The organism is Lentimicrobium saccharophilum, assembly GCF_001192835.1.
Lineage (GTDB): Bacteria > Bacteroidota > Bacteroidia > Bacteroidales > Lentimicrobiaceae > Lentimicrobium > Lentimicrobium saccharophilum.
Map to the genome: position 1 here is coordinate 2,438,126 of NZ_DF968182.1, position 57,671 is coordinate 2,495,796.

Here is a 57,671-nt window from a genome sequence, read left to right on the forward strand (position 1 = left end):
GCTATATACGAGCAATGTTCTCAACTCTACGATGAAAACGATCTGGCTTTGAATTACAAATTATCCAGAGTTGATTCAACAATGGTTTGTCAGACAGCTGCTAAACTGGAAAATGGGATCCATGTTGGCTGTAAGAAAGATGGTAAAAAGCAGATTAAATATACTGTTTGTCTGACCGATATGTTTCCTAGTAGTGTTGAGGTTTTTAATCAGCAATGCCATATCAGCGAAAACCTCACCATTCCTAAGGCGATATTCAGGGTGATTGACAAGAACAAAGACAATGTCTTTGTTTTTGATCGGGGAGTATCTGACCGACAAACTTTCTGTAAGTTGGACCAGGAAGAATACACTTTTGTTACAAGACTGAAATCAGATGCAAGATTTATTGCTCTGGAAGATTTTGAGATAAGTCAAGACCAAAAAGTAAGAAATCTTACAATCCTTAAAGATCAACGTGTTTACTTATATAAGAGTGGAACATCAGTAGTTGAGCATTCTTTTAGACTTGTACAGGCAATAAATGATAAGGGATATCCTTACTTCTTTCTTACCAATATGTTCTCTATCCCAGCCAAAGACATAATAACAATTTATAAATCAAGGTGGGATATTGAGGTCTTTTTCAGATTCATTAAGCAGGAATTGAACTTTTCCCACTTCATCAGTGTGAATGAAAACGGAATTAAGATCCTCTTGTACATGACCCTTATTCTCTCCATGCTGATTCTGATCTATAAAAAGATTAATGGATTGGGGTATAAAACAGCTAAAAGAAGGTTCATGATCGAAATGTGGGATATCATCGCCATAATTATGATCAAACATAGTGGAGGTGATCCAAGTCTCGTCTTCAGGTGAAAAGCTATACCTTTGATTTTCAATACGTCAATGAACTCGTGATTCTTTTGTTCTTTTTATTTGTGGTTTTGAACACTCCTAATCCGCAATCGCAAATCCTAAATCCGAAATCTCTCGTTATCCGGCTATCGCCGTCTCCCGAGACAAGCGAAATCAGAAATCGAAAATCCGAAATCCGAAATTCCATGGAACCTGTAAGGGCAAAGAAACACCTGGGGCAGCATTTTCTGAAAGATGAAAACATCGCCCGAAAAATTACGGACAGCCTCAGTCTGCCCTGTGACGCATTGCTTGAAATCGGCCCCGGAACCGGTGTGCTCACCAAATACCTGCTTGAACTTCCCGTTAATAAATTCCTGGCCATTGATGTGGACCGGGATTCTGTTCCTTATCTGAAAAAAACATTTCCTGAAGCGGCTGACAACTTCATTGAGGGCGATTTCCTCAGGATACCGGTTGATCAGCTTTTCGAAGGCCCGTTCTCGGTCATCGGCAATTTTCCTTACAATATCTCCTCACAAATACTCTTCAGGGTATTGGATTACCGGAATCAGATTCCCGAAGTGGTGGGGATGTTTCAGAAAGAAGTGGCCGAGCGGATTGCAGCCCCTCCCGGAAGCAAAACCTACGGTATTATCAGTGTGCTGCTTCAGGCATGGTATGATATTGAATACCTGTTTACCGTAAGTGAGCATGTGTTTCACCCGCCTCCAAAGGTAAAATCGGCGGTCATCCGGTTGAGAAGAAACCAGGTAAACGCACTGGGGTGTGATGAAAAACTGTTTGTGAACGTAGTGAAAACCGCTTTTAACCAAAGGCGCAAAACCCTGAAGAACGGATTAAAGTCCTTTAAATTCGCACCTGATGAACGTCTGGATCAATTGTTTACCAAAAGAGCGGAGCAATTGGGTATAGAGGAGTTTATCTATATTACCGGCCGGGTAATTCAACAGAAGGCAAGCTGAGCCATTCTATTTCCCTACATTTGCATCAGACTAATCACATCAGAGAACCTCTTGCCAAAAAGATCATATTTTCAGGATATTGCCGGAGTACTGGGCAGCAATGTGTTTACCCTGCTGACCAACTTCGGGCTGGTGATTTTGCTTTCGCGCCTGCTGGGTACCGATGGCTACGGACTCTATACCGCCCTGATTGTTGTCCCGACGCTGGTGGTGAGTTTTTTCCAGATGGGCATACGTCCGACCACGGTATTTCTGATCGGCTCAGGCCGCGAAGATGAAAACAACCTTGTTTCGGCCATGCTTACCATACTTATTTTCACCTCGGTACTTGGCGTGATTTTCAGTGCTGCTGCATATGCACTGATCGGCACCAAAGGCTATACACCTGCCCTGCTGGCCATGGCCCTGACCACCATACCCATGCGGCTGACGACCATTTATGCCGGTGGTGTTTTTCTGGGCAAAGAGGAAATCCCCAAAGCCAATATGATGAACTGGCTGACCGGACTTTTCACGCTGCTGCTGGCTGTCGCCATGGTATATTTTCTGAAACTCGGGCTCTTCGGGGCTGTAGCCTCCCTGCTTATGGGTAACACCGTCGTTGCCCTGCTGGCCATATCCATGTTGCTGCGCCGGTTTAAAACCCGGCTCTCTGTTAAAAATCCCCTGATCCTTAAAATGCTCGGAACAGGCGTGGTTTATGCCCTCTCTTTTCTTACGATACAGTTTAATTACCGCATTGACGTGGTGCTGCTCAAGGTGCTTTCCGTGCCGCGTGAAGTGGGAATCTACTCACTCGGGGTTTCAGTAGCCGAAATGCTGTGGCAGATACCGCTGGCCATCGGGGTGGTAGTGATGAGCCGCAGCGCCAACGCCACCGATAAGAATTTGCTGAACCAAAGTACCGCAAGGCTGCTGAGGATCTCACTGATCGCCGGAATTATAATCTCGGCCGCAATTGTATTGTTTTCGCCCCTGCTGGTTCCTCTGATTTTTGGTACGGAATACCTGCCCAGTGTAAGGGTGATGCAGACCATTATGCCCGGCATCATCATGATTATCGCATTCCGTGTGCTTAGTGGTCAGCTGGCCGGTGCCGGACGACCCGATGCCGCCTTGAAAGCCTTTGCCCCCGCCCTGCTGGTAAATGTTGTGCTCAACTATCTTTGGATTCCCGGCTATGGCGCCAACGGAGCCGTGATGGCCACCAATGTGAGCTATACCCTGGCTTCCGTGATCTACCTTTTCGTATTCTCACGAATCAGCGGAATGCCGGTGAAAGAGATATTCAGGTTTGGGAAAGAGGACTGGAATTTTGTAAAACGATTCATCGACAGGAAAAAGAAACCTGAAAGCAGGATTGAGCATTGAAAAATCGGATTATTTTAGAAGAACAAAATAACAAGAAGGCCTGACAAGTCGGAAGAAGACTTGTTAGGTCAATCCAGTTTCAAGAAGCCCTTGTTAAGAAGACCTAACAAGTTGAAAGAAAACTTGTCAGGTCATTTCATACATTGTCTGACTAACCGGTAGCTAACCAAATAGGCCAGTCTTCTGTCTATTCCACAATGATTTCATCCACAAAGATGTAAGCCTGTCCCCCGGCGCCCAGATGCCACGGGGGTATGGTTCCGAAATTTTCAGCTTTTACCTTCACATAACGGGCTGAAGTACTGACCTTAGCGCCAAGATCAGCAGTCCTCATTTCATAGTCGGTGACAGGAATGGTATTTTTCACCCTGCTGATTTCTCTGAAGTTGCTGCCATCATCGGATACCGAAAAAACGACTTCAACCGGCATCCAGATCCAGGAGCGTACATCCTGCACAAAACCTGCAGCCACTTTGCGCACCGGCTTTTTGCTCCCCAGGTCGACAATGGCTTCGAAATCCGTACCCTGATATCCCTGCCAGCCGCCCAGCCTCCAGTTTCCGGCACCGCGCAGGCCGTCGATCAGCGCTTCGGGGCCACCGCCATGGTAATTGGGGTGGTACTCCGAAAGTAATTCTACCTTGCGGTTCAGGTCAATTTTATAAAAGTTGCCTTCAACGGGCAGACTGTATCCGAACCCTTCCCTGTATGTGATGGCTTTGAAAGTCGTGGTGGCGCTCAGGGTTACCGGACCTGTAAATCTTGCCGAATTGCGGTCGGGAGTGCTTCCGTCAATGGTGTAAAACACCTCGCACCCCGGAACGATTGTTCCTACACTCACCTGCATGACATCCCGGAAACGGGCATCAGGAGCAATCAGGAAAGGAACAGGCAAAATCAGTTCTTCCGTGATTGAGGTCACCGGCTCATTTCCTTCCCCGGTGCCCCACGATTGGCTGGGCTTGCTTCCCATGATAAACACAAGTTCGCCGCCTTTCATCAAATCGTCATGACTGATGAATGATCTGGTGTACTTTTCCCCGTTAAGGGTCGCCGACTGAATGTAAAAATTCTCTTCAGAGACATTCTTAGCAATGATTTTCAGCACATTGCCGTTCTCAAGCGTGATCTCCATTTCAGGGAACCAAGGGGTACCTATAATGTATTCAGGCAATCCGGGAGTAACCGGATAAAATCCCATGGCGCTCATGATCAGCCAGGCCGACATTTGTCCGCAATCTTCGTTACCGATGAGTCCGTCGGGCTGAGGCGTGTAAAAATCATCCATAATCCGGCGAACCCGCTGCTGGGTTTTCCAGGGCTGTCCGACGAAGTTGTAGAGGTAAGCCATATGGTGACTGGGTTCATTCCCCTGGGCATACTGGCCGATCAATCCGGAGATGTCCTTCATATCGCGACCGCCCACTTCAGTTTCGGTGGTAAACAGCTCATCAATTTTTGCAGCAAACTGCTCCTTACTTCCGTGAAGCGCCATCAAACCGCTGATATCCTGGGGAACATAGTAGCTGTAATGAAACGAATTGGCTTCGGTAAAATGCCAGTCGACCGTTGTGGGATCGAAAGGGGTAAGCCAGCTTCCGTTGAGTTTCGGACGCATAAAGCCGGTGGATGGATCGAAGATGTTCTTGTACGATTGTGCCCTGCGTAGGTATTCACGGTAAAGGTTATCGCGTCCCAGATCCTTTGCCATCGCAGCAATACACCAGTCGTTATAGGCATATTCCAGGGTTTTCGAAATGGATTCATGCTCCTTGTCGCCGGGTATGTAGCCGTATTTGCGGTAAAACTCCAGGCCGTGGTGGTCCTGTGAGGCGCTCTTTACCATGGCTTCAAAAGCTTTGTCGCCGTCGTAATTCCGGATTCCCTTCATCCAGGCATCGGCGATCACGGGAATGGCATGGTTTCCGATCATACACCATGTTTCGTTACCGGCAAGTTCCCAAACAGGCAGTAATCCGCCCTTTTCGTACATATTGAGCATGGTTTTGATGAAGTCGGTGGTTCGCTCCTGTTCTATGATGGTCATCAGCGGATGCCAGGTACGGTAGGTATCCCACAGGGAGAATACCGTATAGTTGGTAAACCCTTCGGCTGTATGAATGCCCCGGTCCATACCGCGGTAACGACCGTCCGTATCCATAAAGGTATTGGGCTGCATCATGGCGTGATAGAGGGCCGAATAAAACACCTTCATCTGCTCGTCGCTGCCGCCTTTGACGCGTATTTTGCCCAACTCCTTATTCCAGGTATCGAAACTCTGTTTCCGGATTTCATCAAAATTCCATTCCGGTATTTCTGCCGTCAGGTTTTTCAGGGCACCCTCGCTGTCGACGGCAGAGAGGCCTACCTTCACTTCAATCTGTTCGCCTTCTGTAGTGGCAAATCCTGCAAAAGCCTTAATGTTTGTTCCTTCGGCACGCAAAGCATCTGCCATCAGGGTGTCGTTCACGACAATGCCCTTGCGGGCGATGGGTTTAGAGAACTGCATATGGAAATACCAGACCATATCTTTTGCCCAGTTGGTGGAGCGGCGCATCCCCCTGATTTCGGTATCGCTGACAAACTCAATCCACGATTCCAGCACAATGTCGCGATGCTGAAGATCGATAATAAAGTTGGCCGCTTCGGAAGCCGGGAAAGTATAACGGTGGTAGCCAGCACGGGTGGTGGCTGTCAATTCGGCAAGAACCCCCGGCTTATCAAGCTTTACGCTGTAATAACCGGCTTCGGCTTTTTCGCTGCTTTTGCTGAAAGAAGAGCTGTACTCTGTGTTTTTAAAAACCGGTTCGCCCACGACAGGTATTACAAGTATGTCGCCGTAGTCGCTTACGCCGGTACCGTTGAGGGCTGTATGTGCAAAACCGTATATCACGCTGTCGGTAAAATGGTAGCCCGAGCATCCGTCCCAGCCGTCGAGGCGCGTTTGCGGACTCAGTTGAACCATCCCGAACGGAACCGTTGCCCCGGGATAGGTGTGCCCATGCCCTCCGGTTCCTATAAACGGGTCAACATAAGATGCAGGTTCACCGGTTTCCGCCTGACGATCGCAGGCGCTGAAAAAAACAGCAAACAGCAGGGTGATTAATGTTACGGACAGCTTTTTCATCGGGTAGGGGATTAAATTCAGGATCGGTTTTGTAACAAATTGTATTAAACTTTGATCAGGCCTAAGGTTTGGCAAGGCCTTCCATTTTGAATGTCCATGCGTAATGGCCGGGCATTTCATTGTACTGAATACCGCTCAGGTCGATGAGCAGTTCATCGCCTTCCATCTTCCAGGGCAGACTTCCATCACGGCCCAGCAGGCTCACTTCGCCCACCGGAGGCTTTGCTCCTGTATTTACTCGAAGGCTTTGTCCCGGCCATTCAAAGCAAATGGCATACAGGTTACCGCGGTTTGTCGTATAGGCAATGTGCTGTCGCATGGAGCGGTATACGGCGTTCAGGCCGTCGCCCTCCGGCAGGTCTTTCCGGCTAAACAGGTTTTTTTTCGGTACAATCTCTTTCGGCAGACCGGGACATTCCCACGACAGCGCAATATCCGCATCGTGGGTTTTTTCGGTGAAGTTTACCGTAACCGCATAGAATTTCCCCTTTTCGAGCGTAATGGTGCCGTTTACATCCGCCCCGGTTCTGCTGCGCATGGCTTCAGAGTCGGTACCTCCGGTTTCTGAATCCCATTGATCGAGCACGGGTTTACCGTCGATAAACAGGCGCATGCCGTCGTTGGCCATTGCCGAGAAGGTATAATTTGCAGTATGTCCGGGTTTGATCCAGCCGGTCCATTCGGCCGTAAAATTGTCTTCCACCACCGGGTATCCTGGGGAGTTGCGTACCCAGTTGAAATTGACCTGCGGGTCGGTGCGGGTGAGTTCCACCGGTTTTTCTTCCCCGCTGCGGATCCAGCGTTCGCTTCCGTAGATAGCCTCTCCGTTGATTTCAAGCCATTCACCGAGTGCTTCAATACGCTCCTGCTGAAGCAGCGGAATTTTTCCGTCGGCAGCCGGACCGACATTGATAATGAGTCCACCACCATAAGCAACGGTGCGGGCAAAAAGATGGATAAGGTCGCGGGGCGACATGTATGCCGAAAGTTTTTCGTTGCGGTTGAGTCCGAATGAGCGGCCCAGTCCCCTCACCTCGGCCCAGGGGCGGTCGGCATTCAAACCGCCCGAGCTGTATTCGGGAGTGCGGAATCCGATGTCGGCTCCGCTGCCCCATCGGTCATTCACGATGGCATCGGGTCCGACAAGGTTGTAATACCAGGAAATCAGCTCACGGGCATGCCATTGTTCCGCCGTATTGTACCACTCCCCGTCGGTAAAGATCAGGTCGGGACGGTAGGCCGACACCAGCTCTTTAAACTGCGGAATCATGTGCTGCTCCACATAATCGCCGATGGAATCGTTCGGATCCTCATACCAGCGGTGCAGGGGATGATCCCATTCCGGGAGGGAATAGTACAGACCAAAGCGGATTCCCCGCTTCCGCACGGCTTCCGCCACTTCGCCCACGATATCGCGGCCCGGACCTGTATCCACACTGTTCCAGCCCGGGGCATACGCACTGGGCCAAAGGCAGTAACCATCATGATGTTTACTTACCAATACGATGTAACCGGCTCCGGATTTCTTAAAAATCTCAGCCCACTCATCGGGGTCAAACAACTCAGCTTTGAACAGTGGCACAAAATCCCTGTATGTGAAATTCTCCCCGTAGTTCTTTTTCATAAAATCGACGCGGTTGTGCGTTCCGTGTTTCAGCCCGAGCAGATACCACTCGGCATACGACTCAGCCCCGCCATACGAAGGCACCGAATAAACGCCCCAGTGTATGAATATCCCCAGCTTATCGTTGCTGAACCACCTGGGGTATTCACGGTTGCGCAGTGCTTCCCATGAAGGAACTTCAGACACCTTACCGTCTTCCTGCGCGCTCAGCGGCAATGCCCCTGTGAGCAACAGTGCCGGTAAGATCATTAGTACTTGAACCACTTTTTTCATCCGGAATAGTTTTTAGCATCCGACTCTCCTGCAAATGTACAAAAGCAGGCTTGGAATACCAGGCCTTTTTAATTTTTTTTCAGAAGTTGTCTGTTAATTTTAATCATAGCGTATCTTTGCAAAGGCAATAAAAGCAATCATGGTTAAAGATTCTGAAAGTCATGTGTTGCAGATGTCGCACAGTTGTAAATTGACGTACGTAAAGATACATTTTTCCGGTCTGGCGCTGACTTCCTGTTCACAACCAGCCTGAGTGAGCGGTATCAAAATACCGGGGTATGGTCTTCCTGCGGCGGAGTTCATAAGTTGAACCGGTAAAAAAAGTGAGCAATATGAATCACACAGAGTTTTCTCCGGTCGAGCAGGCCTTTTCGGCCCTTTCAGGAGTTGAGAAGATGTCGGCACGCATCCCTTACATCATTACGGGAGACTTCCCCTCTCTGGGGCTGTTCACCTCGCTGCGTTTTCTGGAGTGGGTTTCCGGGAATCCGGAAGGGGTCATCAGCCTTCCTACCGGAAAAACGCCCGAGTATTTCATCAAGAATACCCACCATATCCTCGAAAACTGGAACAGGGAAGAAATTCGCCAGTTGCTGGGCAGATACGGACTGGGATCGCTCAGAAAACCGGATCTCAGGGGACTGCAGTTTGTACAGATCGATGAGTTCTACCCCATTTCTCCGGCACAGCACAACTCATTTCACAACTATGTGACAGAATATTACATCCGCGGCTTCGGACTTGATCCCGGCAGGGCGTTGCTGATCAATGCCGAAGAAATCCCGTTGCCCGGAGGCAGGCATTACAGCGAGGTCTTCCCCGGATCTGCCATCGATTTAAGCCTGCGTTACCGCGAATCCCGATCGGCAGATGAAGAGGTCCGCAAGGCTTCCATTTTTGCCATCGACAACTGGTGTTCTGAGTATGAAGCAAAAATCCGTGAAAAGGGAGGTATAGGATTCTTTCTTGGCGGTATAGGTCCTGATGGGCACATTGCCTTCAACACCCGGGGATCTGACCTCTGGTCAACCACAAGGTTAACACAAACCAATTTTGAAACCCAGGCCGTAGCCGCCGGCGACCTCGGGGGCATTGAAATCTCCCGTAACCGCCTGGTGATCACCATCGGATTGGGAACCATCACTTACAATCCGGATGCAGTAGCCATAATTTTTGCCGCCGGAGAGGCCAAAGCCGAAGTGGTAAAATCAGCGCTTGAAAGCGAAATCAATACTGTTTATCCGGCCACGGTACTTCAACGACTGCCCAATGCCCGCTTCTACCTTACCGAAGGCGCTGCCAGCCGGCTAAGCGATTCCGTGGAGCGCTACTACAAAACCGGTGAGTGGACCCGGCGTAAAACCGAAAGGGCGGTGATTGATCTTTGCACGAAACTCGATAAATACGGTCACAACCTGACAATTGACGAACTCAGGGCCGACCCCTGGTGTTCGCTGATTCCGGATCTGGGCGAACAAACAGTTCCCGGGGTGGTCAGTGCAATCATGGACAAGCTGCAGAAAGGCATGAAGCGTGACGAAAACCAGGTGATATATCACACAGGGCCGCACCACGACGATATTATGCTGGGCATTATGCCATACACCAACCGGCAGCTCCGTACAGCAACCAACGATATTCATTTTGCAGTGATGACCTCAGGCTTTACGGCCGTCACCAACCACTTCCTTATCAGTGCGCTGGAAGACACCCTGGAAATGCTCGAGAAAGGCGAAATCCAGATGATCCTCTATCCGGATTTCTTCAAAAAAGGCTATGCTTTTAAATGGGATAAAGATGTGTACCATTTCCTCGACAATGTGGCCCGGCAGAATGAATATGAAAAACGCAGGGGACTGTGTCACCGCATTGTCCGGTCGGCGGTGGTTATCTGGGAAACTGAAGATCGTTTTGAACTCCGGAAAGTGCTGAAGAACGTGGTGAATACGCTGAAGGAAAGCTATGACGGCAGCAAAAATCCACCCGACATCCAGAAGCTTAAGGGGATGCTGCGCGAATTTGAAGAGGAGCTGGTATGGGCCTATTACGGCGTGCCCGTGAAGAATGTGCATCACCTGCGTTTGGGCTTTTACAAGGGTGAGATTTTTACCGAGAACCCTGAGAAAAACCGGGATATGCTCCCCATCCTTCAGCAACTCAGGGAAATCAAGCCGACCATCATCAGCCTGGCCCTTGATCCGGAAGGCAGCGGCCCCGACACCCATTACAAAGTGCTGCAGGCCATTGCAGGGGCGGTACAGGAATGGAGCAGGGAAGCCGATCTTTCACAATTGCGGATCCTCGGCTACCGCAACGTATGGTACCGTTTTCATCCCGCCGATGCCGACCTGCTGGTTCCCGTTTCGCTCAACTCTCTGGCCGTACTGGAGAAATCATTTGCCGAAAGCTACCTCAGCCAGGTGCACGCCTCATTTCCCAGTTTTGAATACGACGGGCCTTTCAGCGAGCTGACACGCAAAACATGGGTGAAACAACTGAAACAGATACAGTTGCTGCTGGGCAAAAACTTCTTCTACGAAAACAACAATGCCCTGATCAGGGCTACCCACGGCTTGCTGTATATTAAAGAAATGAATGTGGATGAATTTACCGGCATCGCCAGATCGCTGAAAAAACTATCGGAAGGAACAGAAGCATAAGGCAGGCTTCAGACTTCGCGTATCCAGACACCGGCAGCATCTTCATCGCGCCGGAGAGGCAAAGGACAGGCCGCCAGCAGGGACTCGTAACGCAGGGCAAGCCCCGATTTATAATCTTCCGGCTCCAGCAGCAAGGTAGTTTTCAGGTCATCCCCGGCAAGCTGGCGCACCGCTTTCCTGATCCTGCCGGCCTTCAGCTCAAATCCCTCACGGGTCAGTTCATATTGCTGGTTTTCCGCTTCTTCCTGATCCGGGCAAAGTCTGTAGCCTAACTGTGCATTGTAACTGATAGCCCGGGCGTTGCCGCGGAGGATATGCGCGTACTGTTTGTTCCAGTTCAAAAAGTAAAACGTCGTCTCTATTCCGGCCACGGAAACCAGGTAAGGCACAAAGGTGGAATAAAACTCAGTGCGCCCCAGAAACAACCCCGACTCGGAGGTCCGCGCCTCCCAGTTCACATTTTTATCGTTGAGCAGCCCGATCTTTTCCCCTTTGTAATAAATCAACAGGTAGTTGTTCTCCAGGTTATCGACAGACCTGAACCATTCCAACTGCTGTTCGGGAGATATAATCTCACGGTATGCCATATTCAGCCGCACAGGGTCGGAATTCCTCCAATGCCTTACCAGTTCAATATCTGTTTCTTTGAGGCGTTCAAGGGTGATACCGTATTTTAAGAGTTTCATCTTCCGGGTCTTCTTCTTTCATTTTTTTGAGGCAAACTGACTAAAAGGCACTGCCGTGTACCTCACACCATCATTAAAGTATCTCCCTGATGGCAAAAGGCGGTTTACGGTTCTGCACCGCATAAATGCGGCTGAGGTATTCACCGATTACGCCCAGCGAAAGCAGGATGATGCTGGTGGAGAACAATATGGCAACGATCAGGGCGGTGAATCCCAGGGGAACGTCGGAAACAACCTTGCGGTAAATAAACGCCACACCCACGATAAAACTTATGATGGACGATATCAGTCCGCCGTAAACCATCAGTTTCAGCGGAACAGCGGTATAATAGATTACGAGGTTGCTCATCATTCTGAAAAGCGAGCGGGGCGAGTAATTCGACTTCCTGTAGGGCGGCTTGTGATGTTCAACCAATGCAAAAGAGATATGGGAGGTGTACCAGTTAAACAACTCATCGATGTATACAAAGTTGATCTGGTGGTTCAGCAGGCTTTTAGCCAGCGACGACTTCATCAGCCTGAAAGAAGAGCCCTGCCCCTTGGTACTGAACAGGCGCTTGGAGCTTCCGCGGATAATGGCGCTGCCCATATTGCGCATTATGGAGTGCTGTTTCCTGTTATAAATTCCGTACACCAGATCGGCGTCTTCTTCCTTCATGGTGGCGATCAGCCGGGGGATTTCCTCTGGCGGGTTCTGCAGATCATCATCAATGGTAATGATGTGGTCACCTTCGGCCTGTGCAATACCGCAGAGCGTGGCGTTGTGCTGCCCGTAGTTGCGGGCCAGCCGGATGGCGGTTACCTTGCCGGGATGCTGCTGGCGTATAGCGCTGATGACTTCCCAGCTTTGATCGGTACTGCCATCGTCCACAAAAATCACCCGGAATGAAAGGCCCGGGCGCTCCAAGGTCTGATCTATCCGTGAAAACAGTTCCCCGAGGCTGTCTTTGCTGTTATAAACCGGGACTATAATTGAATAATCGGGCATAGGGAATTTTGGATTTCGGATTAGGAGTGTTCAAAACCACAAATAAAAAGAACAAAAGAATCACGAGTTCATTGACGTATTGAAAATCAAAGGTATAGCTTTTCACCTGAAGACGAGACTTGGATCACCTCCACTATGTTTGATCATAATTATGGCGATGATATCCCACATTTCGATCATGAACCTTCTTTTAGCTGTTTTATACCCCAATCCATTAATCTTTTTATAGATCAGAATCAGCATGGAGAGAATAAGGGTCATGTACAAGAGGATCTTAATTCCGTTTTCATTCACACTGATGAAGTGGGAAAAGTTCAATTCCTGCTTAATGAATCTGAAAAAGACCTCAATATCCCACCTTGATTTATAAATTGTTATTATGTCTTTGGCTGGGATAGAGAACATATTGGTAAGAAAGAAGTAAGGATATCCCTTATCATTTATTGCCTGTACAAGTCTAAAAGAATGCTCAACTACTGATGTTCCACTCTTATATAAGTAAACACGTTGATCTTTAAGGATTGTAAGATTTCTTACTTTTTGGTCTTGACTTATCTCAAAATCTTCCAGAGCAATAAATCTTGCATCTGATTTCAGTCTTGTAACAAAAGTGTATTCTTCCTGGTCCAACTTACAGAAAGTTTGTCGGTCAGATACTCCCCGATCAAAAACAAAGACATTGTCTTTGTTCTTGTCAATCACCCTGAATATCGCCTTAGGAATGGTGAGGTTTTCGCTGATATGGCATTGCTGATTAAAAACCTCAACACTACTAGGAAACATATCGGTCAGACAAACAGTATATTTAATCTGCTTTTTACCATCTTTCTTACAGCCAACATGGATCCCATTTTCCAGTTTAGCAGCTGTCTGACAAACCATTGTTGAATCAACTCTGGATAATTTGTAATTCAAAGCCAGATCGTTTTCATCGTAGAGTTGAGAACATTGCTCGTATATAGCTTCATAGGCCTTTCGAAAAAAGTCAACATTCATAGTTGCAAGACGAGCAGATAGAGAGTTATATTTGGTTGTGTTTTTATTTGGAATATTAAACAGCACCTTGTAATGGGTGGAGTTATAAAAATCCTCTAGCGACCTGAGACCAAGACGATCGCTTTCTATCAGTCCAAACAGTAAAAGGCTAAAGACATTCCTGCCATAAAGCTTTTTTACCTGATAATCAACGTTGGTTTCTGAACTCAAATCAGCCAACAAGTCATCAGGTATAAGCTTGAGTAAGTCTTGGACTTTTATACCCTGCTTACAATCTGTTCCCATTGCAGGAACAAATATAAGTCCTTAACAAGTTGATTGTCTTGATTATAGAGAGTTTTTGCCAACAGTGGCAAACATATTTTGTTGATAACCAGCTATTTTCAGACAAACAAAGACATCACTGTTAATTACAATACCTTGTTTTGTTAAAAACCTTTGATTTTCATGATGCCAAAGAACTTTTTGAAATGTCGTTTGATGTTTTGAACACTCCTAATTTCGGATTTGCGATTTCGGATTACCTTCGGTGAACTCACTTCGTTCGGTTGCGGATTTTGGATTGCGGATTTACCGGGTTGAACGTCGCTTCGCTGTATTTCTGATGCTTCAATGCTTTCAGCACAGGCAGTGATTGTGAATTATCCGCCGCCCAGCACCAGGCTGGTGGCGCTCACCCACTTCGAAGCATCGGACAGATAATAAACAATTGAATTGGCCACATCTTCCGGATCGCCCAGGCCCAGAATCTGACGGGCTTCGATCATATTTACCGCTTCCTGCGAATAGTTGGCGGCGGTATCGTCGAGCATGGGGGTGCGCACAAATGCCGGAGCCACACAATTGACCCTGATGCCTTTGGGTGCCAGTTCCAGCGCCAGTACGCGGGCATAAGCCTCCAGGGCCGCTTTTGCACTGATGTACATGGCCCCGCCCACAAAAGGATATCTTGTCGAAATGGAAGAAATATACACCAGCGAGCACTGGTTTTTAGCCAGCTTCTTTTTGCCGAGCAACCCCGCCGTAAGCAATACGGCTGCATCAAAACTCACGCGAAAGGTTTTAGCAATGGTTTCGGCGGTGATGAAGCGCGCCGGAGCCAGGTCGGAAATGCCGGTGCTGTATACCACCCCGTTCAGCACGGGCAGGGCAGCCACCAACCGGTCAATATCCGGTTGCAGGGTGAGATCGGCCGTGATTTGCTGATGCCCATCCCCTTCGAGTAACTGAAAGGTTTCATTCAGCCGGGCTGTGTCCCGGCCGGTAATCACCACCCCGGCGCCATACCCGCTGGCCGTAATGGCGGTTTGCCGCCCGAGCCCTGACGAAGCGCCGGTAACCAGAATTGTTTTACCGCTTAGATCAAATGCATTCATATCTGGAAATTCATCGTTTAGTTTACAAATTGCTACAGCGATTCTTCCCGAAGCGAGGCTCAGTTTATACTCCGGGCTGTGATGCCGGTTCCAGTTCCGTGAGCGGAGGCACCACCAGCCCTGAAGTTTCCATCAGTACACTACCCCACGACAGCCCGATTCCGAAAGCTGAAAGCAGCAGTTTCCTGGGCTTTTGTTCCAGGGCCTCCCTGATTTGTGTAACCATCGTCAACGGGATGGAAGCGCAGCTGGTATTTCCGAAATCACGCAGGGAATATGGAACACGCTCTGGCTCCACCTTCAGCATTTTGCGGATGGTTTCGTTGATCAGGCGGTTGGCCTGATGAAAAAGCAGGTAGTCAAATTCGGGCAACTCGCGGCCAAAGTGCTTGAGGGTGGTTTTTATGTTTGGCACCACCTCACGCAACGAGAAGTTAAACACTTCAATGCCGTTCAGCGCAATCTGCAGCCGGTTGCGGTAAATGCCCTCGCCGTATTTTCTGGTTGCGAAAGATTTTTTACTTGCCAGGTTTCTCACGCCCCCGTCGTAAATAATGATGGCTTCATAGCCGCTGCCGTCGGTTTGCAGGTTGAACTGCATGGGTGCCGCGCCCGGATCAAATTCCAGGGCTGTAGCAGTGCCGGCGTCGCCAAACAGCGGATAGGTGCTTTTGTCACGATAGCTGGAGGTAACGTTCGACAAATCGCCTACCAGCAGCAATCCTTTATGCAGACCGGCCGCCTTCATCATGCTGCCGATCACCGAAAGGCCGTAAACGTATCCCGAGCACCCCAGATTGATGTCGATGGCCATACAGCTTTTCGGCAGTTTCAAACGGTCCTGCAGGATGGCAGAGGTTGACGGGATGATGTAATCGCGGCTTTGGGATACAAATACCAGGATGCTGATCTCATTCCTGTCCCACTTCAGTTCGCCCAGCAATTGTTCAGCCGCCTGAAAACAAAGGTCGGATGTGGTCTGACCAGGTTCTGCCACATGGCGGTTTTCCACGCCAATGGTTTTGATTACCTGTTCCCGTTCCTTCACTTTAATCCATTTATAATCATGGTTTGAAAGCGCTTTTGGGGGAACACAGGCCGACATGCCTGCCATCCGTATATCAGAAATACTGAAAATGGCCATAAAAAAGGATTATAGTTAACCAGAACTACCCGGTTCTCATCTGGACTCTATCATCGCAAATGTACTTTAATTTTCAGTTGATCCCCCAATTTTCTAACTTTGCATGACATCTTTCATTCTCCGAATGAACAACAAAATATTGATTAATTGATGATTACGACTGCTCCGGTTCCCGCCGACCTTGGACATCTGCCAGACAAAGCTACCATTGTAACTGTGTTGCAAACGAGGGCTGCCCTGCATCCGGAACGCAGGGTATTCACCTTTCTGGGCGACGGAGAAAATGAGACCGCGGTGATTACCTACGGCGGATTGCACAAAGCTGCGACGACCATCGCAGGTAAAATATCCGCTATGGATCTTTCCGGGAAGAATGTTCTGATGTTTTATCCTGCCGGTATCGATTTCATTGCTGCATTTTTTGGCTGTCTGTATGCCGGCGCAATTCCTGTTCCGGTATATCCACCCCGGAAAAACCGCTCCCTGAGCCGGATTCGCGTTATTTCAGCTGATTGTGATGCCAATGCAATCCTTGCTACAACAGAAATTAATAATTCGCTCGAGCGCAACTTTTCTGACGACCCTTACCTTTCTGCAATCCCATGGCTTGCAACAGAGGAACTTACTCCCAGACTATCAGATTTCAAGCCAGCAGACCCGGATCTTAATCAACTTGCGTTTCTTCAGTATACTTCAGGATCAACGGGTAACCCGAAGGGAGTGATGGTAAGTCACCGGAATATTATGGTAAACCTGAAGTCACTTCAGTTGTATATGCTCATTTGCCCTGAAGATACCAATGTCCATTGGGTTCCGCAATTTCACGATCTGGGATTAATTCTGGGCATCCTTTCAACAGTTTTCTCCGGTTCACACAGCGTACTGATCCCACCGTTTATATTTATTTCAAAGCCTATTACCCTGCTCAAAGCCATCAGCAGATATGGCGCCAGACTGAGCGGAGGTCCAGATTTTGCATTTAACCATTGTATCGATAGAATCGCTAATGATGAACTTAGTGGTATTGATCTGTCAACGCTACGGATTATGTTCAGCGGGGCAGAACCCGTGCGAAAACAAACCATGGACAGATTCAGTGAAAAATTTTCATCCTGTGGTTTTAAAACCGGCGCCTTCTTTCCGGCTTACGGAATGGCGGAATCAACGCTGATCCTGACCGGCGCCAGAAATGAAAAGGGACCATTCAGTCTGCCTGTTAAAACCAATTCCCTTAAAGAGAATCTTATCGAAATGGCCGGCCCGGAAGATGATATACATTACATTGTCAGCAATGGTATCCCGATTATGGATACTGAAATAATTATTGTGAATCCTGACAATTCCCTCAAGTTGGAGGAAGATCGGGTGGGTGAAATATGGGTGAGCGGCACTACCATTACAAAAGGATACTGGGATAATGAGAGGCTGACAGCTGAAACCTTCGGCGTTTCACCGGCCGGAATGAACGACCCCCGTTGGCTTCGAACAGGAGACCTAGGCTTTTTACATCAGGGGGAGTTGTATATTACCGGACGGCTTAAAAATTTGATCATTATTAACGGGAAGAACTTTTATCCCCAGGACATTGAGAAAACGGTTGAAAACTGCCATCCTTCCATCCGCAAAACCTGCGTAGCGGCTGTTCCGCTCGAAGTAAATTACAAAGAAAGCCTGTGCATCATTGCCGAACTGGAAAGGACATATCTGAGAAAGCCTGATACAGCAGGCATTCTTGAACACATCGTTGCATCGGTATCGGCCGAACATGAAATTCAGCCGGCGCGTATCAGCCTGATCCGCACCGGATCAATTCCCAAAACTTCGAGCGGAAAGATGATGCACAAAGCAGCCCGTGAAATGCTGCTCAAAGGTGAACTGGAGATTATTGCCGAAAAAATCTTTCCCGAAGCAGATTTTTCTGCAGAACTTCAACCTGATAACATCAGTCTGTCAGATTTTATCTGCAACTGGGTTTCTGCAAAACTGAATCAGGGGAAACCCGTGGGCAATTCAGACGCACTGATTGCTTACGGAATTGATTCGCTCAAAGCCTCGGAACTTTCGGATGAAATCAAAAACAGATATGGCATAGAACTGCCGCCGTACCGGATGTTCGAAGATATTTCCATCGATCTGCTTGTCAGGGAAGCCGGCAGCAGGCAGTAAAAATTTATACGACCAGTCCGCAACCGATGGTATAAAATCCGGTTTTGCCGGGGTGAATGAACATTTTTAAGGGGTGGTTTATTACCGGCCGGTTAGCTGACCCTTTCTTCAATAATCCTGTAAATATCTGCGACAGTCTTCGAATTCGCAATATCCTCCGCATTGATGGCCACGTCGTATTCCGTCTTAACCATGGCAATAAGAATCAGTGCATTGATGGAATTCCATTCAAACACTTCCCTGAAAATACTTTCCGGCTTCAGGGTTCCGGGCGTCAGGTCATCAAATTCTTCCTCAATGTGTGTAATAAAGTCGTCAATGTTCATAAAAGCGGCGTTAATTGATGCGGCAAAGTTAGGAAGTTTCAAATACCAATACAGCAAAGCCGGAAATGTAAAATGAAATTTCACACATCAGGATAAAAGTATTTAGTAATATTGCCACCGGAATTAGAGTCCGAAGATTGAAATGACCGAAAAAAGGAAGAGAAAACTGCTTCTGATAAATCCGATAAACCAGCACCGGCTGGGCTTTTCAAATGACCCCAGCACCAGTTACATGCCGTTGGGGCTCGGTATAATTGCCGCGCTTACACCTGACCACTGGGAGGTGGAACTGATTGATGAGAGTTTTGAACTGTGCACCTTCCGGCCTGTGGATATGGTAGGTTTCACCGCCTTTACGGCCAATGCTTTTCGCGCCTATGAACTAGCGGCCATGTTCAGAAGTCAGGGGGTGCATACCGTGATGGGCGGCATCCATGCCAGCATGATGCCCGAAGAGGTCGTCAACTATGTTGATACCACGGTTTCGGGCGAAGCCGAACTGGTCTGGCCCCAGGTGATCAGGGATTTTGAGGAGGGCAGCGTTCAGAAATTGTACCAGGGTGGAATTACCCCGGTTGATAAAATACCGCTTATACGCAGGGATATTTACAAAAAATACCCCTATGTGTATGATCTGATACAAATTTCACGTGGCTGTCCCATGGGCTGCGATTTCTGCTCGGTCACCAAAATGTGTGGTTCAAAATACCGTGAACGCCTGGTTGAAGAGGTACTTGATGAACTGGAACAGACAGACAGGCCACTGTTGTTTATTGTTGACGATCACCTGATCAATACCAACAAAGGGGCTGAAGAGCGGGCCATCCGGCTTTTCAGGGGAATGGTTGAGCGGAAAATCAACAAGCTGTGGTTCGGACAGGCGGCCATGAATTTTGCCGATAACGACGAAGTGCTGCATTGGGCGGCCAAAAGCGGCTGCACCCTGATTTTGCTTGGCATTGAGGCCGAAAAACCCGAAGCCCTTAAAGATGCCCGCAAACGACTGAACCTGAAGAAGGGAGTGGATTACTACCAGGAAGCCTTCAGAAAAATCCACAAACACGGTATAGCCGTCCTGGGAGCTATGATCTTCGGTATGGAAAGCGACAACACGCAGGATTTATACAATCGAATGGAATTCTGCCTGAACAGCGGCATTGATGCCATGCAAACCAGCATCATGACCCCGTTGCCGGGCACCGACCTGTTTTTCCGGCTGCGCGACCAGAAAAAGATCGATCTCTGTAATTATCCCGAAGACTGGAAGCATTACCACTTCAAGGAAGCCACGATGGGTACCAACCATATGACCCGCGAAGCGTTGCAGCAAACCATGCGCGACATCTGGATGAAGCTTTACAAAAAGGATAATATCCGCAAAATGATGTTTAAGACATTGTGGCGGACCGGAAACTTTAAAGCGGCCTACTGGGTTTACGGAACCAATCACAATTACGGGCGCATTGTGCTGGAGGACCTGCTCGGGGATCAGCCGGGCAACCTTAACCGAAACCTCGAATGGATAGGCAGAAAACGTTCATGGTATATCCGCCTGACCAATCCTGTGTTGACCATTATTTATGCCATCTGGTGGAAATATATGGTAAGGCGGTTTACCGGCAGGCATTAGTCGCCGGATTTTCGGGTGGCAGCTTTGCGGTATATCCTGTAAAACACCTGCAACTTCATAAAAACCCATGAAGCCGGTCCGTAAGGCAGGAGGCTGCCCAGCCGCATGGCCGTGTTCATCATACGGGCGTAGAGCAACACCGGCAACGATCTGATCATCAGCAAGGGATAACTACCCCTGAACTCCCTTTCATAACCGTGCTCGTCTGCATTGCGACCGGCAACCATATCCATTACCTTTACTTCTTCCGGAGTCAGCGCGTCCTTCCAGATGGCAATGCGGCCCGTGTTTACCGGTTTCATCAGGCTCTCATGGTTCCGGATCTGGTATTCGGCGGCACGCTCTTTGGCCCCTTCCAGTTTTTTCCGGTATTCAAGCTGCTCCGGATAGAACTCCAGATTCAGAAAATTACAGATTTCGCGGGTTTTCTCCTCAGGGGCAGCGGCCAGATCCTCATAACGCAGGCGGAGTACCTGATCGGGCGCTTTGCGGATAATTTTGTCCATCAGCTTGTTGGCCCTGACCCAGCGATAGGCGATCAGGGCCGGGATGGGCGCCTCGAAGGTTACTTTTCGCAACGAAACCAGGTTATCGCGGTAATCCCTGGTAATGTGGATAAACTTCGCGTCGGGAAACATCCTGAAAAGACGGTCGGCATAAAAGGAATAAACCGGATTCTTATCGCCGAACCACAGGGTTTCAGTCTTGTCGAACACCGACTGGTACCCCTGGTAAACCAGCCTTATCAGCAGATGAAAACTGATTTCTCCCTGATAACCGAGTATCCGCTCCTTCAACCCCTCTTTCTCCACCCTCCAGCGTTCGAAATAGGGCTGTTTGCTAAGGTCGGCATACAGTTCATCAACGGCGGCCTCGTCCCAGGTGCGTACTTTTTTGTACTTGCGGTAAAGATTCAGAATTACCGGGCTTTCGAATGGAATCACCACGTTGGGGTGCGCATCAAAAATGGAGCGAAGCAATGTGGTGCCCGAACGCGGGCGGCCGATGATAAAAAAGAAAGGGACGTCTATAATATTTGTTGTCATATGTTCAGAATAGCAGCCGGCAGGGTTGTTTCGGCAAACTCACCGGCAAGGTAGCGTTGCATCAGCTTATACCGTTGCAGTTTCCCGCTTGATGTTTTCGGGATTTCATTGGATTTAACCATCACCAGCTCATCAACGGTAATGCCCAGGTTGGCCCGCAGCAGGTTGCGCAGCTGCCTGAAGGTCTCCGTGGCCTTTTCACCGGGCGAACCGGCCAGAAAAGCGATCACTTTATCATGTCCCGTTTCGCGGCTGGTTGTACCACCGAAACAAACCTTGCCATAACTGATTTCGTCGACGGTGCAGGCCATGGTTTCCAGATCGTTGGCAAAATAGTTACGTCCGTTTTTAAAAATAATATCCTTGTGCCTGCCGCTCACATAAAGGTTGCCTTTGTAAAAGAAACCGATATCGCCGGTACGCAGCCATTCTCCGCAGAAGGCAGCCCGGGTGGCTTCGGGTTTCCGGTAATATCCACTGGTGATACCGGGTCCTTTCAACTGAATGTGGCCCGTCATTCCGTCCTCTACCGGACTGTCGTCATGACCGGTGATACGGATCCACGTGTCGTTCAGGGCAATGCCCACGCCCGACAGCAGCCTGGCACCCGGATCATCCACCGGCACTTCCACGGCTATGCCTTCCAGATCGAGTCTGGTCGCATCAAAGGCAGTGATCACCGAAGGCCGCATCAGGGGCGTAAATGAAATGGCCAGCGTGGCTTCGGCCATCCCGTAAACCGGCATCATGGCTTCGGTTCTGAATCCGAAGGGCTGCAGGCGCTCCACAAAATCGTTCATAATCTGCACCGAGATTGGCTCTGCCCCGTTGAGCATGGCCTTCATCGAAGAAAAATCCCAGTCCGGCAGGGTCTTTTTCCTGCTCAGATAGCGAAGTACCAACGCCAGCCCGAAGTTCGGACAGCCGGTAACGTTAATCCGGGACCCACTCATCAGATCAAGCCACAAACCGGGATTCTTTATAAAATCTATCGTTTCGGTGTGAAACTGATAAATGGAGCAATAAAGTGGTACCAGATGGTACCCGATCAGCCCCATATCGTGGAACAAAGGCATCCAGTTACCGGTGCGGTCAGGGAAATGCAGATCAAGGCCGATCCGGATGGCATCCATATTTACCATCAGGTTTTGATGGGTAAGCATAATGCCCTTGGGATCGCCCGTGCTGCCCGACGAAAACTGAACAAATGCCAGGTCGCCGGGTTGCAGATACGGTGCTTCAAAGTTTCCGCTACAATCAAGATCATTGACATGTTTAACTTTTTCATCAGGAAGCCCATCAGTCTCAGCCATTTCCTCACTGAAAAATATATAAGGTTCTCCGAACTGCCGGTAAACATTTTTCAGTTTCTCCACGGCAGGGTTGTATCCCGAAAAGGTAAGGGGCGGCTGGAGCACCGTAGGTACTACCCCCGCCAGGAAACAGGCCCAGAGCAGGGTGATGGTTTCCCGGTTCTGCCGGGTTGCAATGATGGCTTTGTCGCCGGACAGCATCCCCAGCGCCTGTAATCCGCAGGCAAGCGAAGTGGCCTCATTCAAAAGTTCAGCATAGGTTTGTCTGTCAATTTCCCCTTTCTCGTCCATATAACCGGTATACAGAGGCGCAGGGTATGCAGCAGCCCGCTTCAGCAGATCAGGCAGGGTAAGCTCAGGTTGATAGTAGGCAGAGTTTTCGGGCATCGGTGATACTTATTGTTGAGGCCGTCCTGAACGGCGCGCCAGGTCAAGATAATAATCGGCTTTCGCTGAATCGCCAACCTTCTGGTAGTAATTCCGGAGCCGCATATTGAGTTCAAAATTATTCGGGTTAATCCGGATGGCCTGCTCAAAATATTCCAGGGCTTTGGCAGCATCCCCGCCGCGCATGGCATAAGTGCCCAGATTGATGTAGGGCAGGTCCAGCCCGGGCTCTATCGTAATAATATCTTCATTCAGGGCAATGGCCTTTTCGGTTTGTCCGGTCTTCTGATAGAGTTGGGCAAGGTTCGACATGGCCCTGATCTCGAAAGGCTGGAGTTCCAGCGCCCTTTCGTAATTCGAAATGGCTTTTTCAGGCTGACCGGTCACCTGATAGGTGTAACCCAGGTTATAAAACGCAGCCGTAAACTGCGGATTATGCTCCACGGCTTTTTCAAAGTACTGTATCGCCGAATCGGACTCGTTGAGCAGCAGCAGAAATGACTCACCCAGGTTATTCCAGGCATCGGCATAGGCAGGATACACCCTGGTTGCCTGTTTAAAATGCTTTATGCAAATCCGGGCATCAGGGACAATCTGCTGCCGCGGCACGCCCGATTTCAGCCTTTCCACTACCGAAGAACGCAGATTGGTAGCATAGATAAAATTAGCTTTAGCCGATTGCTCCAGATAGGGCATATCCGCGGCATAAAGGGTCAGCTCATCCTTCCAGTCGCGGTTGCGGTCGATGGTTTTGGCGGTAGCCGGGATGGCAAGAATCACCGCAATGAGTACCGCGTAATTCTTCACCCTGGCCGGCAAGAGCTCTCCGGCAGTAACCGGGCCGAAAATCCTGAATATCCCGTAAACCAGCGCAAGTACAAATCCCAGGGAAGCAATATAGAGGAAGCGCTCCGCCACTATTCCCGTGGGAGGAGCAATCAGGTTGGAAAACAGCGAAATATTCACCAGGTAGAAAAGTATGGCAAATGATAGCAGGTGTTTTTCCCTGATCTTCCACAATGCAAATCCAAGCAACCCTAAATGGATCAGCAGCGAAAGCCATACCATCGGGTTTGCCAGACCGGTAACGGGAATCATATTAAATCCATAGTAGAACCCCAGCGGATGGGGGAAAACCAGTTTCTGAAGGTAAAACAGCATCACCATCATGGAGGTCCCCAGACGCTCGGCAAGGGAGGCGCCCATAAGCAGAGGATTCTCGATAAACTGCAGGGAACGGGTGGTCTCACCCAGAAAAATTCTTGGCACCACAACCGCAACGGCCAGCACCAGCAGCAACGGAATCAGCATCAGCAATATCTGACGGGGTCTGACATCCGTAAAGAAATAAAACACCAGCGGAATCACCGCCAGAAAGGTCATCACATTGGCTTTGGACAGGTAGCCCAGCCCAAAAAACAAGGTACCCCACAATATGTTAATCTTTTTACCTGAATCGCAAAATCTCAGAAAGTATTTCAGCGAAAGCAGGGCTCCCAGAAAACTGAGCAGCTCTTCCCTGTTCTTCAGGCTCGCCACCACTTCGGTATGCAGGGGGTGCGCCAGAAACAACATCACGGTAAGCAAGGGTAACAACACATGATATTTTCCGAGCAGCCGCCGCAACAGTATAAACAGCAGGATTCCGGTAAGGGCGTAAAGCAGGACATTTAAGAAATGGCTCACGTGGGGATTCTCGCCGAAAAACTGCCACTCAAGGGCAAAAGTGGCTTTGGCCAGCGGGCGGTAACCGAAGTTGTGCTGTCCGCCCTCCTCGGCATTCAGGTTGATGTAATACGATGAGAAGATGGCGGGGATGGCCCTGATACCCTGCTGGGTGAGGGGATTCTTTCCGGTAACATAGACATCGTCGAGAGAATACCGGTTATTGATGGTGTTTCCGTATAGAATAAACGCAAATGCCGTGATCAGAAGATGATAAGGCAGATTGCCCCACGATCGGGTGTTTGCCTTCTTTTCCGGTTTGGAAGTCAGGGGTTTGCTCCTCTTCTTGGGCGTACTCATAATGCACAGGTTACGTAAAGCGCCGGATTCAGATCCCGGCAGCCGGGTATCTCCGTTTTCAGGCGCAAAGTAACACAAAAATCAGATTGACCCGTAAGTGTTTATCCGGGAACCCCCTGCCAACCGCCCGGGCGATTTTGGAATAAATTCGCCGAAAAACTGCATTTTCCCTACTTTTGTCCGGCACAATGCGCCGGCCACATGTTGTTCAATTCCATCGGATACCTGATATTTCTTCCGCTCACCGTAGCGGCGTATTATGCGCTTCCGGGAAAATGGCGCTGGATATTACTGCTGGCGGCAAGCTACCTGTTTTACGCCATGTGGAAGGTAGAGTATGTGCTGCTGCTGATGGCCGCCACCGCCGTTTCGTATTATGCAGCCCTGGGCATGGAAGCCCACACCGTTAAAAAGCGGAAGAAGCCCTGGCTATGGACTGCCCTGACCGTCAACCTGGGCATGCTGTTCATATTCAAATATCTGGGCTTCTTCACCGGACTGATTTCCGGATTGTCGGATCTGACGGGGCTTCCCGGACAAATTCCGTATTATGCCATTTTGCTCCCTGTCGGGATTTCATTCTACACATTTCAAACGCTGGGATATGTCATCGACGTATACAGGGGAGTTACAAAACCAGAAAAACACGCCGGAATTTTTGCCCTGTATGTCACCTTCTTTCCTCAGCTGGTAGCCGGCCCCATCGAAAGGGCGCGCAACCTGATGCCGCAGTTCCGGCAGGAACACGCCTTCGATCCGGCTGCTTTCGCTTCAGGACTTCGGCTGATCCTTTGGGGGTTGTTCAAGAAAATCGTGATAGCCGACCGCATTGCCATGCTGGTACAGCCGGTATACGGACAACCTGAATACTTTCACGGTATACAGATCGCCATCGCACTCCCCCTGCTGATTATCCAGGTATATGCCGACTTTTCAGGTTACACCGATATTGCCATTGGTTCCGCCCGGCTGATGGGTTTCAGGCTGAGCCGGAACTTCAACCGGACTTTCTCAGCCCGGTCGGTGGCTGATTTCTGGAACCGCTGGCACATTACCCTCACCACCTGGCTCAGGGATTACGTCTACTTCTCGCTGCCCTCCAGATTCAGGGGCAAAACAGCTGCCTGGCGCCTTAACCTGAACCTGATCATCACATTCACCCTGGTGGGCTTCTGGCATGGCGCCCAATGGAACTTCCTGATTTTCGGATTAATACATGGCATCTATATGGCCCTTGCCATTATCAGCAAGCCCATGATGGAAAAGTTTAACCGCTTCAGCGGGCTGGCTGCCGCCCCCGCGCTGCTCAAAGCACTGAACCAGGCGTCAACTTTTCTGCTGGTCAGTGCCACAGGCTTTTTCTTCGGACAGCACAGTTTCTCCTCCACCCTCACCCTGATCGGAAATATCGCCGACTTCAGCAATACCGGCATTGCCCTGAGGCAAATGTTGCAAAACAACGACTTTACCCTCAGCCTGATCCTGATTGTGTTTATGCTGCGCTTTGAGGCGCTGGCCGGCCGGCCGGGATGGAAGGAGCATTTTATGCAACGGCCGCTGCCCGTGAGGCTTGCTGCATATCTGGCCGTTTTGTTCTTTCTGCTTATTTTCGGGATTTTTACACGCCAGGAATTCTTTTATTTCCAGTTTTAAAGATGGACAGACAAAAACAGTTTTTCAGAAATGCGCTGATATTCCTGCTGCTGACACTGGCAGTGAATGCAGTGCTGAATGCTGTTTATGACCGCACGATGATCTACCACCGCCTGAACCGGAACCAGGACAGGCAGTTTGAGGAGTACAACGACACCCTTACCTTTCTGATGCTGGGCAATTCGCACGACATGATCAATCCGGCAATTACCGGCAACAGTTTCAATTATGCATCGCCGGGCGAGGTGTACACCCAGACCTATTATAAGCTGAAATACATCCTTGAGAAAACAGGGAAGGCCCCTGAATATGCCGTGCTCTCAGTGGATCCGGCCAACTTCAGCCCCAAAGCCGAAAACACCCTGAAGTTCGACGGGTACTGGCGCAAATATGTGGATTATCCGGCCCTGGCCAGGGAAACCGGAGATTACGACTATTACATCAAATGGTTTACCGGCCGCTTCTGCGCTTATATCGGAAACTACAAGTTTATTTACATGTCGGTACTCTTTCGCGATGCCGATTTCACCCAGGTGAAAAACGGGTATCGCCCTCCGCGCGATTACCGGAACTTTGCAGAAGAACCTGACCGGAATGCGCTGGGGCTCGAAAGGGCTACATCTTACCTCGCAGGCTATGGCAATAAGCCCGACAAGGGCCCTGAAACCTATTTCCGGAAAATCCTCAGCCTCTGCCGTGATTACGGCATTACCCCCGTCCTGGTAAGGATGCCCCTCACCGATGAGTACCTTATGCACGCCCGTAAACTGGTCGATCTGGATAACCTTGACCGGCAGATTGAAGAAATCGCCGGTGAAGTCAGTGGAAACTATATTCTGCTTGATTTCAGGGAAGCGCTGAGCGGGAGGCCGGAGTTGTTTTTCAATGCAGACCATGTGAATCCCCGGGGTGCCGATATCGTCAGCGAAAAATTCAGGGCAAGGATGCAGGCACACATCAACCCGTAAAAGCGGAAATCTACGGACAAGATGCCCGCTTATCTTGTTCCGGCTTATGCGTGAACAGGCAGGCAGATTTTTGTATCAACAACTCCTGAATACAATTTCCAAAAAAAAGAAACCCGACAAGCCGGAATAACATCCCCTTTCAAGGTGAACCGGCTCGTCAGGCTGGCTTTATCAGCTGTATACTTCAGCAGATACTATGCAATATTTTATTTCAGGCTTCCTTTGCCCGGGATGCCGTTGGTCCGTGACCAGGTAAGGGTTTTGCTGATCATCGACAAACCAGCGATACCGGTAACCTCCAGCACGTTTCCATTGCCAGTAACTTTGGCTTTGCAGTCGAATGTGCGACCGGTTTGCGGCTGGTAAGCCTTTCCACCTTCATAAATCTTTTTGGCAGCATTGTATTTCAGGTTATAAACCATCTGGGTGCCAAGCACAGGGTTGTTCCTTTTGGCCTTGTTCGGGTTATTCACGTCTCTTACCGGTTTGCCCGATTTGTCGTTGGGCTGGCGCAGCCATACGATTTTACCATTATACACATCCCCTGTTTTGGTAAAATGAATGATAGACGCTTTGTTGGCAGTAAGCCAGTACCCGGTAATGTCCTTGGGCGTGGTCACCGGTGATTTCTTTTCGTCCGAAGCCTTTACGGGAGCAACTGATTTGGGCTTAATAGGTGCTGTTTCTTTGGATGACTGCTTTTGCGGTGCAACTTTTTGATTTGCCGGTGTTGCTTTCTGGGGAGCCACGGATTTGGGGTTCCCGGCCGGGGCAACTTCTTTGGTGGCTTGTTTCTGAGGAGCGGCTTTTTTATCGGCCGGAGCAACCTTACCCTGAACCTGTTTCTGTGGCACACCCTTCTGATTTGCCGGCGTTACCTGGGGTGCAGGCTTGGGAGCCACCTCTTTTGTGGTTTGCGCTTTCGTCTCCTTCGCAGCAGTACCTGCGGGCTTCATTTGCTTTACAACTACCGAAGGTTTTGCTGTTTCAGATTCTTTGGTCGACTGCTTTTCCGGTTGTGTCTGGGCAAAAGTTGCCGAAGTCACAAACATGAGAGCAAGCGTCAAAATTTTGAATTTCATGGCACAATGATTTTGGTGTATAGATTTGAAATAACATCTGAGGCTGATGCAAAAATAACACCATAAACCAATTTTTTAAACAACAAATATGGTTTTGTAGACAAATTGCACTTGTCACGGGAATAAAAACTGAATTTCAGCGGTACGTCAGGCCAACTGCAAAACATTTACCATATTTGGCTACTTTAGCGGAATAAACAAGGGGTATGAAAATTCCTTTCAACAAGCCTCATTTCACCGGCAGGGAAGCGTTTCATCTTTCCGAAGCGGCCATCCTCGGCCACCTGGCCGGCAACGGGCACTACACACAATTATGCCAGGGATTTTTCGAAGAGCGGTATGGTTTTCGCAAGGCCCTGCTTACCACCAGCTGTACAGATGCACTTGAACTGGCTGCCCTGGTGCTCGGTATCGCTCCGGGAGACGAGGTAATCATGCCTTCCTATACGTTTGTCTCCACGGCCAATGCCTTCGCGCTGAGGGGCGCAAAAATCGTGTTTGCCGACAGCAACCCGCTAAACCCCAATATTGATGCCGGCTCCCTTGCCGGTCTGATCACTGAAAAAACCCGTGCCATCGTGGTGGTGCATTACGGAGGTATCGCCTGCGATATGCAGACCATCATGGAACTTGCCGCGATGCACCGGCTTTTTGTTGTTGAAGATGCTGCCCAGTGCGTGGATGCATTCTGCAATGACACTCCCCTGGGATCGTTCGGGCACCTGGCTGCTTTTTCGTTTCACGAAACGAAAAACATCACCTCAGGAGAAGGTGGCATGCTGGTAGTGAACGATGCTTCGCTTATAGAACGGGCCGAAATTGTACGCGAAAAAGGAACCAACCGTGCTGCCTTTTCCCGTGGGGAAGTAGAGAAATACGAATGGGTAAGCCTTGGCAGTTCATTCCTGCCCAACGAACTTACAGCGGCCTTTCTTTACGGCCAGCTCGAACACCTCGACATCATCCAGCAAAACCGGATGGAGAGCTGGCAACGCTACCGGAATTTGCTCAGCCCGCTTGAAAATAAAGGGTATATCGGCCTGCCTTACGTGCCTGATTATGCCGCACACAACGCCCATCTGTTTTACATCACTGCCAATTCACAGGCAGAAAGGGATCAATTGCTGAACCACCTGGCCGGGCAGGGTATTCATGCTGTCTTTCATTACCTGAGCCTTCATTCTTCGCCCTATTTCAGCAATAAGCACGACGGCCGTGAACTGCCCGATGCAGTGCGCTATGCATCCACACTGATCCGGCTACCTCTGTTCTTCGGACTGAACGAAGACGAAACCGGTTATATCGCTGCCTGCATTAAATCATTTTTCGAGAGATGAACGCCACCTTTTTCTTCCGTTCGAAACGTTCGGTTTGGTACACGCTGGCAACCCTCTTTACCATAGGGATTTTTATCCTGCTGCTGTTGCAGAAACCGTGGTTTATCGGACTGCTGATGCTGCCACTGATCGTCTTTATGGTTTCGATCTATTTCCGGACCCATTACCGCATTCATCCGGTAAACGGACTTACCGTTACCTGCGGACTCTTTTACAAAAAAACATTTGACCTGATGAGCCTGCAAAGCATACGGCCGACAAGTAATCCGCTGTCATCGCCGGCCCTTTCGCTGAAACGGCTGGAACTGCGCTTTCGGAACAGGGAAACCATAATGATATCCCCGGTAAAACAAGAAGAATTTATTGAGTTGCTTAAGTCAATCAATCCGGAAATAGAGTTGAAAAAACGGTAAAAAAAACCAGTCCGGTAAATGTCAGACCTCAGGAACCTATATATCCTGTGAATCCTGTAGATCCTGTAAATCCTGTAAATCCTGTCAGTAACATTACGGGACCAGGATAACCCAATCTGTAAATCCTGTAGATCCTGTCTACAAAAACCCCAGATCCAGCAACGCCTCTTCGCTCATCATGTCTTTTGTCCAGGGAGGATCAAAAGTAATTTCCACCTTGCAGCCTTCAATCCCGTCAATGGTCATCACGATTTCTTCCACCTCCACGGGGAGGGTTTCAGCCACCGGGCAGTTGGGTGCGGTGAGGGTCATGGTGATGTGCGCCACCGATTGTTCGTCAATGCTGATGTTATAAATCAGTCCCAGATCGTAGATATTCACCGGAATCTCGGGATCGTAAACTGTTTTAAGTTTATCGATGATCTGATTGCCAAGATCCAGGGTTTTTTCGTGATCCATCATGTGTCTTGTTTTAATTTGCTACCCTGTCAATTTCCCATGGATGCCTTGGTTTTAAACGCCAATGCATACATTTTGATCTGTTTGATCATCGACAGCATTCCGTTTGACCGGGTGGGCGAAAGGTGCTCGGTAAGCCCGATATCATTAAGAAAGTCGGTGGAAGAATCGAGGATATCCTGAGGCGTTTGCCCTGAAAATGACCTGATCAGCAGGTTGGCAATGCCTTTTGTAATTACCGCATCGCTGTCGGCAGTAAAATGAATCAGGTTTCCGTCGAACTCGGCATGCAGCCACACCCTCGACTGGCAACCCTGGATCAGGTTCGCTTCAACTTTATATTTTTCATCAATCAGTGGAAGCGATTTCCCAAGTTCAATCAGGTAGTTGTATTTATCCATCCAGTCGTCAAAGTTTTCAAACTCGCTCACAATCGCACTGGTGGTTTCTTCTATTTTCATAATAAAGACTTATTCGGAAAGTTTACAGAAAAAATTCCTTCACCTTATCAATGGCCTCCATCAGACGGTCGATCTCCTGTTTAGTATTGTAAAACGCAAAGGATGCCCTGATGGTTCCCGAAATGCCGAGGCTGTCCATCAGCGGCTGGGTACAGTGTGTTCCTGTGCGCACCGCGATGCCCATGTGGTCGATGATGGTACCTGCATCGTAAGGATGAATGCCGTTAATCAGAAATGAGATCAGGCTGGCCTTTCCGGGAGCAGTGCCTATAATCCTGACCAATGGATCGGCCGACAGTTTTTCCGTGGCATAAGCAAGCAGTTCGTGCTCCCAGGCTCCGATCTGGTCAAGCCCTATGCCGCTGATATAATCAATGGCAGCGCCAAATCCTATCACATCACCTACATTGGGGGTACCGGCTTCAAATTTGAAGGGGAGCTCATTGTAAAGGGTTTTTTCAAAGGTCACGTTTTTGATCATCTCGCCTCCGCCCTGGTACGGTGGCATGGCATTCAGCACCTCTTCCCGCCCGTAAAGGCCTCCGATGCCCATAGGCCCGTAAACCTTATGCGCCGAAAAAGCGTAAAAATCACAGCCGATGTCCTGAACGTCCACCTTCATGTGCGATAGCGCCTGAGCTCCGTCAATCAGCACAGTGATGCCCTTTTCGTGCGCCATGCGGGTAATCTCCTTCACGGGATTAACGGTGCCCAGCGTATTGGAAATATGGGTGATGGCAACCATTCGGGTCTTTTCACCGAGCATGTCAGCATAAGCCTGCATGTCCAGACTTCCGTCAGGATGCAGGGGACAAACCTTCAGTGCAGCCCCTTTTTCTTCGCAAAGCATCTGCCAGGGAACGATGTTGGAATGGTGTTCCATGCCCGAAATCAGGATCTCATCTCCCTGCCCGATGTTGGCCCGTCCCCATGAAGCAGCCACCAGGTTGATGGATTCGGTACAACCCCGCGTATAAATGATTTCATGACTGAACCTGGCATTAACGAAATGCTGAATCTTCTCACGCACCTCTTCGAAAGCCACCGTAGCCTGCTGGCTGAGGTAATGTACCCCCCGATGGACATTCGAATTCAGCCCGGTATAATAATTAACCAGGGCATCAATCACTACCTGTGGCTTCTGGGTAGTGGCGGCATTATCGAAATAGACCAGCGGTTTATTGTGAACTTTACGGCCCAGAATGGGGAAATCAACCCTGATTTTTTCAGGATCAATTCCGGTAACCTGCGTTTTCAGCTCTGGACTCATCGCTATGCTTGATTATTAAATTTAAGATCCGGATTTCATCCGGCGAAGGCATTGAATCCCCTCAGATTTTACTCATGTCAATTTCAAAAGAAACCTTCTGTTCCCTGGAATTACAATGCAGTACACACTGATCACAGATGGAAAGCTCGCCGCGTAAACGTTTCTTCACCAAATCATCGATCCGCTGTTTCAACTGAGGAATAGAGATTTTGTTAACAATCTCGGCAGCAAAGGCATACATCAGCAGCATCCTGGCATTATCCGCACTGATTCCTCTCGACCGCAGGTAAAACATGGCTTCGCTGTCGAGCTGGCCCACGGTAGCTCCATGGCTGCACTTTACATCGTCGGCGTAAATCTCGAGAAAAGGCTTTGAATCAATCACGGCCTTATCCGAAATCAGGATATTTTTATTGTTCTGGTATGCATTGGTACGCTGGGCGTCCTTTCTTACCAGGATATGACCGTTGAAAACGCCGCTGGCCTGATCGTCAAGGATACCCTTGAAAAGTTCATTGCTTGTACAATCGGGCACTGCATGATCAACAAACACTTGATTGTCGATGTGTTGATCCCTGTCCATCAGGTAAACGCCGAGAATATCCGCGTGACTTCCCCTTCCATTCAGCCTTACATAAACCTCGTTGCGGATAAGTCCTCCGTTGAGGCTGATAGCATTGGTGGAAAGATTGGCGCCCGCTTCAAGATGAAAAAAGACGTTATTGATCAGCGCTGACCGGTCGTTCTTGTTCTGCAGTTTATAATGATCAAGGCGGGCATTGTCGGAAAGTACAACTTCACTCACAGAATTGATAAAGCCCACCTGATCGTCCACCGAATCGTCGCAGTGTACCAGGCGGAGGCTGCTGTTCCTGCCAAGGATCACCAGGTTTCTGGGCTGCACAAATACAGGGTCAGCCGAGTGAACCAGGTTTACAATCTGTATGATTTCATTAACTTCAACATTATCAGGGACATAAATAAACACTCCGTCGCGCGACAGGGCGGTATTCAGCGCGCTCAGACTGTTATCATGAACCGGAGCATATCTTCCATAATGCGCAGCAATAAGGTCAGCGTGTTTTTCAAAGGCTTCTTCCATACTGCATACCACCACGCCCTGCGATGCCTGTGACAGTTTATTGCCCCTTTCGATAAACCAACCGTTGAGCTGGGCGACCATATAAGTATCGAATCCAGGCACTTCGCAACGGAAGATCTCTTCCAGATCAACATCGGCTGCCTGCGGCGCCAGGGGAAAAGTAAATCCATGATTCAGCACCCTGCTCAAATCGGTATTGCGCCATTTCTCGAGTTTGGTATGCGGAAATCCTGAGCGTGCAAACCCGGCAATGGCTTCACGCCGCCCGGCAATCACCTCAGGCGAATCTGACAGGGCATACGATGCAATGCGCTCATCAAAGAGTTTAAGCAAAGTTTCCCTGGTATTGTAATTGGTTGTTGTTCCGTCCATAATTCCTGTATTTAGGGCATTCAGGCTTCCGACCTGATCCATTCATAACCCTTTTCTTCCAGTTCCATGGCCAGTTCCTTCCCGCCTGAGCGGACAATCCGTCCATCGAACAAAACGTGTACAATATCCGGAACGATATACTCAAGCAAACGCTGATAATGGGTAATGACCAGAAAGGCATTGTCGGGCCTGCGTAACTTGTTCACTCCGCCGGCCACAACCTTCAGGGCGTCAATATCAAGGCCCGAGTCGGTTTCATCAAGTATCGCCAGACTGGGTTCCAGCATGGCCATCTGAAAAATCTCGTTTTTCTTTTTCTCACCTCCGGAGAACCCTTCATTCACCGAACGGTTGGCCAGCTTGGCATGGATATCGAGCATACGCTTTTTCTCTTCCATTTTTGCCAGAAACTCATTGGCCGGCATGGGATCAAGACCGTGATATTTACGCTGTTCGTTGACGGCTGTACGCATAAAGTTGGTGATGCTCACCCCGGGAATTTCCACAGGATACTGGAATCCGAGAAATATCCCCTCACTGGCACGGTCCTCCACCGCCATCTCGAGCAGGTTCTTGCCCTTGTAAAGAATTTCTCCTTCTTCAATTTCAAAGATATCGCGGCCTGCTATGACTGAAGCCAATGTGCTCTTACCGGTTCCGTTGGGGCCCATGATGGCGTGCACTTCTCCGGGCCTTACTTCAAGATTGATCCCTTTCAGGATCTCCTTTCCATCAATGGAAACCCGCAGGTTTTTTATACTAAGCATAATGTGGTTTTGTTATTTAAAGTTTTCTGAGTCTTTTGTATAAAACTGTTGATACGAAATCTGACCTCGCCGGTGACTGCAGTGTCGCGCAGCATCATTAACCTACGCTGCCCTCCAGGCTGATGGAGAGCAGTTTCTGCGCCTCAACGGCAAATTCCATGGGTAACTGCTTCAGCACTTCCCGGGCGTAGCCGTTCACAATCAGGCCTATGGCACTTTCGGTACTGATGCCCCGCTGGTTGCAATAAAACAACTGGTCATCCGAAATTTTCGAAGTGGTTGCTTCATGCTCTACAATAGAAGTCTTGTTTTCCGTTTTGATATAGGGGAATGTGTGTGCCCCGCATTTATCGCCTAAAAGCAGGGAGTCGCACTGCGAAAAATTACGCCCATTTTCTGCCCTTTTGGTCATCTTTACCAGCCCGCGGTAACTGTTGTTGCTGTATCCGGCAGAAATCCCCTTGGAGATAATGGTGCTTTTGGTGTTCTTGCCCAGATGGATCATTTTTGAACCCGTATCGGCCTGCTGATAATTATTGGTAACCGCCACCGAATAAAATTCGCCCACCGAATGGTCGCCCATCAGCACCACGCTGGGATACTTCCACGTGATGGCCGAACCGGTTTCAACCTGCGTCCACGATATCTTTGAATTGTTTCCCTTGCAGATGCCACGTTTGGTAACAAAGTTATAGATGCCGCCTTCGCCCTGCTTATTGCCGGGATACCAGTTTTGCACGGTCGAGTACTTCACCTCGGCGTCTTTCAGGGCGATGATCTCCACAATGGCGGCGTGCAGCTGGTTCTCATCGCGCATGGGGGCCGTACAGCCTTCCATGTAACTCACATAACTGCCCTCATCACCAATGATCAGCGTACGCTCAAACTGACCGGTATTGGCGGCATTGATGCGGAAATAAGTCGATAATTCAATGGGACAACGCACCCCTTTGGGGATATAACAGAATGACCCGTCACTGAAAACGGCCGAATTCAGGGCTGCAAAATAGTTGTCGTCTGACGGAACAACGGTACCCATGTATTGCTTGACAAGTTCAGGAACCTTTTGTACGGCCTCGCTGAATGAACAGAAAATAATACCCTGTTTTTCAAGCGTTTCCGAAAAAGTGGTTTTCACCGAAACCGAGTCGATCACCGCGTCCACGGCTACACCGGTAAGACGTTTCTGCTCTTCAAGTGAAATGCCGAGTTTGTTGAATGTTTCAATCAGCTCGGGATCCACCTCATCCAGGCTGGCCAGCTCTTTTTTCTTTTTCGGGGCAGCGTAGTAAATGATGTCCTGATAGTTGATGGGCGGATGGTGCAGGTGTGCCCAGGTGGGTTCCGTCATCCCGAGCCATTTGCGGTAAGCATTCAGCCGGAACTCAAGCAGCCACTCCGGCTCATTCTTTTTGGCAGAAATAAAGCGGATGGTGTCTTCCGACAAGCCCCTGGGGGCAGTTTCCATCTCTATATCAGTATAAAAACCGTACTTGTACTCTCCCTGCGTTACTTCATCCAGTATGTTGTTAGGGTCCTTTTCCATTTCCCTTATGATCTTGATTGAGTGCTTAATCAGATTAAATAAAGATAGTCCGCAAAGATAGTAATTTTAGATGTTTCAGGGGGTATGAGAATTTCACCCCGCCCGGACACCACTCTCTTTTTCTCTCTGCAGGCCTTGTCTGTATGCATAACAATCGTTATGGTGAGTTGTTGCTGCCACCCTGAAAGATATTATCCGGATTGTGCCTTTAAAGTCTCCTGAATAACATTATTTACCCATCAAAAAAATTCAACTTTGCCCGGATTAAAAGATTTAAAAGGATCGCGGGCAGCATTGCAACCATCAATGAAGCAGAAGCGGGAATTGGTCCCGCAATCCGCTGAACGGCAAAGTACAGATTGTTTACCTTTGCAAAAAATATCAACCATGACTGAAGACATTTCGCCCAAACGCACAGAGCTCTCCGAGCTGGGTGAGTTTGGCCTGATTGACCGCCTTACGGCCGGGCTGAAACCTTTCAATGCCTCAACCCTGAAAGGCGTGGGCGATGATTGCGCCGTGATTGACCACGGCGATCATGTAAGCCTTATTACCAAGGACTTACTGATAGAAGGGGTACATTTCGACCTTTCGTATGCCCCCCTGAAACACCTGGGATACAAAGCCGCGGCAGTGAATATTTCCGATATTGTGGCTATGAATGGGAAAGCTGAGCAAATGCTGGTGGGGATTTCTGTTTCAAACCGCTTTTCGGTAGAAGCTCTCGAAGAGCTGTATGCAGGAATCCGTCTGGCCTGTGAACGCTATAAAGTTGACCTTGTCGGCGGCGACACCACCTCCTCGGTATCCGGTCTCTTTATTTCGATCACCGTTATTGGCCGGGCTTCAAAAGATGAAGTGGTTTACCGGAATACCGCCCGCCAGAACGACCTGATCTGCGTAAGCGGCGACCTTGGCGGCGCCTATATGGGGCTGTTGCTCCTCGAACGCGAAAAACAGGTATACAAGGCCAATCCCCAGATGCAGCCCGACCTGGAAGGATTCGACTATATCCTTGAAAGACAACTGAAGCCGGAGCCAAGAACGGATGTGCTTGAAAAACTCAGAAAAGCCGGGATCAAGCCCACAGCCATGATTGATATCTCCGACGGTTTGGCTTCGGAAATCCTCCATATAGCAAAAGACTCCGGCTTGGGCTGCAGGATTTACGAAAACAAGATTCCCGTGGATATTGTAACCGCAGAAGTTGCCGCGGAATTTCAGATTGATCCCGTTACTGCAGCCATGAACGGAGGTGAAGATTATGAACTGCTCTTTACCGCCGATGTGAATGACTTTGAAAAACTTAAAGAACTTAAAGGCATCCACATCATTGGCCATATGACTGAAAAAGCAGAAGGCGAATACCTGATCAGCGAGGGTGGCAGCCTTTATCCTATTGAAGCGCAGGGATTCAATCACATGCGCGACAAACAGGCATAATGTCATTCAGGAGGTCCTGCGATTTAAACACAGCTATACAAAAATCCTCAGCGCCTGAAAGATATGCCAGCCGAAAAGATCAGTAAAATTCTCAAAACCCTGCCCTCAAACCCCGGGGTGTATCAATACTTTGATAAAGAGGGCAGGATAATTTATATCGGCAAGGCTAAAAACCTGAAAAAGCGGGTGATGTCATACTTTAACAAGGATGCATCACTCACGGGAAAAGTCAGGGTGCTGGTATCGAAAATTGCCGATATCCGGTGGATTGTCGTGGATTCGGAATACGATGCGCTGCTGCTCGAAAACAACCTGATCAAGGAGTACCAGCCGCGCTACAACATCATGCTGAAAGATGACAAGACCTATCCATGGATCTGCATCAAAAAAGAACCATTCCCCAGGGTATTTCCCACACGGAACCTGATCAGGGACGGCAGCGAGTATTTCGGGCCTTATGCTTCCGTGAAGATGATGAATACCCTGCTTGATCTGGTAAGGCAACTCTATCCGCTGCGCAACTGCAGCCTTAACCTGGGTAAAAAACAGATCGAAGCAGGAAAATACAAGGTATGCCTTGAATTCCATATCGGCAACTGCCTGGGGCCATGTGAAGGACTTCAGTCCGAAGAAGATTACATGGAGACCATCCGCGGCATACGGAGCATCATCCGCGGCAATATCGGGATGGTGAGGAATCAGCTTCATGAACTGATGAAACAACATGCCGATGCATTCGCCTTTGAAAAAGCCCAGATCATCAAGGAGAAAATTGAGCTGCTCGACCGTTTCCAGAGCAAATCGCTGGTTGTCAATCCTTCCATCAACAATGTGGATGTTTTTTCAATCATTGAGGATGCTCAAGCGGCCTATGTCAATTTCGTGAAAGTGGCTTCGGGGGCCATTATACAATCACATACCGTTGAACTGAAGAAAAAACTGGACGAAACCACCGAAGAGTTGTTGTCGCTAGCCATTGCAGACCTGCATCCCCGTTTCACCAGCGGCGCAACGGAAATCATCGTTCCGCTGATGCCAGAATTTCAGTTGCTGGGCATCACCTATACCGTGCCGCAAAGGGGCGATAAAAAGCAGTTGCTGGAGCTTTCGGAACGCAATGCGAAGTATTACCAGCTCGACAAACAGCGTCAGAAAGAACTTGTCGATCCGGAACGTCGCGTAAACCGTATCCTCGATACCATAAAGAAAGACCTGGGGCTTAAAGAGCAGCCCGTACACATGGAATGTTTCGACAATTCCAATATTCAGGGCAGCTTTCCGGTGGCGGCCATGGTGGTATTCCGCCATGCGAAACCCGAGAAAAAAGACTACCGGCATTTCAACATCAAAACCGTTGAAGGACCCAATGACTTTGCTTCCATGGAAGAGGTGGTTTACCGGCGTTACAGCAGGCTGCTCGAAGAGGGCAGCAGTCTGCCGCAGGTGGTAATCATCGACGGCGGTAAGGGACAGCTGAGCTCAGCAATGACTAGTATACAAAAACTAGGACTGCAGGATAAAATACAGCTGATCGGCATCGCCAAAAAACTGGAAGAGCTTTATTTCCCGGGTGATCCGCTACCCCTGCATCTTGATAAAAAATCGGAAACCCTGAGGGTTATACAGCAGATGCGTGACGAAGCGCACCGTTTTGGCATCACCCACCACCGCAAGCGCCGCGAAAAAGGAACCATCAAAACCAGCCTGAGCGATATCGAAGGCATCGGCAGCGCAACCGCCCAAACCCTTCTGAGAAAATTCAAATCGGTAAAAAACATAAAAATGGCCACCCTGGATGAACTGAAGGCAGCCATCGGAAATAACCGTGCTGAAATTGTTTATGCACATTTTGCTGAGGAAAAAGAAAAAAAGCAGGATAAATAATCCGCCGCTCTCCCAATAGTATATCATCCTGGTGCTTCAACCGGAAAAATCCGTAAATTCGTGACTATTCAAAACCCAATCTAAGTAAGTATGGCCGTTCTTCAATGATTCATCTATATGGAAACAGCAGACCTGAAAAAACAATACAAAGAAGAACTGAGGCAACTGCAGATTGAGCTGATCAGGCTTCAGAAACGGATACAGGATCAGCACCTGAGGCTGGCGATTATTTTTGAGGGCCGCGATACCGCCGGAAAGGGTGGCGCCATTTACCGTTTCACCCGCTATCTTAACCCCAGGGCCATGCGGGTGGTCGCCCTGCCAAAACCTACAGAAGTAGAAAAAGGACAGTGGTATTTCCAGCGCTACATCAAAGAACTGCCCAATCCGGGCGAAATCGTGTTTTTCGACCGCAGCTGGTACAACCGGGCGGTGGTTGAACCGGTCATGGGATTCTGCACTAAGGAACAATATGAACTTTTTCTGAAACAGGCACCGGTATTTGAACAGATGCTGCTCGAAGACGGCATTATACTGATCAAGTTCTGGTTCTCCATCAATATTACCGAACAAAAAGTAAGAATTGAAGACCGGATCAATAACCCGCTGAAGGTCTGGAAACTCAGCACCGTGGATTTGAAAGCCCAGCAGATGTGGGACGAATTTACCTGGTACAAAAACCAGATGTTCCTCCGGACCCACCGGCCCGATAATCCCTGGGTGATCGTAAAAGGAAACGACAAGCCGGTAGCCCGGATGGAAGCCATGCGGTATGTGCTTGCCCGGATGGATTACCCTGAAAAAGCTCAGGCCAGGGTTTCATTTGAACCAAATCCGGAAATAATCAACATATTCGATCCTTCGATGATCTGAATACCAAAGGTCTGCAATCGGAACTCCGGAGATTTACCTGAACATCAGCACCCGGGGTTCAGCCCCTTGTTTTACAAAACCCCTGAACATACCCGGAGTATTGAACGGCATGGAGATATTACCGTTTTTGTCCACGGCAATAAGTCCGCCGGCACCACCCTGACTTTTAAGCTTTTCGTTGATGATATACTCTGCCGCCTGTTCCAACGTTTCCCCAAGGTAAAGCATGCGGGCGGAAACATCGTAGGCCACTGAATTCCGGATAAAATACTCGCCGTGGCCCGTACACGATACGGCACAGCTTTCATTGGAGGCGTAGGTCCCTGCCCCTATCACCGGAGAATCGCCGATGCGGCCGTATTTCTTGAAGGTCATGCCTCCGGTTGAGGTAGCGGCGGCCAGATTACCGTGGCTGTCGAGGGCAACGGCTCCTACGGTGCCTTTGCGCCCTTCCTGTTCAAGTCTTTCCTTTACTTTCATGTATTCCTGCCAGCTTTCATCGGTATGGAAGTACGAAGGATCCACCATCTGAAGGCCCTGCTCCCGGGCAAAGGCTTCGGCACCTTTTCCCGAAAGCATCACATGTTGAGAAGAGTCCATCACCCGACGGGCAGCTTCCACAGGACTGCGGATAATGGTAACCCCGGCAACCGCACCGGCCTTGCCGGTAAAACCATCCATCACCGAAGCATCCAGTTCGTTCTTCCCTTCTGCATTAAAAACAGCGCCTTTCCCCGAATTGAACAGCGGGCATTCTTCCATAAACTGAACCGCGGCAATCACCGCATCCATGGCTGTACCCCCACCGGCCAGCACCTGTTGCCCCGCGGTAAGCGCTTCCTGTAGTTTTGCTTCATAAATTACCTGCTTTTCAGGGGCGACGCGCGCCGGGGTGATATTGCCGGCCCCGCCGTGAATGACCAGAACCCAGCCGGGCTGCTGTGCCATCGCATGCGGCAACGCTATCAGGAAACAGATAATAAAAGTCAATGTCAGGTGTTTCATAAAAAAGTGCTTTTATCTTCAAGGTCAATAACTCACAGAACGGTGAACAATCCCGGATTTCAGGAAAACATCCCCCGTATGTCGATGATGCCGAAAAGATCAGCAGAGGTAATGAAAATAATCACAATAATAAACCACCGGATGAAGTTTGCGCCCCAGTTTACCGCATAGCGGGAAGCAATGTACGCACCCATGATGTTGCCAATCGCGTGTATCAGCCCGAACTGCCAGTTGACTTTATCGTTGACTACAAAAACCACCAGGGCGAAAATGGTATACAACAGCACGATGAAAACCTTGATGGCATTGGCTTTCACCAGATCGTAGCCCGCCCCGAGCACGATACCGGCCAGCAGAAAGTAACCCACACCTACCTGCACAAACCCTCCGTAAATGCCGATCGCGAAAAAGATCAGCATCTGCAAAGGGCTTACCTTTTTCAGCTGCAGGGCTTCCTGCCCTTTCAGCCATTTAGCGGGCTTTGTCAGGATAAAAAACACCATCATCAGCATCACTGCGGCAATTGCTTTGCGAAAAGTGGCTTCATCAATCTGTACCGACAATTGCGCCCCGATGATGGAACCGATAACAGTTGGGATGGAAAGCCACAAAGCCTTGCGGGTGTCGAGCAGTTTCTGCTGCCTGAAGGTGGTAACGGAGGTCATGTTCTGCAGAATCACCGCAATGCGGTTGGTTCCGTTGGCGACATCGGCCGGAAGGCCCATAAACATAAACAGCGACAGCGAGATGATGGTACCTCCGCCGGCCAGGGTATTGATAAAACCGACAAAAACGCCCGAAACAATCAGGGCAATGACTTCGAGGCTCGACATAGCAGACGATTGGACAAGCAAATGTAAGGAAACTTATCCGAAAGTTGCAGCCACTAATACCCTTGTGTTCCCGTTAAGCCTTCCTGTTTCATGGATGTTTCGCAAAACATTAATCCTATCTTTGCACCCTCTGAATAAGCCCGCTTATCATGACTGAACCCAACCTTACCGGCAGAATGCGAAAGTCGGTGATGATAGCCTTACCAAAGGGGCTGAAAACCGCCTGGTGGCTGATAAAAATTACCGTCCCTGTTTCGCTGGCCGTGATGCTGCTCGACCATTACGGCATCCTCAGCATGGTTGCCGGTTATACCAGTCCGCTGTTCAGCAGGCTGGGGCTCCCCGGCGCTTCGGCAGTGGTTTTTATCACCAGTATTTTTACCAATATTTACTCGGTGGTAGCCATCCTGGCCATGCTTGACTTTCCGCTGCGTGAAGGCACCATACTGGCGGTAATGTGCCTGATTTCCCACGGGTTCCTGATTGAATCGGCAGTAATGAAAAGGACAGGCTCATCCGTGGCACGCATGGTGCTGGTACGTTTAACGGGAAGTTTTCTTGCCGCCTGGCTGTTGAACCTGGTAATGCCCGGCAATATGTCTGAGGTTCCCCTGCTTGTATCCGGAACCGGTATTGGTCTGACAGCGGCGCTGCTTCACTGGCTTACCTCGATCACCTCCACAGTGTTGAAGATTCTGGTGCTGGTGAACCTGCTGCTGATCGCGCAACAACTGATGGAGGAATTCGGATGGATTGCGGCCATCAATAAACCATTGGGACCGGTGATGAAAGTCTTTGGGTTGCCACGCAGTGCCACCCTTTCATGGGTGGTAGCCAACCTGATCGGCCTCGCCTATGGTTCGGCCATTATGATTGATCAGCGCGAAAAGGGAAGGATGAACCGCAGCGATGCCGATCTGCTCAACCATCACGTAGCGGTATCACATTCGCAACTGGAGGATCCCCTGCTTTTTATTACCCTTGGCTATACCCTGCACTGGCTGATCTGGCCACGTATGCTTGTGGCCCTGCTGGCGGTATGGCTACGGAAACTTGAACTGCGATGGTCGCGACAACGCGCCCGCCTGCCGGAGCCGGTCTAATCCGTTTCATTTGCAGACAGTAATCTGATCAGCGCGGTGAGGCGCGCCTTCAGGTCGGTCAGTTCGCCGGCTCTCAGGTCTCCTTTCATCAGTTGACTTACCAATGCTTCGGGAATACGCGCAGCCTCCTCCTGCATGGCCCTTCCCTTGTCTGTAAGCTCAATCATCACCTTCCGTTCATCTTCCGGCGAACGCTTCCGCACAATCAGCCCCGTCTGCTCCATCCGCTTCAGCAACGGCGTAATGGTGTTGGTATTGAGAATAAGTTTTCTGGCTATATCGGTCACCGGCAAACGGTCTTTTTCCCACAATATCATCAACACAAGATACTGGGGGTAGGTTATCCCCAATTTTTCCAGATAGGGCTGATATTCGCGCGTAATCAGGCGGGAGGCCGCATATACGGGGAAGCAGAGCTGATTTTCGAGTTTAAGTTGTTCGTAGGCCATGGTAAACGCATTTAAATTTACTTCACCGGAAACAGGCAGTGGAGTTTCCACCCGTGCTCAGGCAAAATTAAGTAATGAATGGATCGAAGGCGACGGAATTTTCAGGATATCCCCAGCACCTTGCGGATGTATGGTTCCAGGGCCGCTGGTTTGGTAACCGGAGCAAAACGTTTGTAAGGCCTGCCTTTGGTGTCGATCAGGAATTTGGTGAAGTTCCATTTAATCTTTTTGCTCAGTAAACCCCTCAATTCGGTCGTCAGGTATTTAAAGACGGGATGTGCCGTTTCGCCGTTGACATCCACCTTGGCAAACATGGGGAAGGTAACGCCGTAGTTGATCAGGCAGCCCTCCGAAATGGAAGTTTCATCGCCCGGCTCCTGGTTGGCAAACTGGTTGCAGGGAAAACCAAGGATTACAAACCCTTTGTCTTCGTATTTTTTATAGAGTTCTTCCAATCCTTCATACTGGGGTGTGAGTCCGCATTTGCTGGCTGTGTTTACCACAAGAATAGCTTTCCCCTTGTAGGTTTCCATGCTGACCGGCTTTCCGTTCAGGCTTTTCGCTTCAAACTGATAAAAGTTGTTGTTCATGATGATTTTAAAATAGTTTTAACTCTTGTTTTTAAATGCTTTAAATGCCCCGGTGGACCATAAGGCCCATGCAATGAGTACAGGCTGAAAGAAAAGGCGGATAAGCCGTGCCCGGTCGGTATCCAGGCCGAATGCATCAATCTGGTTCACATACTGCGCGATGTTTCCCGGGAAAATGATCACGAAGAAAAGCGCCACCACCCAGCCAGTCAGTGCTTTCCATTTGGGCAGAATCACCAGCGCCAGGCCCAGGATTATTTCCGCAAAACCCGAAAGCAACACGGTGAGGTCATCGGGGACCGGCACCCAGTCGGGCACCTGGGCGACAAATTCCGCCCGCGCAAAGGTCAAGTGACTAATACCTACAAACAGCAGGCTCAGGCCAAGCAGGATTCTGAAAAGGCTTAATATCCAATGAGTTTTAACATTGTAACCCCTCTGCAGTCTTTCTGAAATCTTCATTTCGCTGGAATTTGATTTTTTATCTTTCACGATTATATCGTTCACGATGCAAAAATAATAAAAATTTATATCGCAAACGATATAATGATTTTTTTAACAAAAATTATCTGTGGTTACGAGGAGATAATTCATCAGGCAAGCGGGCTTCCGGTTATTTAAAAAGCCTGTACAAGAAGAGTAAAGTGCGTTTGAAGACTACCTGAGTGTCTTTAACCGGCTGTGACGGGCACCATAGACAAAGTAAAGCACCAGTCCGATTAACAGCCAGATCAGGAAACGCAGCCAGTTGGTGATGCCCAGCTGCGACATCAGGTAAAAATTGGTGAGCAGGCCCAGGGCGGGAATCAGTGAAAGTTCCTTCTTCACGGCGATCCAGGTGACGGATACAGCCACAATCAGGAATGCGGCATGCGGTATTTTATGTTTCACCACATCCCATACGGTTTCTCCGGGAAGCCGGTCGAAACTGATCAATGCCTGCAGGTCTTCGGGATCAAGTTTCAGCAGAATCAGAAACACGCCCAACCAGATAACCGGCAGCCAGTAACGGCTGTTGATGTAAGTAACCCTGAACTTTCCGCTGCCTTTACGCCCGAGGTTTCCGGCGGGGGTTTTCTTCCCGTCGAGGATCAGGATACCGCCCGAGACCAGGACAAAGGCGAAAAGGGTTCCGATACTTGTGAGATCGGTGACTTCCGTGAGGTTCATAAAAAGTGTCGGCACGGCCACCAGAATTCCGGTAATGATGGTGGAAAAGGCAGGTGTCTGGTACCGGGGGTGAAGTTTGGCAAACACCGGGGGCAGCAAACCGTCGCGGCTCATGCTCATCCATATGCGCGGCTGTCCAACCTGAAATACCAGCAGTACGCTGGCCATGGCGATTACGGCGCTCAGGGCGATGATGCCCGACAGTTTTGTCAGGTGCAGCCTGTCAAATACAAAGGCCAGCGGATCACTCACCCCGAGCAGGTGGTAACTCACCATGCCGGTGAGCACCAGGCTGATGGCCACATAGAGCACTGTGGTAATGATCAGTGAATAGATCATGGATCGGGGAAGGTCGCGTTGCGGATTTTTACACTCTTCGGCGGTGGTAGAGATGGCATCAAAGCCAATGTAGGCAAAAAACACGCCCGAGACGCCCTTCAGCACGCCGCCGATGCCGTTTGGAGCGAAGGGGCTCCAGTTTTCAGGATTGATATAAAACGCGCCAACGGCGATCACCATCAGCAGAATGGCGACTTTCAGCAGTACCATGATATTGCTGGCCCTTTTCGACTCCCGTATCCCCCTGTACACCAGCCAGGTGATAAAGACAACAATGGCAAACGCGGGGACATCGGCGATCAGCCGGAGCCCGCCCAATGCAGGCGACATGGTCCAGGCGCGCCAGGCTTCGGCCAGTTCACCCGGCAAATCCGCAACGGGCATGCCGGCAGCAAGCAATTCCGAGGCTTCCTTAAATCCCCGGGATGCACTCAGGTAATCGATGGTGAGGTAATCGGGAATATGAATGCCGAATCCTGACAGCAATCCGCAGAAATATCCGCTCCATGAAATGGCCACAGCGATATTTCCCACGGCATATTCCATAATCAGATCCCATCCGATAATCCAGGCCACCAGCTCTCCAAAACTGGCGTAAGCATATGTGTATGCACTTCCGCTAAGGGGAATGGATGAGGCAAACTGTGCATAGCAAAGCGCTGAAAATCCGCAGGCTATGGCCGAAAAAACAAAGAGGAGAGAGACAGCCGGCCCTCCGTAAGAAGCAGCATTCCCGATGGTACTGAATATCCCTGCACCGATAATGGCTGCAATGCCAAAAGAGGTAAGATCGCGCACGCCGAGGTCTTTGCGCATCAGGTGCCCGGCTTCCTGCTCATTTTTTGCGTGAGCAAGAATCATGTCGATGGACTTGCGACGGAAGAGGTGTCGGAAATGCAAAGGCGGATTTTTTACTTACCAAAAGTAAAAATAAATCAGTTAGATGACAAAACAGCATCATTTATCACCTGAAATCCTCAGAAATCAGACAGATGATCACCATCCGCCATATTCATTCCAGGACTTAAGTTCCAGTTCATCCAGTGAAAGCCGGCATCCTGCAGTTATAAAAGCAGCAGCCAGCTGTGCATTGGTGATCAGCGGAATATTGAAATCGATGGCGCTCCGCCTGATGGTATAGTCGTTGTGCAGCTCTGTTTTTGAGAGGTCCTTCGGGATATTGATAACCAGGTCAACCCGGCGTTCGCGGATATATTCGAGGGTATTGGGGGTTTGCGCTTCATCGGGCCAATGAAGTACACCGGCCTGAATCCCGTTTCCCTCCAGAAACCTGGCTGTGCCCCGTGTGGCGAAGAGGGGAATTCCTTTCGCGGCAAGCATCCGGGCGGGCTCAAGCAACTGCACCTTTGACTTCACATCTCCGCTGGAAATCAGCACGCCGCGCTCCGGCATCCGGTAACCCACCGAAAACATGGCCTTAAGCAAGGCATCATGGAAGGTCTCACCCAGACAAGCTACTTCACCTGTGGAGGCCATATCCACCCCCAGTACCGGATCTGCCTTGGCAAGGCGCGAAAAGGAAAACTGGCTTGCCTTGATGCCGAGGTAGTCAATATCAAACATGTTTTTGTGCGGCACTTCCACCGCTTCACCGAGCATTACCCGGGTGGCAAGATCTATAAAATTGATCTTCAGCACTTTTGACACAAACGGGAAGCTCCTGGATGCGCGCAGGTTACATTCAATCACCTTGATGTGGTTGTCCTTCGCAAGAAACTGAATATTAAAGGGCCCGCTGATCTCCAGCGCGCCGGCAATCTGACGGGTGATGCGTTTGATGCGGCGGGTGGTTTCAAGATATAACTTCTGCGCCGGGAAAACGATGGTAGCGTCTCCGGAATGTACCCCCGCAAATTCAACATGTTCCGAAATGGCGTAAACCACCAGACTGCCATTGGCAGCCACAGCATCCACCTCAATCTCCTTGGCGGATTCGATAAATTCAGAGACAACCACCGGATGTTCCTTCGAAACCTTAGCGGCCACCTGCAGAAAATGTTTCAGGTCTTCAGGATTTGAAACCACATTCATTGCAGCACCTGACAACACGTACGACGGACGGATAAGCAACGGATAACCCACTTCGGAAGCAAAAGTTTCAATCTCAGCCAAACTGCTCAGCTCACGCCAGCGTGGCTGATCTACCCCGAGCCTGTCGAGCAGGGACGAGAATTTATGACGGTCTTCCGCCATATCGATGTTTACCGGTGAGGTGCCCAGTATATTCACCCCTGAGCGGTAGAGCCGCATTGCCAGGTTATTGGCTATCTGCCCGCCGGTTGACAGTATGGTTCCCAAAGGTTGCTCCGCATCAAGTATATCCATGACCCTCTCGAAACTCAGCTCATCGAAATACAAACGATCGCACATATCATAGTCGGTACTTACCGTTTCGGGATTGTAATTGATCATTACCGGACGGTAACCAAGTCTTCTGGTCGTCTGCAGGGCATTCACACCCGACCAGTCAAACTCAACCGAGCTGCCGATGCGGTAGGCCCCGGAACCCAGTACCACCACCGATTTCTTATCATCCTGCGGGGCAATATCCGAAACATCTCCGTTGTAGGTAAGGTAGAGATAGTTGGTAAAAGCCGGATATTCTGCAGCCAGGGTATCTATCTGCTTGATAACCGGCTTTATATGGTGAGTTATGCGCCAGGCACGTACCTTCAGCAAACGTTCGTGCATAGTCCCGGAATCGCCGCCCATCAGTAAACGGGCCAGCTGAAAATCGGAAAAACCCAGTCTTTTGGCTGCCAGCATCAGCTCCGGGCTGATGGTAGCGAGGGAATATCCGGCGAGTGTAGCTGCCATCCGGCTGATGTTAGCCAACCCCTGAAGGAACCAGGCATCTATGCGGGTAAGCTCATGCAGACGCTCTACCGTATAACCCCTCGAAAATGCCTCCGCCAGCGCATAAATGCGCATATCGGTCGGTTCGCTGAGACTCTGGTCGAGATCAGGAAAATCAAGATGCTCATTGGCAACAAAACCGTGCAGTCCCAGCCCTGTCATGCGCAACCCCTTTTGTATGGCTTCTTCAAAAGTCCGGCCGATCGACATAACCTCCCCCACCGACTTCATACTGGAACCGATCTCTTTGGAAACGCCCGTGAACTTATTCAGGTCCCATCGCGGTATTTTACAGACGATGTAATCAAGGGCCGGCTCAAAAAGCGCTGAAGTGGTGCGGGTAACGCTGTTCTTCAGTTCATGAAGTCCATAACCCAATGCCAGTTTGGCAGCCACATGCGCCAAAGGATATCCTGTGGCTTTTGAAGCCAGCGCCGAAGACCGCGAAAGCCTTGCATTGACTTCAATTACCCGGTAAGCTTCCGAATCCGGATCCAGCGCAAACTGAACATTGCACTCACCGACAATTCCCACGCTACGGACAATCTGTATGGAGATGCTGCGCAGTTTATGATACTCGGCATTGCTTAAGGTCTGTGAAGGCGCCACCACGATGCTCTCACCCGTATGAATGCCAAGGGGATCGAAATTCTCCATGTTGCACACGGTGATGCAGTTGTCGTATTTGTCCCTGACCACCTCGTATTCAATTTCCTTCCAGCCTTTCAGGGATTCTTCGATCAGGATCTGATCCGAATAGGAAAAGGCATTCCCCGCCAGGCGTTCCAGTTCGTCCATATCGCTGCAGAAACCTGATCCCTGGCCACCCAGGGTAAAGGCAGCCCTCACGATAATGGGGAATCCGAGCTTCCCGGCGGCAGCCCGGGCCTCTTCTGCTGTAGTCACGGCGATGCTCCTCGGTGTATCCACCCCTATGGCATGCAGCTTATCGGCAAAAAGCCTGCGGTCTTCGGTTTCGATGATGGCTTCAACGGGGGTTCCAAGCACCCGCACCCCATACCGCTCAAGAGTGCCTTGTCTGAAAAGTTCCACTCCGCAATTCAGCGCTGTCTGGCCTCCAAATGCAAGCAGAATACCATCAGGACGCTCCTTTTCTATAATTTTTCCTACAAAAAGCGGGGTAACCGGCAGAAAATAGACGGTATCGGCAACACCTTGCGAGGTTTGCACGGTTGCGATGTTCGGGTTGATCAGCACCGTGTGAATTCCCTCCTCCCGCAATGCTTTCAGCGCCTGAGACCCGCTGTAGTCAAATTCCCCGGCTTCTCCGATTTTCAGGGCTCCCGAGCCAAGCACAAGCACTTTTCTGATCTGGTGTTTCTTCATGATCCTCTGATTCAAAAATTACTAACGTCCTGAAAAGCGGCCGACCTCAGACAAAAATTCATCGAACAGGTACTCAGTGTCTGTCGGTCCGCTGGATGCTTCAGGATGAAACTGCACCGAAAAATGGGGCAATTCACGGTGCCTGATTCCTTCGTTCGTGCCGTCGTTGAGGTTGATAAACCATTCCTCCCATTCGCTGCCAAGGGTTTTACTGTCTATTGCGAAGCCATGGTTCTGCGAAGTGACCAAAGCTTTGTTGGTACCGGCCTGAAGCACCGGCTGGTTATGACTCCGGTGACCGTATCTGAGCTTAAAGGTATCGGCACCCGAGGCCAGCGCCATCAGCTGGTTTCCCAGACAAATCCCGAACACGGGTTTTGGATGTGTCAACTGACGTTGCAAATGCCTGATGGTTGCTTCACATTTTTTCGGATCTCCCGGGCCGTTTGACAGGAACAGCCCGTCGTATTCCAGACCGGTGAAATCATAATCCCAGGGAACCCTGATCACCGTGGTGTCGCGCTTGAGGAAGTGGCGGATGATATTATACTTAACGCCAAGATCGACCAACAGAATCCGGTACCGGCCATTTCCATACCGGATTACTTCCTTCGTACTGACTTCGGCCACCAGATTCTCCGAATTGGGATTACGCCAGTTTACCTCTTCCCCATCCACGATGATTTTTCCTGTCATGGCTCCGTGCTCGCGGATTACCTGGGTAAGTGCACGGGTATCAATCCCTTCAATCGCGGGAATGCTGTGTTCACCCAGCCAGGAGGCAAGGCTCCTGCCTGCGTTCCAATGGCTGTATTGTTCGGAATATGAAGAGATGACCAGCCCGCTGATATGGATCTGATCAGATTCAAAAAAAGCGGGTAAACCCGCTTCTGAAATTGTGTCAGGAACACCATAGTTGCCGATCAGGGGATATGTGAGGACCAGTATCTGCCCCCTGTATGAGGGATCGGTAAGGCTCTCGGGGTAACCGGTCATGGCGGTGTTAAAAACCACCTCACCCGAGACACTTCCCGTGTGCCCGAATGAGTATCCGCTGAACGACATGCCATTTGAGAGCAAAAGTTTTGCAGGGATTCTTGTCATCTGAAAAATAAATTGATCTCCGACAGGGAGCCTTTTGTATCTACAAAAATAGATGTTTAATATGTCATGCCTGACTTAATCCATAATAATTTATCAACAAAACTTTAACCGGATACCGTGATAGAACTATGCATTATCAGTAACGCGCATTATCACCCCTCTCACAACCAAAAGCCCCGAAGGGGCGGAATATAACATCGAAGGGCGAAGCCCTTCGTATACCCAACTCCCTCCAAACCGCCAGCCCTGAAAGGGCGGAATATATTACCGAAAGGTGCAGCCCTTCGCATCCTCAGCAACCTCCAAACCACCAGCCCTGAAAGGGCGGAATACCAAAACGAAGGGTACAGCCCTTCGTCACGACAACTCACTCACGGCCAAAAGCCCTGAAAGGGCGGAATATCATAACGAAGGGTGCTGCCCTGCGCTTTACCCGTAAACTCACGGCCACCAGCCCTGAAAGGGCGGAATATATTACCGAAGGGTACAGCCCTGCGTTACTACATCTAACCCCAAGCATGAAGCCCCGAAGGGGCGTAATACCATAACGAAGGGTACAGCCCTTCGCTTTATCAGCACGCTCGCAGCCACCAGCCCTGAAAGGGCGGAATATCTTCCTGAAAAAAAATCAGCATCAATTCATAATCTAAAAAAAATATATCAAGAGACCCGTTATACCGTATTCAGTATTCAGCATCTGACACTAAATCAGTTTGTTTAACCGGATCACAACTACACAAGTTTCCAAGCGTAAACCACAGATAACGGGAAATAAAAATAAAAATACCACAATAAAACTTTGAAAATTTAAAGTATCTATATAGCTTTGTCCTGATACATCAGACGGATTTGCATATTTTTATTGATATCATCCGAGAAAATAAATAAATTGGACCCTACAGGGAACACTTTCCGGGACCGCATAATCATCAGAAAAATGCTTCCAATGGCAATACTGGTGCTGGCGGTAATCGGACTGATGTTGGGGCAGGCCGCTGACAGGAGGCTCTCAGGAATTTCCGTAGAGTCAATGCCTGATAGAAATAATCTGTTGCTTCCTGAATTACTGGACGGAGACATCGTTTTCAGAAAGGGAAGAAGTCTGGTAAGTGCAGTTGTAATGATGAACGATCCTTCCACGGCCTATTCCCACGTTGGAATCGTCATACATATTGACGGAGAGCCCTTTGTGGTCCATGCCGTTCCCGGAGAGCCCGATGAAAACGGGGAAGAAATAGTCAGATGTGATAAAACAGCTGATTTTTTAAGCATCGACAAGGCAAGCCGGTATGCTGTTTATCGTCTTTGCAGAGATACTGCCGGTTTTTCGGCCCGGGCCGCTTCCAAAGCAATGGAATATTATGAAAAGAAGCTGGCATTTGACAAAGCGTTTGATATCAGAAGCGATGAACGGCTTTACTGCACCGAGCTGGTATGGAAGGCCTATCTTTCATCCGGAATCAACCTGACCGGCAACCGCTTTACACAGCTGAGTATGAATTTGCTGGCCGACAGCCTGATTTTGCCCGGACAACTGATTCACAGCAACTTGCTGAAAGAAATACTACTTAATCACTAACCTAAAATTCATCATTATGAAAAAAATCATGCTTGTTACCCTGGCCCTGGTCACCATGGCTGCATTCAGTTTACTTGTTTCCTGTTCGGGATCCGGCAAAACACCCGCAGATATAAGCAAGTCATTCATTTACAGCCTTGAGAAGGGAGATGTTGACGCAGCATATGACCTGCTGAATGGCACCGGCGAGGCGACAGAAGAAGAAATGCAGAAGATGAAAGCTTTTCTGGGGGAAGGATCCAAACAGATTGCAGAAAAGAAAGGAATCAAATCCATTGAGGTAGTTAAAGAAACCATCAGTGAGGACGGCACCAAAGCTGATGTTACCCTGAAAGTCACCTATGGGAATGGAGAAGAGGATGAATCAGAATCTGTTCTGAGAAAGACAGAAGAAGGTTGGAAAATTTCCATAGAAAAATAATTCACTCTGATCTGCATTAAAACCGGCAAAATTGCCGGATGGTATTACCCGGTGGCCTCTACTCCACCGGGTTTGTTTTTCTTTACCTGGAACTTTATATGTGGTATCTTTCCCGCTTAGAATGAATATCTCACAGCTACATTGCCGGTTAAAAAAAAATATTTAGCTTTACCCCATTATCGCAAACCAAAACCCGGGGATATGCACGAAGATCTGTTGTTGCTCGATAACATACGGTTGAATTTCAGCCAGGCCAGTCTGCACATCATGAACATCACCATCGGATTTATTATGTTCGGGGTGGCGCTCGAAATCAAATGGGATCAATTCAGGGACGTATTGAGAAATCCGAGGAAGGTGATCGTCGGCCTGTTAGCCCAGTACCTCGTATTGCCTGCAGTAACATTTCTGGCGGTCTGGTTGCTGGGAGGTTACATAACACCGGCGGTTGCTTTCGGTATGATACTGGTGGCTTCGTGTCCGGGCGGAAATGTTTCCAACTTTATTTCGAGTGTGGCCAAAGCCAATGTCGCCCTTTCGGTGAGCCTGACAGCTGCAGCCACCGTGCTGGCCCTGATCTTTACCCCCCTTAACTTTGCTTTCTGGGGAAAGCTCTATTCCACCACCTCCCCCCTGCTCAGGCCCATCGTGATTGATCCGGTTGATATGTTCCGCACGGTAATCATACTGCTTGGCATTCCAGTGGCGGCAGGCATTTTGTTCTCACAGAAACTGCCCCGGATTACCGAGAAAATCAAAAAGCCGATCAAAACCCTCTCGCTGCTGATTTTCGCGGCCTTCGTCATCATGGCATTCAGAAATAACTACGGCTATTTCATCATGTATGCCAAATGGATTATAATTATTGTACTGATTCATAATGGCATGGCATTGCTTTCCGGATACTTTACCGCTTCTGCATTTGGCCTGAACCAGATTGACCGCCGCACCATCTCCATTGAAACCGGAATACAGAACTCTGGTTTGGGGCTGGTTTTGCTTTTCAATCCGAAAATCTTTCCCCCGGAATTGAATATGGGCGGAATGGCCTTTATCGCAGCCTGGTGGGGAATCTGGCATATCCTGTCAGGTTTAGGATTAGCCACCTTCTGGAGCTGGGGAAGGCCGCTCAGAAAAACGGAAGTTGTATCATCCTGAAATCATGACAATTTCTTCCGGAAATTATCACTAAGCCAGCCTTCTTATGGGATTAAACAATATTGAGCACACCCCGGTATGGTATCGCCTGCTCTATGCCTTGGCAAACCTGTTCTTCAGGCTGTTTTACCGCAGAATCACCGTTACCGGAAAACACCATGTACCCAAAGGGGAACAGCTGATTTTCGCCTCCAATCACCAGAACGCCCTGATGGATGCGCTGGCCATGCTTTTCGCCTATGGGAAACCGGTTGTTTTTCTGGCCAGGGCCGATATTTTCAAAAAACAGCGCATTGCCCGGTTGCTTTACTTCCTCAAGATACTTCCCGTGTTCAGGCCCCGCGACGGCGCCGAAACCATGAACCAGAATTACGAAACCTTTGCCCGTACCTCAAGGGTACTCAAAGCCGGTGTGCCGATAGCCATCCTGCCCGAGGGAACCCACAGCCCCATTAAAAAACTGCAGCCCCTGAAAAAGGGAATCTGCCGCATAGCCTTCCTCACCGCCGAATCACAGGATTTCAAATCCGATATCCTGATAGTACCCGTAGGCATCGACTACACCCATTACAGCCGGGCGGGCACCGAGCTGCTCGTCAATTACGGAGAACCTATCCATGTGGCTGAGTATTATGCGCTCTACCGTGAAAATCCCCAAAAAGCCATATTGCAGCTCCGCGACCGCCTGGCAGCAGCCATCAAACCCCTGATGATCCATGTGGAGCAGGAAGAATATTACCATACAGTTCAGCAACTGCTGCTGATAAACCGTGAAAACAGAGGCAAACCGGAGCCTGGCGAAAACAAACGCGGTCATCATTTCGCAGCCGACAGGGACTTCATCGGCCGGCTCGATCTTGCGGCCGCAGCCGACCCGGCGATGCTGCCCGCACTTGAACAGGCCTGTACCAGCTATTTCAACCTGCTCAGCCATTATAAACTGCGCGACAGATTGTTTCACCCGCCGCAGGCAGGTCTGCTGACAATTATACTTCAGGCACTGTTCTCCCTGCTCCTGTTACCGGTGCACCTTGCCGGAATGATTTTCAATTATCTCCCCTACAAACTTCCGGTAATCATTACCAAAAAAGTCAAGGACAAGCAGTTCCTCAGTTCGCTGCATTATGGCCTTGGTATGGTCTTTTTCCTCTTCTGGTACCTGATTGCAGGAATTGTTCTGGGTTTCATAACCGGTAATCTTATAATCACAATTTCCGCATTGATTTTCCTGGCCGCAGCAGGCCTTTTTGCCTTCTATCATTATATCCGCCTGAAAGTTCTCATAGGCCGGTTCAGGCTGCTGATGCTGAAAAATACCGGTGATGAAGAATATCACCACATTAAAGCCGCCAGGGAAGCCATCCTTCAGTTGCTGAAAAACAACGGGCTGACTGAATAATACCGGGGTTTCGCCGCTTCTCCCAAGCCAGACCATCTATCCGCAAAGCAAAGTGCCATCCGCTTTTCACCGGGCCAATAAGGTTATCCGGTTCACAAGCCTGATCTGCAGCTTCACCGGCCGGAATCGCCGGCTCACCGGGATAAACTTTCAAATGACTGCTTTACGCAGCAATTTTGCATCCTAACCTTTAATAATGAAGACAGTTTGACCGGAAACGCACACCTGTATTTCAAAAATGAACACCAAACAGGAAACCCTGTTTGCCACACACCGGTATAATGCTGATTTTCAACTAGTCAGATTTATGGCACAATTCATGCTTTTAAAGGGGATTACAGTGACACAGTAAGTGCTGCTGCTGTAAATAAAAAACAAAAAAGTAAAAAGGGCAGATGATCCGTTTAACCAACATCAACAAATCATACTTCACGGGCAGTAATGAACTGCATGTTTTGAAAGGGATCGACCTCAACATTGAGGGCGGTGAATTTGTCTCTGTCATGGGATCTTCAGGCTCGGGAAAATCGACCCTGCTTAACATACTGGGAATCCTTGACAACTACGATACCGGCGACTACTACCTCGACAACACCCTGATCCGTAACCAGAGCGAAACCAAAGCGGCTGCCCTTCGCAACCGCTACATCGGGTTTGTGTTTCAGTCATTCAACCTGATATCGTTCAAAAATGCCGTGGAGAACGTTGCCCTTCCGCTGTACTACCAGGATGTACCGCGCAAAAAGCGCAACCGCATCGCCATGGAATACCTTGAGCGGATGGGATTGAAAGAGTGGGCCGAACATATGCCCAATGAGCTGTCGGGCGGGCAAAAACAGCGTATAGCCATTGCCCGCGCCCTGATTTCGAAACCAAAGGTAATCCTTGCCGATGAACCAACCGGAGCGCTTGACACAACTACTTCCTACGAAGTAATGCAGATCCTTAAAGAAATCAATCAGGAAGGGATCACCATCATCATCGTAACGCACGAAAACGACATTGCCCACATGACCAAACGCATCATCCGGCTCAAAGACGGCATAATCGACAGCGAAGTACTGAACGGCAAAACACCGGCTTTGAATAATTAAAATAAGTCACATTAACCCATAAACCCTTTCCTCCGATTATGTTCGACACCGATAAATGGCAGGAGATCTTCAGCACCATCAAAAAGAACAAGCTCAGGACATTCCTGACCGGGTTCAGCGTTGCCTGGGGGATTTTTATGCTGATGATCCTGCTCGGCTCCGGAAACGGACTGCAAAACGGGGTTAACAAGCAGTTTGAGTCTTCGGCCACCAATACCATCTGGGTATGGAGCGGTCAGACCAGTATGCCTTACAAGGGTATGAAACCCGGGCGCAACATTCAGCTGGTTAATGAAGATTATGACGCGGTAAAAAAATCGGTTAAAGGGATAGATAAAAGTTCCTCTCGCTACAATATGTGGGGCAGCAACACCTTGTCCTACAAAAAGCAGTTCGGATCCTTCAATGTAAGGAATGTATATCCCGATTATGCGCATATCGAAAAGATAACAATTATCAAAGGACGGTTTATCAACGACCCCGATATCAGTCAGTTCAGAAAAGTTACCGTGATCAGTACAAAGGTAGAGGAAGCGCTTTTCAAGGGGGAAGATCCGATGGGCAAGTACATAAGTGTAAACGGAGTCCCCTTCAAGGTGATCGGCCTTT

At 49.3% G+C, this 57,671-nt stretch carries 46 protein-coding genes (2 of these 46 running past the window's edge); 20 read left to right on the forward strand and 26 right to left on the reverse strand.

All coding sequences use genetic code 11. The features are described from left to right. The 3 genes from TBC1_RS09435 to TBC1_RS09445 all read left to right on the forward strand — a co-directional run. Window positions 1–861: the 3' portion of an IS4 family transposase gene (locus tag TBC1_RS09435; protein WP_062036967.1), read on the forward strand. The gene continues 318 nt to the left of window position 1, outside the view; 861 of the gene's 1,179 nt are visible here — the last part of the coding sequence; its start codon lies beyond the left edge, outside the window; it ends in the stop codon at window positions 859–861. 185 nt (window positions 862–1,046) lie between these two features. Then, window positions 1,047–1,826, forward strand: a complete 780-nt coding sequence (gene rsmA / locus TBC1_RS09440; RefSeq protein ID WP_062041329.1) for a 16S rRNA (adenine(1518)-N(6)/adenine(1519)-N(6))-dimethyltransferase RsmA — start codon at window positions 1,047–1,049, stop codon at window positions 1,824–1,826. 51 nt (window positions 1,827–1,877) lie between these two features. Beyond that, on the forward strand, window positions 1,878–3,197 hold the full coding sequence (locus TBC1_RS09445; protein WP_062041332.1) for an oligosaccharide flippase family protein: 1,320 nt from the start codon (window positions 1,878–1,880) through the stop codon (window positions 3,195–3,197). Between the two features lie 187 nt (window positions 3,198–3,384). Here TBC1_RS09445 and TBC1_RS09450 read toward each other — a convergent pair whose 3' ends face one another. Together TBC1_RS09450 and TBC1_RS09455 are read right to left on the reverse strand one after the other, a co-directional pair. Beyond that, window positions 3,385–6,324: a GH92 family glycosyl hydrolase gene (locus TBC1_RS09450; RefSeq protein ID WP_082189548.1), complete on the reverse strand. Its 2,940-nt coding sequence runs from the start codon at window positions 6,322–6,324 to the stop codon at window positions 3,385–3,387. A 61-nt stretch (window positions 6,325–6,385) separates the two neighbouring features. Next, a complete protein-coding gene (locus tag TBC1_RS09455; RefSeq protein ID WP_082189549.1) occupies window positions 6,386–8,221 on the reverse strand; it encodes an alpha-L-fucosidase in 1,836 nt (611 codons plus the stop codon). Window positions 8,222–8,553: 332 nt separating this feature from the next. Between TBC1_RS09455 and TBC1_RS09460 the strand changes: the two genes are divergently transcribed. After that, entirely contained in the window at window positions 8,554–10,881 is a 2,328-nt protein-coding gene (locus TBC1_RS09460; RefSeq protein WP_062041338.1) for a glucosamine-6-phosphate isomerase, read from the forward strand. 8 nt (window positions 10,882–10,889) lie between these two features. Here TBC1_RS09460 and TBC1_RS09465 read toward each other — a convergent pair whose 3' ends face one another. The 5 genes from TBC1_RS09465 to TBC1_RS09485 form a co-directional block, all read right to left on the reverse strand. Further along, window positions 10,890–11,567 carry a hypothetical protein gene (locus TBC1_RS09465; RefSeq protein WP_062041340.1) on the reverse strand — a complete coding sequence of 226 codons (678 nt, stop codon included), beginning with the start codon at window positions 11,565–11,567 and terminating at the stop codon, window positions 10,890–10,892. Window positions 11,568–11,640: 73 nt separating this feature from the next. Further along, on the reverse strand, window positions 11,641–12,555 hold the full coding sequence (locus tag TBC1_RS09470) for a glycosyltransferase family 2 protein (protein WP_062041342.1): 915 nt from the start codon (window positions 12,553–12,555) through the stop codon (window positions 11,641–11,643). Window positions 12,556–12,657: 102 nt separating this feature from the next. Beyond that, window positions 12,658–13,836, reverse strand: coding sequence for an IS4 family transposase (locus tag TBC1_RS09475; RefSeq protein ID WP_062036967.1), 1,179 nt, complete (start codon window positions 13,834–13,836; stop codon window positions 12,658–12,660). A 356-nt stretch (window positions 13,837–14,192) separates the two neighbouring features. Continuing rightward, window positions 14,193–14,927, reverse strand: a complete 735-nt coding sequence (locus TBC1_RS09480) for an SDR family NAD(P)-dependent oxidoreductase (RefSeq protein ID WP_062041345.1) — start codon at window positions 14,925–14,927, stop codon at window positions 14,193–14,195. A 64-nt stretch (window positions 14,928–14,991) separates the two neighbouring features. Continuing rightward, entirely contained in the window at window positions 14,992–16,071 is a 1,080-nt protein-coding gene (locus TBC1_RS09485; RefSeq protein WP_062041348.1) for a 3-oxoacyl-ACP synthase III family protein, read from the reverse strand. A gap of 150 nt (window positions 16,072–16,221) precedes the next feature. On the opposite strand from TBC1_RS09485, the gene TBC1_RS09490 reads away from it, so the two are divergent. Further along, window positions 16,222–18,237: an AMP-binding protein gene (locus tag TBC1_RS09490; protein ID WP_062041352.1), complete on the forward strand. Its 2,016-nt coding sequence runs from the start codon at window positions 16,222–16,224 to the stop codon at window positions 18,235–18,237. Window positions 18,238–18,329: 92 nt separating this feature from the next. Here TBC1_RS09490 and TBC1_RS09495 read toward each other — a convergent pair whose 3' ends face one another. Beyond that, a complete protein-coding gene (locus TBC1_RS09495) occupies window positions 18,330–18,563 on the reverse strand; it encodes an acyl carrier protein (RefSeq protein WP_137305559.1) in 234 nt (77 codons plus the stop codon). A 142-nt stretch (window positions 18,564–18,705) separates the two neighbouring features. On the opposite strand from TBC1_RS09495, the gene TBC1_RS09500 reads away from it, so the two are divergent. After that, a complete protein-coding gene (locus tag TBC1_RS09500; RefSeq protein ID WP_062041357.1) occupies window positions 18,706–20,193 on the forward strand; it encodes a B12-binding domain-containing radical SAM protein in 1,488 nt (495 codons plus the stop codon). On the opposite strand, the gene TBC1_RS09505 is transcribed toward TBC1_RS09500, so the two are convergent. From TBC1_RS09505 to TBC1_RS09515, 3 genes are read right to left on the reverse strand one after another with little or no spacing between them, the layout of a single operon-like run. Further along, window positions 20,190–21,239 (reverse strand): sulfotransferase family protein, encoded by a 1,050-nt coding sequence (locus TBC1_RS09505; RefSeq protein ID WP_062041360.1) that lies wholly within the window; start codon window positions 21,237–21,239, stop codon window positions 20,190–20,192. The genes TBC1_RS09500 and TBC1_RS09505 overlap by 4 nt on opposite strands. Beyond that, on the reverse strand, window positions 21,236–22,939 hold the full coding sequence (locus TBC1_RS09510; protein WP_062041363.1) for an AMP-binding protein: 1,704 nt from the start codon (window positions 22,937–22,939) through the stop codon (window positions 21,236–21,238). The genes TBC1_RS09505 and TBC1_RS09510 overlap by 4 nt, the downstream gene beginning before the upstream one ends. Before the next feature lie 9 nt (window positions 22,940–22,948). Further along, window positions 22,949–24,964, reverse strand: coding sequence for a tetratricopeptide repeat protein (locus tag TBC1_RS09515; RefSeq protein WP_137305561.1), 2,016 nt, complete (start codon window positions 24,962–24,964; stop codon window positions 22,949–22,951). Window positions 24,965–25,165: 201 nt separating this feature from the next. Here TBC1_RS09515 and TBC1_RS09520 point away from each other — a divergent pair, with 201 nt between their 5' ends. Together TBC1_RS09520 and TBC1_RS09525 are read left to right on the forward strand one after the other, a co-directional pair. Further along, complete coding sequence (locus TBC1_RS09520) at window positions 25,166–26,617, forward strand: MBOAT family O-acyltransferase (protein ID WP_062041369.1); 1,452 nt, start codon at window positions 25,166–25,168, stop codon at window positions 26,615–26,617. A gap of 2 nt (window positions 26,618–26,619) precedes the next feature. Continuing rightward, window positions 26,620–27,585 carry a hypothetical protein gene (locus TBC1_RS09525; protein WP_062041371.1) on the forward strand — a complete coding sequence of 322 codons (966 nt, stop codon included), beginning with the start codon at window positions 26,620–26,622 and terminating at the stop codon, window positions 27,583–27,585. A 206-nt stretch (window positions 27,586–27,791) separates the two neighbouring features. Here TBC1_RS09525 and TBC1_RS09530 read toward each other — a convergent pair whose 3' ends face one another. Continuing rightward, window positions 27,792–28,667, reverse strand: a complete 876-nt coding sequence (locus tag TBC1_RS09530; RefSeq protein WP_062041373.1) for a DUF2147 domain-containing protein — start codon at window positions 28,665–28,667, stop codon at window positions 27,792–27,794. Window positions 28,668–28,873: 206 nt separating this feature from the next. Here TBC1_RS09530 and rffA point away from each other — a divergent pair, with 206 nt between their 5' ends. Both rffA and TBC1_RS09540 read left to right on the forward strand, forming a co-directional pair. Further along, complete coding sequence (rffA, locus tag TBC1_RS09535; RefSeq protein WP_062041376.1) at window positions 28,874–30,004, forward strand: dTDP-4-amino-4,6-dideoxygalactose transaminase; 1,131 nt, start codon at window positions 28,874–28,876, stop codon at window positions 30,002–30,004. Then, on the forward strand, window positions 30,001–30,417 hold the full coding sequence (locus TBC1_RS09540; RefSeq protein WP_062041379.1) for a PH domain-containing protein: 417 nt from the start codon (window positions 30,001–30,003) through the stop codon (window positions 30,415–30,417). The genes rffA and TBC1_RS09540 overlap by 4 nt, the downstream gene beginning before the upstream one ends. A 138-nt stretch (window positions 30,418–30,555) precedes the next feature. Here the strand turns inward: TBC1_RS09540 and TBC1_RS09545 are convergent, their stop codons facing one another. From TBC1_RS09545 to sufB, 6 genes are all read right to left on the reverse strand, one after another. Next, window positions 30,556–30,879 (reverse strand): SUF system Fe-S cluster assembly protein, encoded by a 324-nt coding sequence (locus tag TBC1_RS09545; protein WP_062041382.1) that lies wholly within the window; start codon window positions 30,877–30,879, stop codon window positions 30,556–30,558. 26 nt (window positions 30,880–30,905) lie between these two features. Beyond that, the gene (locus TBC1_RS09550) at window positions 30,906–31,337 is read right to left on the reverse strand and encodes a SufE family protein (RefSeq protein ID WP_062041385.1); all 432 of its coding nucleotides are present in this window, start codon (window positions 31,335–31,337) and stop codon (window positions 30,906–30,908) included. Window positions 31,338–31,359: 22 nt separating this feature from the next. After that, entirely contained in the window at window positions 31,360–32,574 is a 1,215-nt protein-coding gene (locus TBC1_RS09555; RefSeq protein ID WP_137305665.1) for an aminotransferase class V-fold PLP-dependent enzyme, read from the reverse strand. A gap of 94 nt (window positions 32,575–32,668) precedes the next feature. Further along, window positions 32,669–34,123: a Fe-S cluster assembly protein SufD gene (gene sufD, locus TBC1_RS09560; RefSeq protein ID WP_062041394.1), complete on the reverse strand. Its 1,455-nt coding sequence runs from the start codon at window positions 34,121–34,123 to the stop codon at window positions 32,669–32,671. Beyond that, window positions 34,102–34,848 carry a Fe-S cluster assembly ATPase SufC gene (gene sufC / locus TBC1_RS09565; protein WP_062041397.1) on the reverse strand — a complete coding sequence of 249 codons (747 nt, stop codon included), beginning with the start codon at window positions 34,846–34,848 and terminating at the stop codon, window positions 34,102–34,104. The genes sufD and sufC overlap by 22 nt, the downstream gene beginning before the upstream one ends. 97 nt (window positions 34,849–34,945) lie before the next feature. Continuing rightward, window positions 34,946–36,394, reverse strand: a complete 1,449-nt coding sequence (gene sufB / locus TBC1_RS09570) for a Fe-S cluster assembly protein SufB (protein ID WP_062041400.1) — start codon at window positions 36,392–36,394, stop codon at window positions 34,946–34,948. 387 nt (window positions 36,395–36,781) lie between these two features. On the opposite strand from sufB, the gene thiL reads away from it, so the two are divergent. From thiL to ppk2, 3 genes are all read left to right on the forward strand, one after another. After that, on the forward strand, window positions 36,782–37,837 hold the full coding sequence (thiL, locus tag TBC1_RS09575) for a thiamine-phosphate kinase (RefSeq protein ID WP_062041403.1): 1,056 nt from the start codon (window positions 36,782–36,784) through the stop codon (window positions 37,835–37,837). Between the two features lie 63 nt (window positions 37,838–37,900). Beyond that, window positions 37,901–39,721 (forward strand): excinuclease ABC subunit UvrC, encoded by a 1,821-nt coding sequence (gene uvrC, locus TBC1_RS09580; protein ID WP_062041406.1) that lies wholly within the window; start codon window positions 37,901–37,903, stop codon window positions 39,719–39,721. 117 nt (window positions 39,722–39,838) lie between these two features. After that, the gene (gene ppk2 / locus TBC1_RS09585) at window positions 39,839–40,594 is read left to right on the forward strand and encodes a polyphosphate kinase 2 (RefSeq protein WP_062041408.1); all 756 of its coding nucleotides are present in this window, start codon (window positions 39,839–39,841) and stop codon (window positions 40,592–40,594) included. 33 nt (window positions 40,595–40,627) lie between these two features. On the opposite strand, the gene TBC1_RS09590 is transcribed toward ppk2, so the two are convergent. Both TBC1_RS09590 and TBC1_RS09595 read right to left on the reverse strand, forming a co-directional pair. After that, window positions 40,628–41,599 carry an isoaspartyl peptidase/L-asparaginase family protein gene (locus TBC1_RS09590; protein WP_082189550.1) on the reverse strand — a complete coding sequence of 324 codons (972 nt, stop codon included), beginning with the start codon at window positions 41,597–41,599 and terminating at the stop codon, window positions 40,628–40,630. Window positions 41,600–41,658: 59 nt separating this feature from the next. After that, complete coding sequence (locus TBC1_RS09595) at window positions 41,659–42,432, reverse strand: sulfite exporter TauE/SafE family protein (protein ID WP_062041411.1); 774 nt, start codon at window positions 42,430–42,432, stop codon at window positions 41,659–41,661. 149 nt (window positions 42,433–42,581) lie between these two features. Here TBC1_RS09595 and TBC1_RS09600 point away from each other — a divergent pair, with 149 nt between their 5' ends. Beyond that, a complete protein-coding gene (locus TBC1_RS09600; protein WP_062041414.1) occupies window positions 42,582–43,535 on the forward strand; it encodes a nucleoside recognition domain-containing protein in 954 nt (317 codons plus the stop codon). Here TBC1_RS09600 and TBC1_RS09605 read toward each other — a convergent pair. The 6 genes from TBC1_RS09605 to carA all read right to left on the reverse strand — a co-directional run bounded on the left by TBC1_RS09605 (window position 43,532) and on the right by carA (window position 51,411). Continuing rightward, the gene (locus TBC1_RS09605) at window positions 43,532–43,984 is read right to left on the reverse strand and encodes a MarR family winged helix-turn-helix transcriptional regulator (protein ID WP_062041417.1); all 453 of its coding nucleotides are present in this window, start codon (window positions 43,982–43,984) and stop codon (window positions 43,532–43,534) included. The two genes, TBC1_RS09600 and TBC1_RS09605, sit on opposite strands and share 4 nt — an antisense overlap. 101 nt (window positions 43,985–44,085) lie before the next feature. Beyond that, window positions 44,086–44,574, reverse strand: a complete 489-nt coding sequence (locus tag TBC1_RS09610) for a glutathione peroxidase (protein WP_062041420.1) — start codon at window positions 44,572–44,574, stop codon at window positions 44,086–44,088. 18 nt (window positions 44,575–44,592) lie between these two features. Further along, window positions 44,593–45,036, reverse strand: coding sequence for a DoxX family protein (locus TBC1_RS09615; RefSeq protein ID WP_062042949.1), 444 nt, complete (start codon window positions 45,034–45,036; stop codon window positions 44,593–44,595). 195 nt (window positions 45,037–45,231) lie between these two features. Then, entirely contained in the window at window positions 45,232–46,983 is a 1,752-nt protein-coding gene (locus tag TBC1_RS09620; RefSeq protein ID WP_236695649.1) for an amino acid permease, read from the reverse strand. A gap of 96 nt (window positions 46,984–47,079) precedes the next feature. Further along, on the reverse strand, window positions 47,080–50,307 hold the full coding sequence (gene carB / locus TBC1_RS09625) for a carbamoyl-phosphate synthase (glutamine-hydrolyzing) large subunit (RefSeq protein ID WP_062041426.1): 3,228 nt from the start codon (window positions 50,305–50,307) through the stop codon (window positions 47,080–47,082). Window positions 50,308–50,328: 21 nt separating this feature from the next. Beyond that, window positions 50,329–51,411, reverse strand: coding sequence for a glutamine-hydrolyzing carbamoyl-phosphate synthase small subunit (gene carA, locus TBC1_RS09630; protein ID WP_062041429.1), 1,083 nt, complete (start codon window positions 51,409–51,411; stop codon window positions 50,329–50,331). A 946-nt stretch (window positions 51,412–52,357) separates the two neighbouring features. Between carA and TBC1_RS09635 the strand changes: the two genes are divergently transcribed. The 6 genes from TBC1_RS09635 to TBC1_RS09660 all read left to right on the forward strand — a co-directional run. Beyond that, the gene (locus TBC1_RS09635; RefSeq protein ID WP_172668867.1) at window positions 52,358–52,990 is read left to right on the forward strand and encodes a YiiX/YebB-like N1pC/P60 family cysteine hydrolase; all 633 of its coding nucleotides are present in this window, start codon (window positions 52,358–52,360) and stop codon (window positions 52,988–52,990) included. Window positions 52,991–53,006: 16 nt separating this feature from the next. After that, window positions 53,007–53,411 (forward strand): DUF4878 domain-containing protein, encoded by a 405-nt coding sequence (locus TBC1_RS09640; RefSeq protein ID WP_062041435.1) that lies wholly within the window; start codon window positions 53,007–53,009, stop codon window positions 53,409–53,411. A 201-nt stretch (window positions 53,412–53,612) separates the two neighbouring features. After that, window positions 53,613–54,569, forward strand: coding sequence for a bile acid:sodium symporter family protein (locus tag TBC1_RS09645; protein ID WP_062042952.1), 957 nt, complete (start codon window positions 53,613–53,615; stop codon window positions 54,567–54,569). 46 nt (window positions 54,570–54,615) lie between these two features. Continuing rightward, window positions 54,616–55,968, forward strand: coding sequence for a 1-acyl-sn-glycerol-3-phosphate acyltransferase (locus TBC1_RS09650; RefSeq protein ID WP_062041438.1), 1,353 nt, complete (start codon window positions 54,616–54,618; stop codon window positions 55,966–55,968). Between the two features lie 395 nt (window positions 55,969–56,363). Further along, a complete protein-coding gene (locus tag TBC1_RS09655) occupies window positions 56,364–57,062 on the forward strand; it encodes an ABC transporter ATP-binding protein (RefSeq protein WP_062041441.1) in 699 nt (232 codons plus the stop codon). Window positions 57,063–57,100: 38 nt separating this feature from the next. Further along, window positions 57,101–57,671 carry the 5' portion of an ABC transporter permease gene (locus TBC1_RS09660; protein ID WP_062041444.1) on the forward strand. The gene runs 662 nt beyond the window's last position, so the window shows 571 of its 1,233 coding nt (coding positions 1–571); its start codon is at window positions 57,101–57,103; its stop codon lies off the right edge, out of view.

Excerpts from the sequence above, each read along its gene's own strand:
- TBC1_RS09500 (WP_062041357.1), top strand. The coding sequence starts at position 18,706 with ATGACCGAAAAAAGGAAGAGAAAACTGCTTCTGATAAATCCGATAAAC.
- TBC1_RS09645 (WP_062042952.1), top strand. The coding sequence starts at position 53,613 with ATGCACGAAGATCTGTTGTTGCTCGATAACATACGGTTGAATTTCAGC.
- TBC1_RS09465 (WP_062041340.1), bottom strand. The coding sequence starts at position 11,567 with ATGAAACTCTTAAAATACGGTATCACCCTTGAACGCCTCAAAGAAACA.
- TBC1_RS09545 (WP_062041382.1), bottom strand. The coding sequence starts at position 30,879 with ATGATGGATCACGAAAAAACCCTGGATCTTGGCAATCAGATCATCGAT.
- TBC1_RS09640 (WP_062041435.1), top strand. The coding sequence starts at position 53,007 with ATGAAAAAAATCATGCTTGTTACCCTGGCCCTGGTCACCATGGCTGCA.
- TBC1_RS09525 (WP_062041371.1), top strand. The coding sequence starts at position 26,620 with ATGGACAGACAAAAACAGTTTTTCAGAAATGCGCTGATATTCCTGCTG.
- TBC1_RS09595 (WP_062041411.1), bottom strand. The coding sequence starts at position 42,432 with ATGTCGAGCCTCGAAGTCATTGCCCTGATTGTTTCGGGCGTTTTTGTC.
- sufD (WP_062041394.1), bottom strand. The coding sequence starts at position 34,123 with ATGGATCAGGTCGGAAGCCTGAATGCCCTAAATACAGGAATTATGGAC.
- TBC1_RS09515 (WP_137305561.1), bottom strand. The coding sequence starts at position 24,964 with ATGAGTACGCCCAAGAAGAGGAGCAAACCCCTGACTTCCAAACCGGAA.
- TBC1_RS09470 (WP_062041342.1), bottom strand. The coding sequence starts at position 12,555 with ATGCCCGATTATTCAATTATAGTCCCGGTTTATAACAGCAAAGACAGC.
- TBC1_RS09450 (WP_082189548.1), bottom strand. The coding sequence starts at position 6,324 with ATGAAAAAGCTGTCCGTAACATTAATCACCCTGCTGTTTGCTGTTTTT.
- TBC1_RS09455 (WP_082189549.1), bottom strand. The coding sequence starts at position 8,221 with ATGAAAAAAGTGGTTCAAGTACTAATGATCTTACCGGCACTGTTGCTC.
- TBC1_RS09505 (WP_062041360.1), bottom strand. The coding sequence starts at position 21,239 with ATGACAACAAATATTATAGACGTCCCTTTCTTTTTTATCATCGGCCGC.
- TBC1_RS09590 (WP_082189550.1), bottom strand. The coding sequence starts at position 41,599 with ATGAAACACCTGACATTGACTTTTATTATCTGTTTCCTGATAGCGTTG.
- ppk2 (WP_062041408.1), top strand. The coding sequence starts at position 39,839 with ATGGAAACAGCAGACCTGAAAAAACAATACAAAGAAGAACTGAGGCAA.
- TBC1_RS09650 (WP_062041438.1), top strand. The coding sequence starts at position 54,616 with ATGGGATTAAACAATATTGAGCACACCCCGGTATGGTATCGCCTGCTC.
- TBC1_RS09490 (WP_062041352.1), top strand. The coding sequence starts at position 16,222 with ATGATTACGACTGCTCCGGTTCCCGCCGACCTTGGACATCTGCCAGAC.
- TBC1_RS09615 (WP_062042949.1), bottom strand. The coding sequence starts at position 45,036 with ATGAAGATTTCAGAAAGACTGCAGAGGGGTTACAATGTTAAAACTCAT.
- uvrC (WP_062041406.1), top strand. The coding sequence starts at position 37,901 with ATGCCAGCCGAAAAGATCAGTAAAATTCTCAAAACCCTGCCCTCAAAC.
- thiL (WP_062041403.1), top strand. The coding sequence starts at position 36,782 with ATGACTGAAGACATTTCGCCCAAACGCACAGAGCTCTCCGAGCTGGGT.
- carB (WP_062041426.1), bottom strand. The coding sequence starts at position 50,307 with ATGAAGAAACACCAGATCAGAAAAGTGCTTGTGCTTGGCTCGGGAGCC.
- TBC1_RS09520 (WP_062041369.1), top strand. The coding sequence starts at position 25,166 with ATGTTGTTCAATTCCATCGGATACCTGATATTTCTTCCGCTCACCGTA.
- TBC1_RS09475 (WP_062036967.1), bottom strand. The coding sequence starts at position 13,836 with ATGGGAACAGATTGTAAGCAGGGTATAAAAGTCCAAGACTTACTCAAG.
- TBC1_RS09510 (WP_062041363.1), bottom strand. The coding sequence starts at position 22,939 with ATGCCCGAAAACTCTGCCTACTATCAACCTGAGCTTACCCTGCCTGAT.
- TBC1_RS09485 (WP_062041348.1), bottom strand. The coding sequence starts at position 16,071 with ATGGCCATTTTCAGTATTTCTGATATACGGATGGCAGGCATGTCGGCC.
- TBC1_RS09605 (WP_062041417.1), bottom strand. The coding sequence starts at position 43,984 with ATGGCCTACGAACAACTTAAACTCGAAAATCAGCTCTGCTTCCCCGTA.
- TBC1_RS09540 (WP_062041379.1), top strand. The coding sequence starts at position 30,001 with ATGAACGCCACCTTTTTCTTCCGTTCGAAACGTTCGGTTTGGTACACG.
- TBC1_RS09480 (WP_062041345.1), bottom strand. The coding sequence starts at position 14,927 with ATGAATGCATTTGATCTAAGCGGTAAAACAATTCTGGTTACCGGCGCT.
- TBC1_RS09600 (WP_062041414.1), top strand. The coding sequence starts at position 42,582 with ATGACTGAACCCAACCTTACCGGCAGAATGCGAAAGTCGGTGATGATA.
- TBC1_RS09550 (WP_062041385.1), bottom strand. The coding sequence starts at position 31,337 with ATGAAAATAGAAGAAACCACCAGTGCGATTGTGAGCGAGTTTGAAAAC.
- sufC (WP_062041397.1), bottom strand. The coding sequence starts at position 34,848 with ATGCTTAGTATAAAAAACCTGCGGGTTTCCATTGATGGAAAGGAGATC.
- TBC1_RS09635 (WP_172668867.1), top strand. The coding sequence starts at position 52,358 with ATGGCAATACTGGTGCTGGCGGTAATCGGACTGATGTTGGGGCAGGCC.
- carA (WP_062041429.1), bottom strand. The coding sequence starts at position 51,411 with ATGACAAGAATCCCTGCAAAACTTTTGCTCTCAAATGGCATGTCGTTC.
- TBC1_RS09530 (WP_062041373.1), bottom strand. The coding sequence starts at position 28,667 with ATGAAATTCAAAATTTTGACGCTTGCTCTCATGTTTGTGACTTCGGCA.
- TBC1_RS09495 (WP_137305559.1), bottom strand. The coding sequence starts at position 18,563 with ATGAACATTGACGACTTTATTACACACATTGAGGAAGAATTTGATGAC.
- TBC1_RS09655 (WP_062041441.1), top strand. The coding sequence starts at position 56,364 with ATGATCCGTTTAACCAACATCAACAAATCATACTTCACGGGCAGTAAT.
- rsmA (WP_062041329.1), top strand. The coding sequence starts at position 1,047 with ATGGAACCTGTAAGGGCAAAGAAACACCTGGGGCAGCATTTTCTGAAA.
- TBC1_RS09610 (WP_062041420.1), bottom strand. The coding sequence starts at position 44,574 with ATGAACAACAACTTTTATCAGTTTGAAGCGAAAAGCCTGAACGGAAAG.
- sufB (WP_062041400.1), bottom strand. The coding sequence starts at position 36,394 with ATGGAAAAGGACCCTAACAACATACTGGATGAAGTAACGCAGGGAGAG.
- rffA (WP_062041376.1), top strand. The coding sequence starts at position 28,874 with ATGAAAATTCCTTTCAACAAGCCTCATTTCACCGGCAGGGAAGCGTTT.
- TBC1_RS09460 (WP_062041338.1), top strand. The coding sequence starts at position 8,554 with ATGAATCACACAGAGTTTTCTCCGGTCGAGCAGGCCTTTTCGGCCCTT.